58 protein-coding genes and 1 tRNA gene (1 of these 59 only partly in view) are annotated in these 57,232 nt (G+C 41.7%); 38 read left to right on the top strand and 21 right to left on the bottom strand.

The window, feature by feature from the left end; genetic code table 11:
- The 7 genes from J0656_RS12520 to J0656_RS12490 form a co-directional block, all read left to right on the top strand.
- Positions 1-1,262: hypothetical protein (locus tag J0656_RS12520; RefSeq protein WP_207034352.1), on the top strand; the 1,262-nt coding region annotated here is incomplete at its 5' end.
- Positions 1,263-1,284: 22 nt separating this feature from the next.
- Complete coding sequence (locus J0656_RS12515; protein ID WP_207034349.1) at positions 1,285-3,312, top strand: T9SS type B sorting domain-containing protein; 2,028 nt, start codon at positions 1,285-1,287, stop codon at positions 3,310-3,312.
- 3 nt (positions 3,313-3,315) lie between these two features.
- Entirely contained in the window at positions 3,316-4,269 is a 954-nt protein-coding gene (locus J0656_RS12510; RefSeq protein WP_207034346.1) for a PorP/SprF family type IX secretion system membrane protein, read from the top strand.
- 57 nt (positions 4,270-4,326) lie between these two features.
- On the top strand, positions 4,327-4,860 hold the full coding sequence (gene idi / locus J0656_RS12505; RefSeq protein WP_207034343.1) for an isopentenyl-diphosphate Delta-isomerase: 534 nt from the start codon (positions 4,327-4,329) through the stop codon (positions 4,858-4,860).
- Complete coding sequence (locus tag J0656_RS12500) at positions 4,857-5,264, top strand: 6-pyruvoyl trahydropterin synthase family protein (RefSeq protein ID WP_207034340.1); 408 nt, start codon at positions 4,857-4,859, stop codon at positions 5,262-5,264. The genes idi and J0656_RS12500 overlap by 4 nt, the downstream gene beginning before the upstream one ends.
- A 4-nt stretch (positions 5,265-5,268) precedes the next feature.
- Positions 5,269-6,237 (top strand): type I phosphomannose isomerase catalytic subunit, encoded by a 969-nt coding sequence (locus tag J0656_RS12495; protein WP_207034338.1) that lies wholly within the window; start codon positions 5,269-5,271, stop codon positions 6,235-6,237.
- 28 nt (positions 6,238-6,265) lie between these two features.
- The gene (locus tag J0656_RS12490; RefSeq protein ID WP_207034336.1) at positions 6,266-6,538 is read left to right on the top strand and encodes a hypothetical protein; all 273 of its coding nucleotides are present in this window, start codon (positions 6,266-6,268) and stop codon (positions 6,536-6,538) included.
- Here the strand turns inward: J0656_RS12490 and J0656_RS12485 are convergent.
- Both J0656_RS12485 and J0656_RS12480 read right to left on the bottom strand, forming a co-directional pair.
- Positions 6,535-7,233: a DUF4369 domain-containing protein gene (locus tag J0656_RS12485; RefSeq protein ID WP_237688935.1), complete on the bottom strand. Its 699-nt coding sequence runs from the start codon at positions 7,231-7,233 to the stop codon at positions 6,535-6,537. The two genes, J0656_RS12490 and J0656_RS12485, sit on opposite strands and share 4 nt — an antisense overlap.
- Positions 7,234-7,278: 45 nt before the next feature.
- Positions 7,279-8,541 (bottom strand): DUF819 family protein, encoded by a 1,263-nt coding sequence (locus J0656_RS12480; protein WP_207034331.1) that lies wholly within the window; start codon positions 8,539-8,541, stop codon positions 7,279-7,281.
- A gap of 249 nt (positions 8,542-8,790) precedes the next feature.
- Here J0656_RS12480 and J0656_RS12475 point away from each other — a divergent pair, with 249 nt between their 5' ends.
- Positions 8,791-8,958 (top strand): lmo0937 family membrane protein, encoded by a 168-nt coding sequence (locus tag J0656_RS12475; RefSeq protein WP_207034328.1) that lies wholly within the window; start codon positions 8,791-8,793, stop codon positions 8,956-8,958.
- A 104-nt stretch (positions 8,959-9,062) separates the two neighbouring features.
- Here the strand turns inward: J0656_RS12475 and J0656_RS12470 are convergent, their stop codons facing one another.
- Positions 9,063-11,261, bottom strand: coding sequence for a DUF5916 domain-containing protein (locus tag J0656_RS12470; RefSeq protein ID WP_207034325.1), 2,199 nt, complete (start codon positions 11,259-11,261; stop codon positions 9,063-9,065).
- Positions 11,262-11,397: 136 nt separating this feature from the next.
- Between J0656_RS12470 and J0656_RS12465 the strand changes: the two genes are divergently transcribed.
- Positions 11,398-12,168, top strand: a complete 771-nt coding sequence (locus tag J0656_RS12465; protein ID WP_207034322.1) for a S1/P1 nuclease — start codon at positions 11,398-11,400, stop codon at positions 12,166-12,168.
- A gap of 5 nt (positions 12,169-12,173) precedes the next feature.
- Here J0656_RS12465 and J0656_RS12460 read toward each other — a convergent pair whose 3' ends face one another.
- Positions 12,174-13,046 (bottom strand): AraC family transcriptional regulator, encoded by an 873-nt coding sequence (locus tag J0656_RS12460; RefSeq protein WP_108245274.1) that lies wholly within the window; start codon positions 13,044-13,046, stop codon positions 12,174-12,176.
- A gap of 212 nt (positions 13,047-13,258) precedes the next feature.
- On the opposite strand from J0656_RS12460, the gene J0656_RS12455 reads away from it, so the two are divergent.
- Positions 13,259-13,636, top strand: a complete 378-nt coding sequence (locus J0656_RS12455; protein ID WP_108245273.1) for a hypothetical protein — start codon at positions 13,259-13,261, stop codon at positions 13,634-13,636.
- Positions 13,637-13,686: 50 nt separating this feature from the next.
- Here J0656_RS12455 and J0656_RS12450 read toward each other — a convergent pair whose 3' ends face one another.
- Positions 13,687-14,319: an MOSC domain-containing protein gene (locus J0656_RS12450; protein WP_207034319.1), complete on the bottom strand. Its 633-nt coding sequence runs from the start codon at positions 14,317-14,319 to the stop codon at positions 13,687-13,689.
- 65 nt (positions 14,320-14,384) lie between these two features.
- A complete protein-coding gene (locus tag J0656_RS12445; protein WP_207034316.1) occupies positions 14,385-14,738 on the bottom strand; it encodes a DUF6249 domain-containing protein in 354 nt (117 codons plus the stop codon).
- Positions 14,739-14,872: 134 nt separating this feature from the next.
- Between J0656_RS12445 and J0656_RS12440 the strand changes: the two genes are divergently transcribed.
- Positions 14,873-15,460, top strand: a complete 588-nt coding sequence (locus J0656_RS12440; RefSeq protein ID WP_207034313.1) for an RNA polymerase sigma factor — start codon at positions 14,873-14,875, stop codon at positions 15,458-15,460.
- Complete coding sequence (locus J0656_RS12435) at positions 15,444-15,854, top strand: hypothetical protein (protein WP_207034310.1); 411 nt, start codon at positions 15,444-15,446, stop codon at positions 15,852-15,854. Before J0656_RS12440 ends, J0656_RS12435 begins: the two co-directional genes overlap by 17 nt.
- Here J0656_RS12435 and J0656_RS12430 read toward each other — a convergent pair.
- From J0656_RS12430 to htpG, 3 genes are all read right to left on the bottom strand, one after another.
- Positions 15,851-16,207 carry a DoxX family protein gene (locus J0656_RS12430; protein WP_207034307.1) on the bottom strand — a complete coding sequence of 119 codons (357 nt, stop codon included), beginning with the start codon at positions 16,205-16,207 and terminating at the stop codon, positions 15,851-15,853. The two genes, J0656_RS12435 and J0656_RS12430, sit on opposite strands and share 4 nt — an antisense overlap.
- 4 nt (positions 16,208-16,211) lie before the next feature.
- Positions 16,212-17,552 carry a hypothetical protein gene (locus tag J0656_RS12425; RefSeq protein ID WP_207034304.1) on the bottom strand — a complete coding sequence of 447 codons (1,341 nt, stop codon included), beginning with the start codon at positions 17,550-17,552 and terminating at the stop codon, positions 16,212-16,214.
- A gap of 93 nt (positions 17,553-17,645) precedes the next feature.
- The gene (gene htpG / locus J0656_RS12420) at positions 17,646-19,532 is read right to left on the bottom strand and encodes a molecular chaperone HtpG (protein ID WP_207034301.1); all 1,887 of its coding nucleotides are present in this window, start codon (positions 19,530-19,532) and stop codon (positions 17,646-17,648) included.
- Between the two features lie 324 nt (positions 19,533-19,856).
- On the opposite strand from htpG, the gene J0656_RS12415 reads away from it, so the two are divergent.
- The 3 genes from J0656_RS12415 to J0656_RS12405 all read left to right on the top strand — a co-directional run bounded on the left by J0656_RS12415 (position 19,857) and on the right by J0656_RS12405 (position 22,936).
- Positions 19,857-20,513 carry a TetR family transcriptional regulator C-terminal domain-containing protein gene (locus tag J0656_RS12415; protein ID WP_207034299.1) on the top strand — a complete coding sequence of 219 codons (657 nt, stop codon included), beginning with the start codon at positions 19,857-19,859 and terminating at the stop codon, positions 20,511-20,513.
- Between the two features lie 5 nt (positions 20,514-20,518).
- Positions 20,519-21,829 carry an ABC1 kinase family protein gene (locus tag J0656_RS12410; RefSeq protein WP_207034296.1) on the top strand — a complete coding sequence of 437 codons (1,311 nt, stop codon included), beginning with the start codon at positions 20,519-20,521 and terminating at the stop codon, positions 21,827-21,829.
- Positions 21,830-21,925: 96 nt separating this feature from the next.
- A complete protein-coding gene (locus J0656_RS12405) occupies positions 21,926-22,936 on the top strand; it encodes a 3-oxoacyl-ACP synthase III family protein (RefSeq protein WP_207034293.1) in 1,011 nt (336 codons plus the stop codon).
- Between the two features lie 113 nt (positions 22,937-23,049).
- On the opposite strand, the gene J0656_RS12400 is transcribed toward J0656_RS12405, so the two are convergent.
- Entirely contained in the window at positions 23,050-25,500 is a 2,451-nt protein-coding gene (locus J0656_RS12400; protein WP_207034291.1) for a TonB-dependent receptor, read from the bottom strand.
- Between the two features lie 357 nt (positions 25,501-25,857).
- Between J0656_RS12400 and J0656_RS12395 the strand changes: the two genes are divergently transcribed.
- Positions 25,858-26,217 (top strand): CoA-binding protein, encoded by a 360-nt coding sequence (locus J0656_RS12395; protein WP_207034289.1) that lies wholly within the window; start codon positions 25,858-25,860, stop codon positions 26,215-26,217.
- Here the strand turns inward: J0656_RS12395 and J0656_RS12390 are convergent.
- Positions 26,201-27,688: a sodium:solute symporter gene (locus tag J0656_RS12390; RefSeq protein ID WP_207034286.1), complete on the bottom strand. Its 1,488-nt coding sequence runs from the start codon at positions 27,686-27,688 to the stop codon at positions 26,201-26,203. The genes J0656_RS12395 and J0656_RS12390 overlap by 17 nt on opposite strands.
- Positions 27,689-27,764: 76 nt before the next feature.
- Between J0656_RS12390 and recR the strand changes: the two genes are divergently transcribed.
- The 14 genes from recR to J0656_RS12320 all read left to right on the top strand — a co-directional run bounded on the left by recR (position 27,765) and on the right by J0656_RS12320 (position 40,181).
- Positions 27,765-28,385: a recombination mediator RecR gene (gene recR, locus J0656_RS12385; protein ID WP_176621114.1), complete on the top strand. Its 621-nt coding sequence runs from the start codon at positions 27,765-27,767 to the stop codon at positions 28,383-28,385.
- 79 nt (positions 28,386-28,464) lie between these two features.
- Positions 28,465-29,826: a dihydrolipoamide acetyltransferase family protein gene (locus J0656_RS12380; protein ID WP_207034283.1), complete on the top strand. Its 1,362-nt coding sequence runs from the start codon at positions 28,465-28,467 to the stop codon at positions 29,824-29,826.
- Positions 29,827-29,898: 72 nt separating this feature from the next.
- Positions 29,899-30,672 (top strand): 3'-5' exonuclease, encoded by a 774-nt coding sequence (locus tag J0656_RS12375; RefSeq protein WP_207034279.1) that lies wholly within the window; start codon positions 29,899-29,901, stop codon positions 30,670-30,672.
- A gap of 31 nt (positions 30,673-30,703) precedes the next feature.
- Positions 30,704-31,315, top strand: coding sequence for a fumarylacetoacetate hydrolase family protein (locus J0656_RS12370; RefSeq protein ID WP_207034277.1), 612 nt, complete (start codon positions 30,704-30,706; stop codon positions 31,313-31,315).
- Entirely contained in the window at positions 31,315-31,653 is a 339-nt protein-coding gene (locus J0656_RS12365; RefSeq protein WP_108245255.1) for an Hpt domain-containing protein, read from the top strand. The genes J0656_RS12370 and J0656_RS12365 overlap by 1 nt, the downstream gene beginning before the upstream one ends.
- Positions 31,654-32,904, top strand: a complete 1,251-nt coding sequence (locus J0656_RS12360) for a competence/damage-inducible protein A (protein ID WP_207034275.1) — start codon at positions 31,654-31,656, stop codon at positions 32,902-32,904.
- A gap of 74 nt (positions 32,905-32,978) precedes the next feature.
- Entirely contained in the window at positions 32,979-33,206 is a 228-nt protein-coding gene (gene rpmB, locus J0656_RS12355) for a 50S ribosomal protein L28 (protein WP_108245253.1), read from the top strand.
- A gap of 28 nt (positions 33,207-33,234) precedes the next feature.
- Positions 33,235-33,417 (top strand): 50S ribosomal protein L33, encoded by a 183-nt coding sequence (rpmG, locus tag J0656_RS12350; protein WP_100817574.1) that lies wholly within the window; start codon positions 33,235-33,237, stop codon positions 33,415-33,417.
- Between the two features lie 37 nt (positions 33,418-33,454).
- On the top strand, positions 33,455-33,607 hold the full coding sequence (locus tag J0656_RS12345) for a DUF4295 domain-containing protein (RefSeq protein WP_108245252.1): 153 nt from the start codon (positions 33,455-33,457) through the stop codon (positions 33,605-33,607).
- A gap of 170 nt (positions 33,608-33,777) precedes the next feature.
- Positions 33,778-34,734, top strand: a complete 957-nt coding sequence (gene ftsY, locus J0656_RS12340; RefSeq protein WP_207034272.1) for a signal recognition particle-docking protein FtsY — start codon at positions 33,778-33,780, stop codon at positions 34,732-34,734.
- A 6-nt stretch (positions 34,735-34,740) separates the two neighbouring features.
- Entirely contained in the window at positions 34,741-36,402 is a 1,662-nt protein-coding gene (locus tag J0656_RS12335) for an amidase family protein (RefSeq protein WP_207034270.1), read from the top strand.
- A gap of 99 nt (positions 36,403-36,501) precedes the next feature.
- Positions 36,502-37,803, top strand: a complete 1,302-nt coding sequence (rimO, locus tag J0656_RS12330) for a 30S ribosomal protein S12 methylthiotransferase RimO (RefSeq protein WP_207034267.1) — start codon at positions 36,502-36,504, stop codon at positions 37,801-37,803.
- Between the two features lie 285 nt (positions 37,804-38,088).
- Positions 38,089-38,568, top strand: a complete 480-nt coding sequence (locus J0656_RS12325) for a DoxX family membrane protein (RefSeq protein ID WP_207034264.1) — start codon at positions 38,089-38,091, stop codon at positions 38,566-38,568.
- Positions 38,565-40,181, top strand: coding sequence for a Gfo/Idh/MocA family protein (locus J0656_RS12320; protein ID WP_207034261.1), 1,617 nt, complete (start codon positions 38,565-38,567; stop codon positions 40,179-40,181). The genes J0656_RS12325 and J0656_RS12320 overlap by 4 nt, the downstream gene beginning before the upstream one ends.
- A gap of 79 nt (positions 40,182-40,260) precedes the next feature.
- Here the strand turns inward: J0656_RS12320 and J0656_RS12315 are convergent, their stop codons facing one another.
- Genes J0656_RS12315 through J0656_RS12305 form a run of 3 tightly spaced genes read right to left on the bottom strand, consistent with a single transcriptional unit; the run spans position 40,261 to position 42,129 of the window.
- Positions 40,261-41,403: a serine hydrolase gene (locus J0656_RS12315; RefSeq protein WP_207034259.1), complete on the bottom strand. Its 1,143-nt coding sequence runs from the start codon at positions 41,401-41,403 to the stop codon at positions 40,261-40,263.
- A gap of 10 nt (positions 41,404-41,413) precedes the next feature.
- Positions 41,414-41,671, bottom strand: coding sequence for a hypothetical protein (locus J0656_RS12310; RefSeq protein ID WP_163626805.1), 258 nt, complete (start codon positions 41,669-41,671; stop codon positions 41,414-41,416).
- 5 nt (positions 41,672-41,676) lie between these two features.
- A complete protein-coding gene (locus tag J0656_RS12305; RefSeq protein WP_207034256.1) occupies positions 41,677-42,129 on the bottom strand; it encodes an SRPBCC family protein in 453 nt (150 codons plus the stop codon).
- A gap of 116 nt (positions 42,130-42,245) precedes the next feature.
- Between J0656_RS12305 and J0656_RS12300 the strand changes: the two genes are divergently transcribed.
- The 6 genes from J0656_RS12300 (at position 42,246) to J0656_RS12275 (ending at position 49,042) form a co-directional block, all read left to right on the top strand.
- The gene (locus tag J0656_RS12300; protein ID WP_207034253.1) at positions 42,246-43,127 is read left to right on the top strand and encodes a peptidyl-prolyl cis-trans isomerase; all 882 of its coding nucleotides are present in this window, start codon (positions 42,246-42,248) and stop codon (positions 43,125-43,127) included.
- Entirely contained in the window at positions 43,111-44,508 is a 1,398-nt protein-coding gene (locus J0656_RS12295) for a peptidylprolyl isomerase (protein ID WP_225603704.1), read from the top strand. The genes J0656_RS12300 and J0656_RS12295 overlap by 17 nt, the downstream gene beginning before the upstream one ends.
- A 4-nt stretch (positions 44,509-44,512) precedes the next feature.
- A complete protein-coding gene (locus J0656_RS12290) occupies positions 44,513-45,466 on the top strand; it encodes an AAA family ATPase (RefSeq protein ID WP_207034247.1) in 954 nt (317 codons plus the stop codon).
- A 104-nt stretch (positions 45,467-45,570) separates the two neighbouring features.
- Positions 45,571-47,838, top strand: coding sequence for an aconitate hydratase (locus J0656_RS12285; protein ID WP_207034245.1), 2,268 nt, complete (start codon positions 45,571-45,573; stop codon positions 47,836-47,838).
- 80 nt (positions 47,839-47,918) lie between these two features.
- Positions 47,919-48,479 carry a TlpA family protein disulfide reductase gene (locus tag J0656_RS12280; protein WP_207034242.1) on the top strand — a complete coding sequence of 187 codons (561 nt, stop codon included), beginning with the start codon at positions 47,919-47,921 and terminating at the stop codon, positions 48,477-48,479.
- Entirely contained in the window at positions 48,476-49,042 is a 567-nt protein-coding gene (locus J0656_RS12275; RefSeq protein ID WP_207034238.1) for a TlpA family protein disulfide reductase, read from the top strand. Before J0656_RS12280 ends, J0656_RS12275 begins: the two co-directional genes overlap by 4 nt.
- Here J0656_RS12275 and J0656_RS12270 read toward each other — a convergent pair.
- From J0656_RS12270 to J0656_RS12240, 7 genes are all read right to left on the bottom strand, one after another.
- Positions 49,039-49,494: a sterol desaturase family protein gene (locus J0656_RS12270; protein WP_207034235.1), complete on the bottom strand. Its 456-nt coding sequence runs from the start codon at positions 49,492-49,494 to the stop codon at positions 49,039-49,041. The two genes, J0656_RS12275 and J0656_RS12270, sit on opposite strands and share 4 nt — an antisense overlap.
- Positions 49,491-50,333: a phytoene/squalene synthase family protein gene (locus J0656_RS12265; RefSeq protein WP_207034233.1), complete on the bottom strand. Its 843-nt coding sequence runs from the start codon at positions 50,331-50,333 to the stop codon at positions 49,491-49,493. Before J0656_RS12265 ends, J0656_RS12270 begins: the two co-directional genes overlap by 4 nt.
- Positions 50,330-51,790, bottom strand: a complete 1,461-nt coding sequence (locus J0656_RS12260) for a bifunctional phytoene desaturase/3,4-desaturase (protein WP_207034230.1) — start codon at positions 51,788-51,790, stop codon at positions 50,330-50,332. Before J0656_RS12260 ends, J0656_RS12265 begins: the two co-directional genes overlap by 4 nt.
- Before the next feature lie 6 nt (positions 51,791-51,796).
- On the bottom strand, positions 51,797-52,699 hold the full coding sequence (locus tag J0656_RS12255; RefSeq protein WP_207034227.1) for a MerR family transcriptional regulator: 903 nt from the start codon (positions 52,697-52,699) through the stop codon (positions 51,797-51,799).
- A gap of 145 nt (positions 52,700-52,844) precedes the next feature.
- A complete protein-coding gene (locus J0656_RS12250) occupies positions 52,845-54,461 on the bottom strand; it encodes an alanine/glycine:cation symporter family protein (RefSeq protein WP_207034224.1) in 1,617 nt (538 codons plus the stop codon).
- Positions 54,462-54,570: 109 nt separating this feature from the next.
- Positions 54,571-55,671 (bottom strand): hypothetical protein, encoded by a 1,101-nt coding sequence (locus J0656_RS12245; RefSeq protein ID WP_207034220.1) that lies wholly within the window; start codon positions 55,669-55,671, stop codon positions 54,571-54,573.
- Positions 55,672-55,828: 157 nt separating this feature from the next.
- Positions 55,829-55,912, bottom strand: a tRNA-Leu gene (locus J0656_RS12240).
- Positions 55,913-56,077: 165 nt separating this feature from the next.
- Here J0656_RS12240 and J0656_RS12235 point away from each other — a divergent pair.
- Together J0656_RS12235 and J0656_RS12230 are read left to right on the top strand one after the other, a co-directional pair.
- Positions 56,078-56,638 (top strand): RNA polymerase sigma-70 factor, encoded by a 561-nt coding sequence (locus tag J0656_RS12235; RefSeq protein ID WP_207034217.1) that lies wholly within the window; start codon positions 56,078-56,080, stop codon positions 56,636-56,638.
- A gap of 148 nt (positions 56,639-56,786) precedes the next feature.
- On the top strand, positions 56,787-57,232 hold the start of the coding sequence (locus J0656_RS12230) for a FecR family protein (RefSeq protein ID WP_207034213.1). It continues 484 nt past the right edge of the window; 446 of the gene's 930 nt are visible here — the first part of the coding sequence; the start codon lies at positions 56,787-56,789; its stop codon lies off the right edge, out of view.

The following is a 57,232-nucleotide window of genomic DNA, read 5'->3' as shown; positions in this document are numbered from 1 at the left end:
TGGACGGCAACAATGCGAACGGAGCGACGATCACGGGCCTTGGCACTCCGACGGCAGCTAGCGACGCTGCCACGAAGGCGTACGTTGACGCCCTTGACGGGACTGACGACCAGGACCTTGGGATAGGCGCTGGCGGCACAGCCAATGAGAGCGTCGAGCTTACGATCACCGATGGTGCCAGTGCGACCATAGACATACGGGATGGTGATTTCGACCCATCGAACGAGATACAGAACATCGAGGAAGTGCTCTTGGACGGCAACAATGCGAACGGAGCGACGATCACCGGGCTTGGCATTCCGACGGCTGCTACCGATGCTGCCACGAAGGCTTACGTTGACGCCCTTGACGGGACTGACGACCAGGACCTTGGGATAGGCGCTGGCGGCACAGCCAATGAGAGCGTCGAGCTTACGATCACCGATGGTACCAGTGCGACCATAGACATACGGGATGGTGATTTCGACCCATCGAACGAGATACAGAACATCGAGGAAGTGCTCTTGGACGGCAACAATGCGAACGGAGCGACGATCACGGGCCTTGGCACTCCGACGGCAGCTAGCGACGCTGCCACGAAGGCGTACGTTGACGCCCTTGACGGGACTGACGACCAGGACCTTGGCATCGGCGCTGGCGGCACAGCCAACGAGAGCGTCGAGCTTACGATCACCGATGGTGCCAGCGCGACCATAGACATACGGGATGGTGACTTCGACCCATCAAACGAGATACAGAACATCGAGGAAGTGCTCTTGGACGGCAACAATGCGAACGGAGCGACGATCACCGGGCTTGGCATTCCGACGGCAGCTAGCGACGCTGCCACGAAGGCGTACGTTGACGCTCAAAATGCATCAGATATAAGTTCCAATTCCCCAGTAGATGTAGATGGCGATGGAAATACGGAAGCTACTGTGGAAGATGTAATCCAAGATATTGCCCCAATTACCTCCAAAGCGGCACGAATTTTTTACCCGCCTTCGATTGCTATAGATGCTTCAAGTAATGGAGCAGGTAGAACGTTGAATTTATATTCTCAATATGTAACTCAATACGGAACACCGGCAGTCGCAAGCGCAGGGGCACCTGCAGCAATCCCGACATACGGACCAACAGAGTTGTACTATTACATAACCTATGCAGATCCAACTGTATTCGATAATATGAGTATTGATGCCAATGGTCAATTAACCTATGATATAATTGGTCAACCAGCCGATTATAATGCATTGATCAACGTGGTTTTTGTGGTAAAATAATAATGAATAAAGACAAGTAGATTTGAAATCCAACACCTCATATAAGTCTTTATTCATTGGACTGTACATTTTCTTTGCAGCAGTGAATATGGCAAGTGCACAGTTCTTGTTGCAAGCGCCGAATACCGGAGATGAGCATAACTATCAATGGTATGAAGCCTCTGATACAAGCACTGTTTTGGGAACCAGTTCGTTTTATGAAGCTACCCAACCAGGTGTATACTTTGCAACTTATGATGGTACACTGTGCGGTTCCAATGCTACAGGTTATTTTATTCTAACCGATTGTGAAGCACCGAACAATCAGGTGATTTTGGATATCTCGGCAAGTGTTCCTTCAGGGGCAACGGTGAGCTGGACCCCGGCCTTATCGGGTGACCAAATCAGGCCTACCGTTACAAGTACACAAACCGTAATGAGGTATGTGGCCACAATCACAAAAGTCGGTAACAGTAAAGAGCTTCCACGATTTACGGTGGTATGTATGAGCCAAGCTGCTAATTTGATGGATGATTTGGTTACCGTCAATGAAGATGCATCCGTGATTGTTCCCATATTTGATAATGATACCGATTTACCGAACATAGGCGTTTTGACCACGACCAATCCATCGAACGGTATGGTCAGCATTGATGATAATGGAACATCAAATAACCCTAATGATGATGTGGTCACCTATACGCCAAATCCTGATTATAATGGACCGGATAGTTTTGACTATACCATCTGTAATTCCTTTGGTGATTGCAGTACGGCTACGGTAACGGTCGATGTGCTTCCTATTGTGGATGCATTCGATGATTCAGTTTCTACCGATATCGATGTTCAGACCACAATTTCATGGAGAGCAAACGATAATGATATACCTACTTCAGGGACAATAAGCGTAACCGATCCATCAAATGGAACCGTGGTGTTGAACAACAACGGAACACCGAGGAACCCATCGGATGATGATATTACCTATATGCCAAATTCAGGTTTTACAGGAACAGATTCGTTCGATTATACGGTGTGTGATTCCAACGGAAATTGTGATACAGCTACTATTACTGTAATTATAAGTCCATCAGGAATTGATTTGGATAGTGATAATGATGGGATTGTGGACAGCTTTGAGGATTTAAATGCCGATAATGACAATGATCCATCAACCAATCCAACGGATACAGATGGTGATGGAATCCCTGATTATTTGGATATAGATAGTGACAATGACGGTATTCCCGATAATATTGAGGCGCAACCAGCATTGGGGTACATTCCACCTAGCTTAGTTGATGCAAACAACAACGGATTGGATGATGCCTATGAGGTTGATGGTAACATTGGATTGATTCCTATGGATTCAGATAATGACGGTATTCCGGATTATGTGGATGAGGATAGCGATAATGACAATGTTCCTGATGCCATTGAAGGACATGATAATGACCATGATGGAGTTCCAGAAGTTAGCCTGATAGGTTCCGATAAGGACAACGATGGTCTGGATGATGGTTACGAAGGTGAAACGGTCATCGATATCGATGTCAATGATGAAATAGATGATCCCAGCACTGCATTGCCCGATACCGATAGCGATGGCATACCGGATTTCAGGGATTCGGATGACGATGACGATGGTATAGAAACCATGGATGAAGATACCAACGGTGATGGTGACTACGCCAATGATGATGCCAATGAGAACGGAATACCCGATTATTTAGATCCAGATTTGGGTGAACTTACCATCGATGAAGAAGAAGTGGATGTTGTGAACGTAATAACGCCCAATGGTGATGGAGTACACGATGTTTTGGAAATCCGAGGACTCTCGAATTACCCTAACAACACGGTAAGGATTTACAACAGATGGGGGGTAATGGTGTTCCAGACCAAGTCATACAACACTAATGGAAATGTCTTTGACGGTACTTCGCAAGGAAGGGTTACCGTGGATCAGGATAATAAACTTCCGGTAGGTACATATTTTTATGTGATAGATTATCAGGACAACGGAGGTAGTACAAAACAGCTTACAGGCTACATATATATTAACAGATAAACAATGGTAACTGTGGTAAACAAACTTTTTAAAGAACAAACCCAATGGTTGCTTGTTTTACTTCTGCTTGGAGTAGGAACTATGCAAGCACAGCAAGATGCACAGTATACCCAATATATGTACAATACTGTAAGTGTCAATCCGGCCTATGCGGGGTCAAGAGGACATCTGAGCATTGCCGCATTGTACCGGAACCAATGGTTGGGACTTGATGGGGCACCGGAAACACAAACGTTGAACGCTCATACCCCGGTGGGTTACCGTGGTGTGGGTGTTGGACTATCCATTGTGAATGATAAAATAGGACCCACCTCCGAAACTTATTTTGATGTGGACTTCTCCTATACCATCCAAACCTCTTTGGAAGGCAAGCTTAGTTTTGGGCTCAAGGCCAGTGCCCATATGCTGGATATTCGATATTCCGAGCTCGATGAGTTCGAGATAGATCCACAACTGCAATCACAGCAGGACATCCAGAATAAGTTCTCACCGAATATCGGAGCAGGGGTGTATTATCACACCGATAGGTTTTATGCCGGTTTGTCGGCCCCTCGAATATTGGAGACGACCCACTTTGATTCCTCTTCCGTATCCACTGCCAAGGAACAGCTTAACCTTTATCTGATTACGGGTTATGTTTGGGACTTAAATCCAGTATTGAAGTTCAAACCCACTTTATTGACCAAGGCTGTTCAAGGAGCACCATTGCAGGTAGATCTTTCCGCCAACTTTATGTTCAATGAAAAGTTTATCGGGGGAGTGGCCTATCGATGGGATGCCGCCTTTAGTGGTCTAATTGGATTTATGTTGTCCGACCAGTTTATGATTGGGATGGCATATGATAGGGAAATCACCGAACTTGGCGCCGCTACCTTTAATGATGGTTCCTTCGAAATCATTCTACGGTACGATTTTATCAGGAACATCGGAAATCTGAAATCACCACGCTTCTTTTAGTAAGAATTTATCAATCAATCCATCTTTATTTAACTTCAAAGGTCATATTTTTACCTCATGAAAGAGGAAAAAGTGATACTTGTAAATGAAAAGGACGAGCCAATTGGCCTTATGCCCAAAATGGAAGCCCATCAAAAGGCATTGCTCCATAGGGCATTCTCGGTTTTTGTGATGAACAAAAAAGGCGAGACCATGCTTCAACAGAGGGCCAAGGACAAATACCATTCCCCATTGCTATGGACCAACACATGTTGCAGTCATCAAAGGGAAGGGGAGAGCAATATTGCAGCTGGAAAGCGCAGGCTTATGGAGGAGATGGGTTTCACCACAGATCTTAAAGAACTCTTTCATTTTATGTACAAGGCCCCTTTTGATAATGGCCTTACGGAACACGAGTTTGATCATGTGATGGTAGGTTATTTTGAAGAAGAACCGAATATCAATCCAGAGGAGGTTGCCGATTGGAAATGGATGCATCCAGAGGATATCAAAAATGATATGATGGAAAATCCAAATGAGTACACGGCATGGTTCAAAATTATTTTTGAACGTTTCTACGACCATCTTATGGAAAATACCTCTGCAAAATGAAGGTGAAAGCGAGTAGAAAGGCCAGTTTCAATGCTGCGCACAGATTGCACCGTCCAGATTGGGACGATGAAAGGAACAAAGCTGTTTTTGGTAAATGCAACAATCCAAAATATCATGGGCATAATTATGACCTTATCGTGAGCGTTACCGGAGAAATAGATCCGGTAACAGGCTTTGTAATGGACCTAAAAGTGCTTAAGGAGTTGATTAAGGAACATGTAGAGGAGGCATTGGACCATAAGAACCTGAACCTCGATGTTCCGGAGTTTGAAAATTTGAATCCTACCGCAGAAAACATAGCTGTAGTGATATGGAATAAATTAAGACCGCATATAAAACAAACTAAGGAGTTGGAGGTAGTGCTTTATGAAACTCCTCGAAACTTTGTAACCTATACAGGATAGCACAATGAACCTATACCCGTTAAAATTTAAACCTATCCTTAAAGAACGACTTTGGGGAGGAACCAAGTTAAAAGATGTATTGCATAAACCTATTGAAAGTGATATTACCGGTGAAAGCTGGGAACTTTCGGGGGTAGAAGGGGATATTTCCGAAGTATCAAATGGAGATTTGTCCGGGACTTCGCTTCAGAGCTTGATGGACGAACATGGCGAAGTACTTTTAGGAAAGAGTGTCGTGGAACGTTTTGGGAACGATTTCCCCATACTCATCAAATTTATTGATGCAAAGCAGGACCTTTCCATACAGTTGCATCCAAATGATGAATTGGCCAAAGAAAGACACAATTCCTTTGGAAAAACTGAGATGTGGTACATTATGGACGCCGACCCCGGTGCAAAGTTGATTGTCGGCTTTAATAAGGATGTAGAAAAGGGCGAATATGTAAAGAGCCTTGAGGAAGGTACCTTGACCGATTTAATGAACTATGAGGAAGTAAGCGAGGGAGATACCTTTTTTATCAATACCGGAAAAATACATGCCATTGGGGCAGGGGTACTTTTGGCCGAAATCCAGCAAACCTCCGATGTTACCTATCGCGTGTTCGATTTTAACCGTAGGGACAGGGAAGGCAATTTAAGGGAATTGCACACCAGTTTGGCGGTCGATGCCATAGACTACGAGAAGAAGGATGACTTTAAGGTAGATTATCCCAAGAGTCTAAATGGGATAAATTCAATGGTGGATTGTCCCTATTTTAAAACGGACTTTTTGGAGCTGACCAAGTCCATGAAACAAGATTTGACCCAACGTGACTCCTTTACCATTTTTATGTGCGTAGGAGGTGCTGCCCAAATTAAAAACGATTGGGGCAGTGTTGCCATAACAAAAGGGGAAACCGTCCTAGTTTCTGCATCAAGTACTTATGTGGATATTGACACAGAAGGAGCTAAACTTTTAGAAGTTACTATTTAGTGGTATATTTAATAAAAACAACCGCGTTATGCCAAGTATTCGTGATTTAAAGAAAGATATCAATTTTGTACTGGGAGACATTATTGAAGCTGTTTATATATGGGAAGCCGGCTCAGGAAACAAGGAGTCGGAAGAAGGTACCGTAATCATAGACGAAGCCATAGAGGTTTATGACAACCTCATGAACAAGGTCAACCAAAAAAAGTTGGAGGACAACAAGTCTCACTTTAAAGCCATTCGCACGGAACTGGAGGAAAAGGCCACCAAGCTCGTGGAACAGTTGAATAATTTGGAAGCTTAGTTGTTCTTGTCCAAGAACGCTTTAAAGTCCTTTCCGTATTTGGAAGCAGCTACCTCTGGCGTCAATCCTTTATAAATGGAATCCAGATATTTTGGATTGGCTTCGCTCGCTTCGGTCATCATAATGTAAGGTGTTGCATAAGAATCGCCATTGTTCAGACCGAAATTTAAGGCATATCTATATCTGCTTATTGTATTTTGATTGACCAACCTTTGCAAAGAATCCAAGACCAAGGAATCTTTCTCCGTGTCGAGACCAGAAGCTTGTTGCAATAGCCCCAATTCCTTGATATTGAATTTAGAGGCCATTTCGTGGAACTCCAAAAGCTTTTCATGCGATTTGGAACCTGAAATCTCAACATCCGTATCAAAAGTGTTCCATGCCGTGTTAATGGTAATGGTTCCTGGCTCTCCGAAAAAAGTGATTCTATCGTTAATGTCGTTATTGTCTTCCTTCTTTAGGTAGAGATAAAACACTTCCGGTTCGCTTACTTCAGTAGAAAAACTGAAAGCGCCATCACCCTTTATCTCCAATGAATCCAAAACGGCCAACGTGGAATCTTTGAATTGTTGTAAATACAGGGTTCCTTTCTTTAACCCTTTAATATTCCCACTAACCGTCATGGTGTTTTCTGTGCTTTTTTCACAAGACACCACTATAATTCCAATAAGTAATACAAACAATATCCGCTTCATCATAAAATTTTAGCAGCGCAAAGATGCATAATCTTCTGAAAATATTTAAACATTAGCGGCTACTTCCATCAACAAAGCGCATAAATACGCCCCGGCAGTACCTACAACGTACCCAAAAACGGCCAAAAGTATTCCTACGGATGTCAAAGAAGGATGGAACTCTGCAGCTACTACAGGTGCGGAGGCAGCACCCCCTACATTGGCCTGGCTCCCCACGGCCAAGAAAAAGAATGGAGCTTTAATGAGCTTGGCCACTAAAATAAGTAGTCCGGCATGTATGGTAATCCAAATTAAGCCAATTGCAATCAGACCGGGATTGTCCAAAACTTTGCCCAAATCCATCTTCATACCTATAGTGGCTACCAAAATATAGATGAACATACCACCAATTTTACTGGCGCCGGCACCTTCATAATCCTTGGCTTTGGTAAAAGATAGTCCAATGCCGATGGCAGTGGCAAAAACAACCATCCATAAAAACTCTGACCCAAGGGACGATAATATTTTTTGTGGGTTACGGATGACTTCGAAATTATCCTGTAAAAAGACGGCAAAGTGGTGCCCCACCAAATGGGCAACCCCAACGCCAACAAAAGCGAAGAACAATATCATTATAAAGTCCTTGAGGGTGGTGACCCGAGCAATTTTTTCAGTGTGGGCAGATACCTTTACCTTGAGCTCTTGAATGGAAGAGGTGTCCGCTTTGAGCCAACGGTCTATTTTATCGGTTTTGCCCACTCCCAAAAGAATGACGGCCAACCAAAGGTTCGCTACTACGATGTCGATAAGAACCATGCCCCCATAGTTTTCTTGGTTGTATTTGAATACTTCCAGCATGGCGGCTTGGTTGGCACCACCGCCGATCCAACTGCCTGCTATGGTCGCCAATCCTCTCCAAACGGCATCCGGGCCAACGCCTCCAACGGTTTCTGGTGAAAATATGGAAACAATCAGAATAGCGATTGGTCCACCTATTACAATGCCGACCGTTCCCGTTAAAAACATGACCAATGCTTTAGAGCCTAAATTCATGATGGCTTTAAGGTCAATGCTAAGCGTCATTAGTATCAATGCGGCGGGCAGCAAATACCTACTGGCCACATAATAGGTTTGTGATGCCGATTCGTCCACAATACCCAAGCTGGCTAAAATAGCGGGCAACAAATAGCACATGAGCACGGTAGGCACTACGCCATAAAATTTGTTCCAAAATCCAGTTTTAATGGATGAGGTATAAAAAACGAATCCTAAGCAGAGACAAAGAAGCCCAAAAATTACGGTGTCTTGGGTAAAAGGTAGTTGGTCCATATTTTTTAAGATAGAAGTCCAAATATAGGAAAATAGGTGAGGTAGTACAGTTTGTAGGATAAAATGGGAGATTCTTTTGCCTGAATCCGATTTAGATGTTTTTATGTGTTGCTAACAATTTGTGAATTAATTAGATAGAACTGCTTTTGGACTTAAACGGTATTGAGTCAACAATTACTTGAATTGAAACAATCACCTGATTCTTTTTTAAATACTTTTATTGATATAAACACTAAAAACCTAGAACATATGAGAAGTTTACTTTGGCTTGTTGCCGTAATTTGTATAATTATTTGGGTATTGGGATTTTTTGGTATTGTAGCAGGAATGGCTACAGGCAGTCTTATCCATATTTTGCTTGTGGTTGCTGTAATAGCAATTCTTTACAATATTATTTCAGGACGTAAACCCTTATAATATACTAAACACTACGATTGACCTTATAGCTTTGAAAAAGAAAATATAAAAAGGCGGTCACATTTATGTGACCGCCTTTTTTATTTGGAATCGTAAACAAACGTTTAAATATTCAACCAATAGGTCAATTTTAGGTTAATGGAACGGCTTCGGGGCATAAATGAGTTTACAAAATAATTATCGTTGTAAACCAAGAACAAGTCGGAGAGAGGAGCAAAGCGCCATTGCAGCCTTGAGTTAAATCCAAGATTGTCCAGTTGATTGCTGTATTGGACCAATGTGGACCAAAACACCGATTTGTTGAAGGTCAGTTCAATTTTTGGGCTTACCAACCATATCTCACCACTTTCATAGGGTTCTGGTAATGTAATGTTGTTATAATTGAAACCCAAAGAAAAATTCATTTTGGGCTGTACCCTTAAATTCATCTGGCCCTCTAGAACCAATCTTGACCCATTAAAAAATTCACCATACCCCGGTTCAAGCGTATAGGAAAAAACCTTTCTTCTGTCGCTTGCAAATTCCACCTCGCCACTGGTGTAATAATATCCGGTTCCTCCCGGTAGTTCCGTTCCGTTTTTGGTTCGGGTAGGGTCAAAAGAAGCAGTTAAATAGGTGTATCGATTAAAAAGTCTGAGGGAGAGTTCTTCCTGGCTCTTGAATTGTGCCTGCCAACCGGTATAAATAAAATAGTCCGTGTTTTGATAATCCAGTGTTGGTCGCCACACAAATTCCGGTCGGGCTATAAATCCATGTGAGTTTAAATTTCCTTTTTTTGGATAAAAAATCACTTCTGCTGACGGATTGAAAAGCAGTATGTCCTTTCTGGGAACAAAGCCAAGGTCGGACCTAAAATTGTTTCCAATAAAGTTTCCGCTCAAACCAAGGTTTAAAAAGCGTGAATTATACTTTAGATTGATTCCACCAGCTGCATCGCGATTTTCCACACCATGCGAAAAGGATTTATGATAGAAAAACTTCCCCGTCCAAGTATTGTCTGCACTGGCCAGATTGTAATCCAACCCAACTACCCGATTGTACCTGTCCGCTTCATTCAAAAAATCATAATCCTCAAAGGTCTGCCGGTTTACAAAAATGAAGCTAAGGTTGGAACGTGAGAACATTTTTTTCTGAAGGGCCAATACTGTATTGTTATTACTGGCTATTTCATTGGATTCATCCTTTTCGGTTTGAAGATTCATTAGCCCTAGGCGCCAATTTTCATTCAATTTACCGCTAAGCCTTACACCGCCCACTATGCCATTCTCTATGGTTTCTCCCTGTGCATTTTGGGCAATTCCTATCCTTCTGGAAAAAAAGGGATTATAATCTCCTTCTGTACCAAAAGACCCAAAAAGGTCACTGTTGTCTATAAAAAATTGCCGCTTTTCAGGTAGGGATACCTCAAAACGGGTAAGGTTGGTGATGACATTGTCCACTTCCACATTGGAAAAATCAGGGTTTACTGTTATGTCCAGATTCATTCCGTTTCCTATGGATACTTTTGCATCCCCCCCGATTTTAAGATTGTTTTGCTCCGTTTGTTTCTCATAATCTTTGGCCACAATACCGTTTACATAAGGTATAAGGGCCATAGGGGTCCTGGATTTCCCCAAGGGTCTTTCAAAAATCATATCTCCCATAAAGGCAAGATTGTAGATTCTTTGGTTTTGCGGGATGCGTACCCAAGTGCTTTGTTCATTGGTCTGCATATCGAACCTATAGGAATTGAAGCGCCATTTTTGCTCTCCCTGTTTAAATTTGAACGAGGTAAGCGGGATGGCAATTTCACAGGTGTAATAGCCTTCGTACAATTTGGTTTCGCCCTGCCATTTAACGTCCCAGGACATGGTAAACCCACTTGTACCCTGTCCGCCACCCGAGATTAGGGCTTCACGGCGTACTCCAAAAGGGTTGATTCCAAAGAGAAACGCGTTGGTACCATCATTGAAGGTGTCGAACATTAAACTGATGTTATCGTTGCCACCTGCCCCATAGTCACGCTTAAGTGATGGTGTTACATAATCATCACCATCGGAAAACAATTTGATGCCTATGTACAGGGTAGTGGCACTATAGAGCATTCTAATCTCGGTTTGTTTTACTGCTTGAATGGTATCAACGGGGAAAAACTGGTAAAAACTATCGGTAGTTTCTGCGGAATTCCATTGAGGCTCATCCAATATACCATCGATTTTAAAAGGAATTTCTGTAAATTTTACATTGATGTCCTTGGAACTTGTTTGTGAGTAAAATGTAAGAGGTACTAGCAATGCAGCGAGTGCAAAGTATAGTTTGGTCATAATCTTTAGTTTAGTTGGTATGTCAAATGTAACTTTATGGTTAAAAAAATCCCAAAATCGTGAAATGGATTGTTAGTTGGTAAAACATTCTGAAACTTAGTTGGGCAAACAGCTTTTATATAAGAGACGTTGAAAAATGAAAAAAACCTTATTTCTATTGCTTTTATTTCCTGTTTTGGTGTTTGGTAACGCTATTTGGGGAAAAACAGGACACCGCGTTACGGGGCAAATTGCCCAGAATTATTTAACAGGAAAGGCCAAAAGGGCCTTGAACGATTTATTGGACGGGCATAGTCTTGCATTCGTTTCTACTTTTGCAGACGATATAAAAGCGGACCGGAGCTATTCCAAATATTCGGCATGGCATTATGTGAACTATCCTTTGGGAATGGATTACGTGGATTCGGAAAAGAGTGAGTATGGCGATATAATGACTGCGATTGAGGAATGTATTCAAAAGGTAAAGGATGAGAATAATACAAGGGAGGATAGAGTTTTTCATTTGAAACTGCTCATCCATTTTATTGGAGACCTGCACCAACCCATGCATGCCAGTAGGGCAGAAGACAAAGGCGGGAACGATATTCAAGTGCAATGGTTTGGTGAAGGAAGCAATTTACATAGGGTTTGGGACAAAAATTTGATCGAGTCCTACGGAATGACTTATAGCGAACTGGCCGATGAATTGAGCGATGTGGACAAAAAAAAGCGCAAGGCCATTCAAGAAGGCACCATATATGATTGGGTGGATGAATCCCACGCTATTTGTGCGGAACTATACGATTCGGTAGAAATAGGCGACAAACTTGGGTATCGCTATTCATACGATTACAACGATTTGCTTTTCCAGCAATTGCAAATGGGAGGCCTGCGCTTGGCAAAAGTATTGAACGACCTGTTCGATTAACAATATTAGGACTGTAAAACAGTTTTTAACTGGTTTCTATACTCCGATGGGTTTTGTCCCGTAAAGGCTTTAAACGATTTGTTGAAGTGCGAAAAGTTGTTGAAACCACTATCATAACAAACTTGGGTAATGCTCATGGGCTGTTCGGCCAATAATTTAGAAGCGTGCACCAAACGATACTCATTTACAAACTGCGTAAAAGTCTTATTGGTGATTTTTTTGAAATACCTACAGAAGGATGGGACCGTCATACTCACCAAATCTGCAATCTCTTCTAGGCTGATGTCTTCCTTGAAGTTTGTTTTCACGTGATTGAAAACAACATTGATACGGTCGTTGTCCTTAACCTCGGTCTCCATGGAGAATCCTTCGGCGTTCAAAACATTGATTTCGGTGGAAGTTGCCAGAATGTTCAATATATTAAGAATGGAGAGCAATCGTTGAAAATCTGTCTGGTATTCCAAAATCTCCATTTTTTCCCCGACCTTCATTTTGGTCTTACCGGAGAATGCGATTCCACCTTTTGCGACTTCAAAAAGTTTTTGGATATTTTTCATCTCTGGAATGTTGAAAAAATCACTTCCCAAAAAATCCGCTTTCATCTGTACCAAGGTCTCACTCTTGTTGCCGGTAAGTTTGTCCGTAAAACCACAATGGGGCAAATTGGAACCTATTAATATAAGGTCACCGTTCCTATAATAGGATACGTGGCTGCCAATTTGCCTTTTACCAGACCCTCCGTTCACATATACCAACTCCAACTCTGGGTGGTAGTGCCAACCATTGTTCTTGTTTTCGTTGTTGGCATTAAACTTTTGAAACGTAAAAGAATGGCCAAAACTGGGTGCTATTGCCTCAAATGCTGGTTTTTGAATCATTTACTGCAATTTTTTCTTTCGTATGCTAAAGTTAAAAAACTAATTAGCATGCAAATATCTACAATGTTAACTCAAAGTTATGCTATTTTATCATTAATACTATGTTAAAACACCTACCATGTTAATATAGCATATAAAGTGGAAAAAGGAGTGGTATTCCTGTGCGCTATTGCACCATACATTTGTACTGTAATCTTAAAAAACGAAGTGTTATGAAATTAGTAAAGAACCTAACAGTAGCAGCGGCCCTATTGATAAGTGCAATCGGGTTGGCGAACGGAACCACAACCGATTTTGGCAAAAAAGTAGTAGCCAAGTACGAAGTTGAAAAGAATTTGGTAAAAGTAAACCTTGATCCAGTATTCGTAAAAAAAGGTCAGAAAATAATGATGAACCTTTTGAACGTTTCCAAGGGTAAGGTGCTTTTAAAAGTATATGATAGCGAGGACAGACTTATTTTTGACGAAGCTATCGATGGTGACATTGTAGTTGAAAAAGCATTCAACTTCGAAAAAGCCTTCAAAGATGAATATACCATTGTTGTAGTGGACAAATTTGGAACCTACAAAGAAACTATGGTAGTAAGATAGTTTGTTTAGTTAATTTTTATGTGCATTGGGGGTCGAGAGGCCCCCTTTTTTTATGCCCATTTCTCAAGCTTTTTCCTTTTGCTCTGCGGGAGAGCTTCATTATCTATGGCCCATTTTAAGACTTGCTTGTCCTTGGTTTTGGCAAAAAGTAGCGTATAGAATGCTTGAATGGACAAAGGGTTTTCCGATTCTTCCACGAGTTCCATGGAATCGCCCATTACAACTTTTCCAGGTTCAAGAACACGTACGTATGTTCCAGGACGTCCATGGTCTATGAACTGCTTTAAAATGCCTTGGTCGTTGAACCGAATGCCCAATTTGTAGCAGGGCTCCCTAGGTTGTGTAATCTGTACCAGTGCTGTTCCCAATTTATAAATGCTTCCAATCTTTAATTGGGACTCGTCCAAACCATCAAGGGTCAAATTTTCGCCAAACATGCCCCAGTTCCAATTCAACAGTGGGTATCTCTCTTTCCAATAAGCATAGTTGTCTGAGGAGAACAGATAACAAGCTTTGTACGTACCACCATGGTGTTTCCTGTCTACCACGGTATCGTGTTTCACATCCTCCTTATCTAAATAAAGAGGCTCATCAATTGGGTATTTGTAGATGCCGGTGAGGGTTTCTTTACCGTTCCAAACAATTTTGGTAGGCTTGCCGAGGTTGGTCGAGATTACTTTCATAATGGCAAGTTATAAAAAACCACCGCTTGTGGCGGTGGTCATTCAATTAAAATCAGCTTAAAGAATTAATTTTCTTTGTCCAATTTGTTGGTCATGTTAAATCCGACCATCAGTCCAACACCCGCTAATAGGAAAATTGTACCTGGGTAAGCAACCTCTTGTTTAACTCCAAGACTATGAACAAATATCGAAGCTACAAATATGGCTGTTCCGATTCCCATAAGCAATAAGGCTAGGTTGAGGAGAATGATTTTCCCAAGTGGAGTAGCTCCACCCCTTTTTCCCCTGACAAAAATGCTGGCGTCTGCTCCTTTCTCTATCAATGCCAAACGTTCTTTGTTCCTAGTTGAAAAATAGAGGTAGGCAATGGCAAGGATAACACCAAAAATGATTGGAATAATGATTACTTCTGATCCCATAACTATTCGTTTTAATGATTATTTGTAATTTTTTGTTCATAAGCTATGACGACGGTTTTTCCGATCAGGTTACATATTTTTATAAAAATTATTTTTTGTGTAACCTAATTGGTACTTCTGGCGTCCAATGAACAATGCTGACCAACAAGGAAAATCAAATGATCTCGGAAATACGCAGGGGAAATACCCGCGCGTTCTCCGATTTGGTGGATAGCTATAAGGATATGGTTTTTACACTTTCGGTTAGAATGTTGGGAAACCGGGAGGAGGCGGAGGAAGTATCACAAGATGTATTCATTAAAGTATTCAAATCCCTGCCTAAGTTTAAGGGCGATTCAAAGTTGTCCACCTGGGTGTATAGAATTGCCTATAATACTTGTTTGGACAAGATAAGAAAAGTAAAAAAGCAACGAATCCATTTGGATATGGAACATGCTGATAAGATAGATTACGCTGACCTGGATACGGCGTTTCATAAAATGGTAGAAATAGAGCGAAGCCAATTGATAGAGCAATGTCTATCCAGATTATCGGAAGAGGATGCAGGTATCCTTACTTTGTTTTATCTTGAGGAAAAGAACCTGCTGGAAATGGAAAAAGCAACCAGCTTGCCTGTGAATACATTAAAGGTGAGGTTGTTCAGGGCCAGAAAACGATTGGCCAGTATTATGGAGAAGAGTTTGAACAAAGAAATATTGCAGAGCAATGGATCAATTGGATGATAAAAAACTGGAAGCATTTATAAATAAGATCATGGAAGAAGCTCCATTGGAATCCCCTTCTGCTGATTTTACCAAAAATGTGATGCAAAAACTAGAGGTCGAAGCACCGCAACAAGTTTTTGAATACAAGCCCATACTATCGGGCAGGACTTTGTCCTTGGCTTTTGTTGCTTTTGTGGCCTTGGTGTTTCTATTGGGTTCACAATTGGGTGTGGATAATGGTCAAGGTTGGTTCAAAAACTTGAACATGGGATCTTGGTTCCATACGGATTGGGAGTGGGTGAAAGGTTTCACTTTTTCCAAAGTTACTGTTTATGCTTTCCTGTTTTTAGGCCTCATGTTTTTTGTACAGGTACCTTGGCTGAAAAGGTATATGGATAGAAGAGTTTTTTAAATGTAGGCATAGTAATACGCCCAATACATCAAAAAGAATTGTAGTGGAATCCGGAGAACCAATACCCATTTTGGAATCCCGGCAGATGCTTTTTTGCCCGAAAGCATGTAAAAATGTACCGATAAAAATAAGCCCAACATTAAAATGATGCCAAAGGTGCTCAGTTTTCGGGTCGCATCAAAGCAGACGCCTATACCCAAAACAATTTCGGCGATTCCGCTCAAATACACCAAAAGCTTATGGTTTGGCAGATACTTGGGCATAATGCGCATATACATTTTAGGTTTTATAAAATGCATTAGGCCTGCAAAAATGTACATTCCGGCCATTACGTAAAGGTGCCATGGAGCCATAAATCTAATCTTTAAAATACCAAAACGGTAAGATAACATCTGTCACGGTAACAACCGTATCTTTTTCCTTTCTTTTGCGCCTAAGCCGTAAAAGGTGCTTTCCCTCATTGAGGTTAGATATCTTGAGATAGGTTTCAAACCCAAGAATATTGTTTATTCCTGTGGTAAGGATAAAATCTTCATCCATATCCAAGCTATCAATTCGGAAAGCATGGGTTTCATTAAAGGTCCTGAGGTACATCTTTCGGATACTGTCTTTTTGGCGTGCACTAGTAATCTGGTCGCTCCAGTTCGTGGTAATCTTCATGCTTGAGGAGAGGCCCCGGCGGTCGTTTTCAGGTCTCAAGGAATCATTATAGGCAAAAATCCGGTTCTCCAAATTTTCCGAAAAAGGCACGAACACTTTTAAAAAGGGCTTATTGATCACCTTGGAAGGAATAACCACCTGTCCTGGAAAGTCACCATCTTCTACAAGCATGTCCGCATAGTTTTCCTTATTGGCAAAAGTACTGGACGATTGTTCGTCCTTTTCCAAATAATTGGAGTTGCGGTACTCCAGACTGGTAATCATCAATATGGCAATGTAAATGGGGACCAAAAGTAAAATGAGCCTTCTTCCAAAACGGTTGTCCAAAAAATTATAGACCAAGGGCCTGTATAAAAATGAAAGTGTCAAAAAACTAAAAACCCAATAGATGGGAAAGTAAATTCGCGAAATCCATTTCTTTCTTTTGAGCCATCCCTGCGTCAAAAAATCGATAAAGGTTAAGGTCATGCCCGTTATAATGAATATAATGAGCACAACACCAAGAATACTGGAAAGTCCTTCCGGGAGATAATCACTTTCAATAACAAAGTTGGCCACCAAAACAATCGATAAGATAATCATCGTCATGGCCAGCACATAGAAAATCAATAAGAACGAAATGGCAAAGAGTACGCTACAGTAATTCTCAAGATTGGCAATGTACCGGTCAAAAGAGACGATGCGTTTTTGTAAGTATTTGGTAAAGCGCTCCGAATAGCGCAATTTTTCGAATTCTATATCACCGGAAACATACCGCAACCCAAGAGACCCAATCCAAAGTCCACGAAGGATTACGTGGAGCAATAGGTTGAACAATAATATGGAACACGAAATTTGAAGGATAAGGTAGACTACGAAGCGATAAATTTGCTGTTGGTTCTCAGCATTTACCGTTTCAATGCGAAGCGGTTCGTAGGCAGTGAACAGTCCGAAGATGGCAAACCCCGAAATAATAAGCTCAAGTTCCCAGCTTTGTTGTTGCAGGGAGTCAAGTAGTTTTTTGAATGAGGGACTGTTATAATCGTTGTTTGCGCCCACGGTCTTTGATTGGTTTGTACATCCAATATAGGCATAAAATGCAAAAACCGCTCATTAAGAGCGGTTTTGCGTTGTTGATTATAATAACTAAGATTATTTGATCATCTCGTAGCTTCTGGCAATGAAGTTGGTGAGCTCTTCACCTTTCAACAATCCTTTGGATAGACGTGCCAAATCCAACGATTGATTGATCAACCTTTCGCGTTTTTTTGCGGTCTTGGTATTCAATATTTCGCCTACCAGTTCGTGATTGGTATTTACGATAAGGTTGTACATATCGGGCATATTGCCCATCCCGAACATACCTCCGCCACCTGTACGCTGCATTTCTTTCATTCTGCGCATAAATTCTGGCTCGGTGATTATAAATGGAGAAGCACTGCTCTCCATGGCCTCCAATTGAATAGTATATCCTTTATCGGAAATTACTTTTTCTAAATCAGCCTTTAGGCTGTCTTTTTCCTCTTCGGAAAGCTTGGAGATTGCCGTATCCTCTTTTTTGATGAGGTTGTCCACATGGTCGGCATCTACTCGAACAAAAGACAGGTTCTCTTTGGATGTTTCCAACTTTTGCATCAAGTGTGATACAATCGGTGAATCCAACAACAGGATTTCGTATCCTTTCTTTTTGGCAGCTTCAATGTAGCTATGTTGCGCCTCTTTGTCCGAAGCATAAAGCACCACCAATTTATCATCCTTGTCGGTCTGATTGTCCTTGATTTTTGCCTCTAGCTCTTTAAAAGTGTAGAAATTGCCATCAATTGTTGGGTACAGGGCAAACTTATCGGCTTTCTCAAAGAATTTATCTTCGGAGAGCATACCATATTCGATTACCACTTTGATGTCGTTCCACTTTTGTTCAAAATCCTCACGGTTGTTCTTGAAAAGCGAGCTCAATTTATCGGCCACTTTTCGGGTGATGTACGAGGAGATTTTCTTCACCGCGCCATCAGCCTGAAGATATGACCTTGAAACGTTCAATGGAATATCCGGAGAATCGATGACGCCTTTTAACATCGTCAAGAATTCGGGAACAATGCCTTCCACATTATCCGTTACGAACACTTGGTTCTGGTATAATTGAATTTTGTCTTTTTGAATGCTGAGGTCGTTTGTCAACTTTGGGAAATACAAGATGCCCGTTAAGTTGAACGGATAATCCACGTTCAAGTGGATATGGAACAAGGGTTCTTCGAACTGCATAGGATAAAGTTCCCTGTAAAAACTTTTGTAATCCGCTTCTTCCAAGTCCGCGGGTTGCTTGGTCCATGCTGGATTTGGATTATTGATGATGTCATCCACCACTTTAGTTGGCGCCGGGTCGTCCTCTTTGGCGTCTTCCGGTTTGGGAAGCGTTTCCGTTTTTGTTCCAAACTTGATTGGAATGGGCATGAACTTGTTGTACTTCACCAAAAGCTCACGGATTCTTGACTTTTCCAAAAACTCGGTGGAATCCTCTGCTATATGAAGGATAATTTCCGTTCCCCTTTCAGTTTTGTCACTTGGTTCAATGGTAAACTCGGGAGAACCATCGCAAGTCCAATGTACCGCAGGTTCTTCTTTGTGGCTTTTTGAAATAATCTCCACTTTCTCCGCTACCATGAACGCTGAGTAGAAACCAAGACCAAAATGCCCGATGATTCCGGCATCTTTACCAGCATCCTTGTATTTATCCAAAAATTCCTCGGCACCGGAAAAAGCCACCTCGTTAATGTACTTTTTTACTTCCTCCTCGGTCATCCCGATACCCTGGTCTAGAATATGGATGCGTTTGTTGTCCTTGTCCACCTTGACCTCGATTATTGGGTTGCCGTACTCGACCGTAGCTTCTCCTATGGAGGTTAAGTGCTTTAATTTAAGGGTTGCATCCGTAGCGTTGGAAATAAGTTCCCTCAAGAAAATTTCATGATCACTGTATAGAAACTTTTTGATCAGAGGGAAAATATTCTCTACTGAAACATTGATTTTACCTGTAGCCATCGTTTTGTTTTTTATGCTTTTTACAGCTGATCAGTCAAAAAAAATACCATAGTGCAAAATCTGACAAACTGACATTTCATTGGGGTTTTAACTGGTCTACAATATTTTAACATAATTTTGTTTATTTTATTTTCGTAAAGATTAAACAAAATGATTATATTTACAGTGTTATAGGTTAAAAATTGCTATGAAGTAGTATTACTATAACAAGTTTGTTTATTTATTGGTTAGGTTGTGAAAATGCACTTTCGCCAGGAAGTGCATTTTCTTTTAAGAATTAGATTACACAATGCTAACTTTGTTAACTCTTCAAAAAATACCAAAATGGCAAATACGACTAAATCCAAAATTACCGAGGATAAAATCATTGGCTTGTTCATGGAATCTGTTTTGGAACATGAAAAGGTGCCGAGCTCGGTGTTTAAGTTTTGTAAAGAACATGATATTAAAGAAGATGAATTTTACGGATTCTTTGGTTCGTTCGAGTCCTTACAACAAATTATCTGGAACAAATTCTTTGATAATAGTTATGGTTTGATGCAAAAGAACAAGCAGTATGCATCCATGACCAACGAGGAAAAAATGTTGACCTTTTTCTTTACCTTTTTTGAAAACCTGACACTGAATAGGAGTTATGTCCTTTTTATAATGAAAGAGCATAAATATTCCTTGGAAGGATTGATGCAATTAAAAGGTCTTCGCAAAAAATTCAAGGATTTTGCTTCCACACTTATAGAGGAAAGGAACGATGAAAAGCAGCACAAGATATTTAAATACAATGCTCCCTTGTTTGCCGAAGGCGCTTGGTTACAGTTTCTTTTTATCTTAAAATTCTGGATGGAAGATGGTTCCCCGGGTCTGGAGAAAACCGACATCGCCATTGAAAAATCCGTGACCACCGTGTTCCAGATTTTTGAAAGCACACCGTTGGAAAAGATTGTGGACTTTGGAAAATTTCTTTACAAGGAAAAATTCGCATAGAACACATGAAAAGTTTGGATACGATTCCCACAGGGAAAATAGAACGCGCCGGAAAATTGGTGAAGACCGGGGTCAAGATTGGAGGAAACTATGTGAAATACTACGGTAAAAAGCTCGTAGACCCGCAAACCTCCAAGGATACGTTGGACCAAGACAATGCAGAGGATATTTATGATGGACTCAAAAGTCTAAAGGGTAGTGCGCTCAAAGTGGCCCAAATGCTCAGTATGGAGAAGAACCTGTTGCCAAGGGCCTATGTGGAAAAGTTTTCACTTTCCCAGTTTTCTGTTCCCCCATTGTCCGCGCCTTTGGTTCGTAAGACCTTCAAAAAATATCTGGATAAATATCCTGAAGAGATTTTTGATGAGTTTGAAAAAGATTCCGTGAACGCTGCCAGTATAGGCCAGGTTCATCGCGCAGAAAAGGATGGCAAAAAATTGGCGGTCAAAATCCAATATCCGGGTGTTGCCGAAAGTATAAGTAGTGATTTGGCCTTGGTGAAGCCCGTGGCCATTAAAATGTTCAACCTAAAAGGGAAGGACTCCGAAAAATATTTCAAGGAAGTAGAGCATAAACTTATCGAAGAGACCAATTATATCTTGGAATTGGAGCAAAGCGACGAGATTACCACCGCCTGTTCCGTGATTCCAAACATGCAATTTCCTAAATATTATCGCGAGTTGTCCAGTGAGCGTATCCTGACTATGGATTGGATGGATGGGGCTCACCTCGGCGAATTTACCCGAACGGATTTTGATGCTGAACTTGGGAATACTCTGGGCCAAGCCCTCTGGGATTTTTATATGTTCCAGATTCATAAATTGAGAAGAGTACATGCCGACCCGCATCCCGGTAATTTTTTAGTAAGTGATGATGCTAAGTTGATAGCCATCGATTTTGGTTGCATCAAGCAGATTCCAGATGATTTTTATGTACCGTATTTTGAGTTGGCCAAAGAGGAAAACATCAATAATGATAAAATCTTCATGGAAAAATTGTATGAACTGGAAATCTTGACACCGACCGACTCAGAAGAAGAGCTGATATTTTTTAAGGCACTTTTCAAAGAAATGCTGACTATTTTCACTTCTCCTTTTCATAAAGAAACTTTTGATTTTGGAGATGAAGGTTTCTGGTCGAAAATTGCAAACCTCAGTGAACGCTACTCCAAAGACGAACAAATCCGAAAGATGAACGGGAACAGGGGGTCAAAACACTTTTTATATATAAATCGTACGTTTTTTGGGCTTTACAATCTATTGCATGACCTTAAGGCTAAGGTAAATGTGAACCATTTTGAGCAGTACATCCGCTAAAAGCCTTAATAAATATCCAGTTCTTAGGATATATTTTTTAATTTTCCGTTAATTAGCCAAGAGTTTTTTAAAGATTCAATACTTAAGCAATTAGAAATGTATAACTCAAGAATATCGGGATTGGGATTTTACGTCCCTGAAAATGTGGTCACTAACGACGATTTGTCAAAAGTGATGGACACGAATGATGAATGGATACAAGAGCGTACTGGAATTAAGGAGCGGCGTCATGTTCTAAAAGATACTGAAACCACAACTTCTATGGGAGTTGAGGCTGCCAAAAAGGCCATCGAGCGTGCGGGTATCGATAAAGATGATATTGACTTTATTGTTTTCGCTACCCTTAGTCCTGATTATTATTTCCCTGGACCCGGTGTATTGGTGCAGCGTGATCTTGGTCTAAAAAGAACCGTTGGCGCCTTGGATGTGAGAAACCAGTGTTCCGGTTTTGTTTACGGTGTTTCCGTGGCCGACCAATACATTAAAACCGGTATGTACAAAAATGTACTGGTCATTGGTTCTGAACTGCATTCCCGTGGTCTGGATATGACTACAAGGGGCAGGGGAGTGTCCGTTATTTTTGGTGACGGTGCAGGAGCTGCTGTTTTGACCAGGGAAGAGGATACATCCAAAGGAATCCTTTCTACCCATTTGCATTCCGAAGGACAACATGCTGAGGAGCTTTCACTGATAGCGCCCGGAATGGGCAAACGTTGGGTCACCGATATTATCGAAGATAAAGACCCCGAGGATACCTCTTATTATCCACATATGAACGGACAATTTGTTTTCAAGAATGCAGTGGTCAGATTCAGTGAGGTAATTATGGAAGGACTCGGTAAAAATGATTTGGCCCCGACCGACATTGATATGCTAATTCCACATCAGGCGAACCTTAGAATCTCCCAATTCATCCAGAACAAGTTTAAATTGAAGGATGAACAGGTATTTAATAATATTATGAAGTACGGTAATACCACAGCGGCTTCCATTCCCATTGCATTGACAGAGGCTTGGGAGGCTGGAAAAGTCAAAGAAGGTGATTTGGTGGTGCTTGCGGCCTTTGGTAGTGGTTTTACCTGGGGCAGTGTCATCATCCGTTGGTAGACTCGACATTTATACAATTAAATATAAAACCCCGGTCCGTTTGGATCGGGGTTTTTGATTGATGCTAACACAAGATAACCAACCAACACTCGAATATGAAGCATCAATTTATTTTAGAGGATACCACCGCCACCTTGCTTGGTGTTGTTGTCCCTACGTTTACGTTGTTTGGCTTGGTTTTTACCGCTTCCAAATCTATAGGAAAGACCTAGATATACATTGTTGCTTTCCCAATTAAAGGCACCTTCTTGCGCAAAAGGATAATCGCCCTCGAAAGCAAATCGCATGGTGTTGAAAATATCGTTGTAATTAAGGCTCAGTGTTCCTTTACCTTCAGCAAAGCTGTAGCGAGCGCCCAAATTCACAAAATACATCGGGTCCGCATTGAACTGTATGCTCTTGTTTCTTCCACGGTAAAAACCGAAAGCTTGTAGCGTTAATGCCTTGGTAACGGTAAAGCTGTTGTTCATTCTCAGATTCCAAGCAGTGTTGTCTACCTTCACCCGCTGTTCCACAATATCGTCCTCGCTCGGATTTGGGTCAGTTGTGTTCAGCGTTTCGGTCAACCCCCTTTGGGTTTGAGAGAACAGGTCAAAACTTCCATTGATGCTCCACCATTTTAAAGGTTTGTAATTGGTAGAGAGTTCAACCCCGTAGGCAGATGTTTTGTCAAAATTATCAAAGGTCAATATGGTCTTGTTCAAGTCCAAGCGGTCCACATAGATAGCTCGGTTGATTTCATCAGTTATGCTCCTATAGAAGACACCTCCGGTAATACTTCCATTTTTTATTCTTTTGGTGTAGTTCGCTTCATAAGAATTTGTGAACTGAGGTACCAAATTTGGGTTTCCAAAAGAAGAGATCAAAGGCGTTGCAAACTCACGGATGGGGTTTACTTGTTGTAGGCCAGGTCTATCTACCCGTCTGCTGTAACTCAGTTGCACTTGATCACCTTCATTGGGTCGGTAGGTAATAAATGCAGAGGGGTAAATCTCGGTATAGTCATCCGTAAACGCACGTACGGCATTGGTATCGGCCTTAACTTGAACATCCTCGATACGCACGCCCATTTGGTAGGACCATTTTTCGTAGGTCTGTCCAAAAGTTGCATAGGCCGAATAAATATCCATGTCGTACACAAATTTAGTGGAGGGCGTAGGTACCAAATCCCCATTGGAATTAAAAGATTGCCCAGTAGAAGAATAATCCACAATGGTCTCAAAATTTCTGGATTGTAGACCCAGTTCCAGTTTGGAAATACTGTCCAGCGGATTCACATAATCCAAATTGGCAGTGGTCTGGGCACGCTCGGTGTCCACAAAATCCATATAATCTGGATAGGTTGAGGCGCCGACAGACCTAAAATCTGCATCCTGTTCACTGTCGAAGAGGTTGTGGTCAATTTCCAGTTCTATGTTGTGGCCTTCTTTATTAAAATCGAGTTTATAGTCGAAATTATATTGCTCACTGCTATTGTTGGAGTCGTCCAGGAACAATTGTGTCACGTTTCGCGAAGGATTATTAAAATATGAAACTGCAGTCTCTCCTGTTCCTTCACCTTCATAGATATTTTGATTGGTAAAAAAGGAAATGGTGTTTTTATCGTTCAGGTAAAAATCCACTCCTAATTTGTACAGGTGCGACTTGTTATTGTTGAAAAAATCAAATTTTTGGCGTGAGTTTTCGTCTACACGAAGAATGCTTCCATCGTTCACCCATTTACCAATATTGTTGCCATAATTTCCATAAAAGTTGAACTTTCCGTTACGGTAGTTCATATCAATAGAACTATTGAATTTGGCTTCGATGCCCTTGGTGAGGCCAAGGTTTACGTTTCCATTAAAACCGATGTTCGCGTTTTTGTGCAGTACAATATTGATGATTCCGCTCATCCCTTCGGGATTATATTTGGCAGAGGGATTCGTGATAAGCTCAATGGATTTAATGGCAGTTGATGGAATCTGCTTGAGCAGCTGTGCCACGGGAACGTTAGACAATTTTCCGTCGACCATGACCCGTACATTCGAGTTGCCCCTGAGGGTAATGTCGCCTGTTTGCGAGTCCACGTTCACCGATGGAATATTGTTCATAATATCGGAAGCTGAAGCGCCTGCAGTGGTCAAATCTTTACCAACATTGATTACTTTGCGGTCAACGCGCTGCTCAATAGTGGTGCGTTCTGCCACCAATTCCACACCTTCGAGTTCCTTGGTCTCTTCAACTAGGGTTACGGTGCCCAGATCAAGGATCCGTTTGCCCTTGGAGATCACTAATTTTTGGGAATACGTTTTGTAGCCAATGTACTGTACTTCAAAAATAAATGTACCGTCGGGAAGTTTGTTGATTTCAAAGCTTCCATCTTCTGTGGTAATTCCACCTGTAATGGTCTGGGAACCATCTTCCGATTTGATGACAACAGCAGCATAAGCTACAGGTTCGTTGGAAATTTCGTCGATGACTTTACCATTGATGACGCCCAGAGCATCGTTCGGATCATTGGCAAAAGTTAAAAAAGGGGATGTCATGCACAGCAATAGTGCAACTAGAAAGCTCACATGTCTCATGAGTAGTTCGTTTTTTGATTGATGATTGATTGATGATTGATGATTGATGTCACTCTTAAGACGTCATAGGTTCGGGAATGTTACAGGCAAAACTTATTTTAACATCCTTTAACAATAAAGCATTCTGAATTGTATCAATTTTGTAAGGCAAGCTTCTGTCGGAGACTATTGATATGACGTTATAAAAGAAGAAACCCCGGTAACGAGTACCGGGGTTATACATTGATAAGCTATACTAAACACTAACCATTAACTATAAAAATACAGTCTTACCAATGACTTTAAGTTATAAAAAATAGACGACTTTACATGTGAAAAATTACAGTCTATATAAAAGTTTAACACAAAAATTAACAAATGCAAAAAACACTTGTCGTAGGGGCTTCTACAAACCCGGGAAGATACAGTAACACAGCTATTCGTAGGCTGGTTGACAATAATATTGAAACAACCGCATTTGGGATACGTGGGGGAACTGTATCAGGGGTACAAATTAAAGACAACTTGATTGATTTTCAAAATATTGATACCGTAACTTTATATTTAAACCCAAAAAATCAAAAAGAATACTATCAGCAAATTGTTGACCTAAACCCGAGGCGTGTTATTTTTAACCCAGGAACGGAAAACCCGGAATTCTATGAAATCCTTGAAAATGCTGGGATTGAGGTCGAAGTTGCCTGTACATTGGTGCTGCTTGCTACTGGACAATATTAGATTTTTCTTCCGATTTTTTTGTGCGGATAAACCATAGGCCAATGAATGTAAGCAAACCGTTCAACGGTAACAATTCATAGCCAACCTGATAGCCCCCTAAATATTTCGAAGGGATATTGGCTATAAAAACTATGGCAATCACCGATAATAAAGCCACTATCCAAACATAACTGTCCTTGATTTTGTGCTTGGTGAAGATGCCAAAGGCAAAAAGACCCAGTAGTGGGCCATAAGTGTAACCGGCTACCGTAAGCAAGCTATCTATCACATTGCTGCTAAGAATATACTTAAATGCAATGATGACCACAACAAGAGCAAAGCTCATGGCAATATGGGTACGTTTTCTAATGCGTTTTTGTTCTTTGTCCTCCTTGTTTTGAACGTTTAGGAAATCCACACAGAAAGAAGTTGTCAAGGAAGTAAGCGCACTATCTGCACTACTGTAGGCCGCGGCGATGAGACCGAGCATAAAAGTGATGGAAAGTGCCAGTCCCAATCCACTGTTTAAGGCAATTTCCGGGAAAAGGAGGTCGGTCTTCGGTGTGCCATCCATCAGCGGTATGGCAATACCTTCCCTCTTTGCGTAAATAAACAATAGCGCTCCCAAGAGCATGAACAAAAATGTGGATATGACCAGTACAAAACTAAAGGAGACCATGTTTTTTTGGGCATCCTTCAAAGACTTGCAGGTAAGGTTCTTTTGCATCATATCTTGGTCAAGACCCGTCATGCAAATGGTTATGAACATGCCGCCAACAAAGGATTTGATAAAATAACTCCTGTCCAGAAAGCTTTCCGTCACCAAAAAATCATTATAATTTTTCAGCTCCTCAGAAGCCAAGAATTCCCCAAAACTCCAGCCAAGTTCCTGATTGATCATCACAATGGAAAGTACAACTGCCAAAATCATGAACAGGGTTTGCAGAGTGTCCGTCCAAACAATGGTTTTAATGCCACCTTTGTTAGTGTAAAGCCAAATCAACAGGATGGAGATGATCACGGTAAATTCAAAACGGACTCCCAAGTCATCAAAAACAAATTGTTGCAGGACTATTGCTACCAAATAAAGTCTGAAAGCAGCACCAAGAACCCTCGATATAAAGAAGAAAAATGCACCGGTCCTGTGGCTCATCTTTCCAAAACGGTCATTTAAATATTCATAAATAGAAGTTAGGTTTAGTTTATAGTAGAGGGGGAGCAGTACAAATGCAACCACAAAATAGCCAACAAGATATCCCAAGATTACCTGCATATAGCTGAACTGGCTATCCTGTACCCATCCCGGCACAGAGATAAAGGTGACCCCCGATAATGAGGCGCCCACCATTCCAAAGGCTACTACGTACCAAGGGGATTGTTTCCCCGCCTTAAAAAAATCGGCGTTGGAATCGTTTTTTCCGGTAAAGTAAGAAATCAATATAAGCACCATGAAATAGGCACCGATAAGCAACAGGATTTGTGTGGCTGACATATATGCAATTTGAATTGCAAAGTACGAAAGTAAATTGGTAACTGTAAAATCGTAATTTTGTAGGAGAATTGATGCTATGGAATTTTCATCTAAGCTACTGGAGAACGCTGTTTATGAGATGTCGCAATTACCGGGAATCGGTAAGCGAACAGCATTGCGCTTAGTGCTTCATCTGTTAAAACAGCCGGAAGAGCGGTCGGAACATTTGGCCAATGCACTCCTTAAATTGAGAAGCGAGGTCAACTTTTGCAAAAATTGCCACAATATTTCCGATACGGAGGTATGTGAAATTTGTGCCAACCCCAAAAGGGACGAGACCTTGGTGTGCGTAGTGGAAGATATCAGGGATGTAATGGCCATTGAAAATACATCTCAATATAACGGCCTGTACCATGTGTTGGGGGGAAAGATTTCCCCTATGGAAGGTGTTGGTCCACAAGACCTAAATATTGGTTCACTGGTAAAAAAAGTGAAGGACGGAACCATTAAGGAATTGATATTGGCCCTGAGTTCGACCATGGAGGGGGACACAACTAATTTTTATATTTACAAACAACTGGAAGGATTAGAAGTGACTACTTCGACGATAGCCAGGGGAATTTCGGTAGGTGACGAATTGGAGTATGCAGATGAAGTAACTTTAGGGAGAAGTATAATCAATAGAGTCCCTTTTGAAAATTCTATTAAAGCGAATTAATAAACATAAATCAAAAATAAGTCGATTTCTTTAGTATTTTTGTAAAATACAAATCAAAATCACTTTGATAAATACGAATATGTCAAAATTTGAATTGAAATTACCGCAAATGGGAGAAAGTGTTGCTGAAGCTACCTTGACCAACTGGTTGAAAGAAGTGGGCGACACCATAGAAATGGACGAGGCCATCTTTGAAATTGCCACGGACAAAGTGGATTCCGAAGTTCCTAGTGAAGTGGATGGGGTATTGGTAGAAAAGCGGTTCGATGTAGATGATGTGATAAAGGTTGGTGAAGTTGTCGCCGTGATTCAAATTGAAGGTGAAGTTGACACCCCAGTGGAGGAAAGTACAGAAAAAGAAGTAGAAGAGAAGCCTGTTGAAGTGCCGGCAGGAGAGTTGGAAGCTCAAATGGCCAGTGTAAAGGAGTCAGTTTCCTCATCCACGACCGATTTTTCAAGTTCAGAACGATTTTATTCGCCCTTGGTGAAAAACATAGCCAAGGAAGAAAACGTTTCCATGGATGAGCTCGAGGCCATTACCGGAACAGGTAAAGAAGGTAGGGTCACCAAAAATGATATCATGGCCTATTTGGAAAACCGTTCCAATGGAAGTCGGGTAAAAGAAGAGGCTAAACCAAAACCTGAAACCAAAACCGAGAAAGTCGAAGCACCCTCAGCGCCAAAAGAGACGGTCGCGAACAAACCTCAGGCACCAAAAGTTCAGGTAGGCGCAGGGGATGAGGTCATTCCGTTGACCCGTATGGGCAAACTCATCGCCCACCATATGATCGAGAGCATATCAACCTCCGCACACGTTCAGAGCTTTGTGGAAGTGGACGTGACAAATGTGGTCAATTGGAGAAATAAGGTGAAGAATGCATTCCAACAGCGAGAAGGTGAAAAATTGACCTTTACGCCCATATTTATGGAAGCTGTGGCCATGGCCCTTAAAAAATATCCACTAATGAACATTTCGTTGGATGGAGACAAGGTCATCAAAAAGAAGAACATCAATTTGGGAATGGCAGCAGCCCTGCCCGATGGCAACCTGATTGTGCCCGTAATCAAAAATGCCGACCAATTGAACTTGGTGGGGATGGCCAAAACAGTGAACGATTTGGCCGATAGGGCAAGAAACAATCAATTAAAGCCCGATGAGGTAAAAGATGGTACGTACACGGTAACCAATGTTGGTTCCTTCGGAAGTGTTTTTGGTACGCCGATCATCAATCAACCGCAAGTAGGAATCCTTGCATTGGGGGCCATCAGAAAAATACCATCTGTAATTGAGACCGATCAAGGTGAATATATAGGTATCCGCAGTAAAATGTACCTTTCGCACAGTTATGATCACCGAGTGGTGAACGGTGCATTGGGCGGAATGTTCGTAAAAGCAGTGGCAGATTATTTGGAGGCCTGGGACATAAATAGGGAAATATAGTAGAAAACTGCCCATATTCCTGTCACTATTCTTAATTTAGAAGCCTAGTGAACCTTATTTAAAACGCCCCACATGCAATTACAATTGACCAAGCCTATCTGTTTTTTTGACCTGGAGACCACTGGGACCAATGTTGCAAAAGATAGGATTGTAGAAATTTCTATCCTGAAGGTTTTTCCCAATGGGAATAAAGAAAGCAGAACATGGTTGGTAAACCCGGAGATGCCCATTCCGGCAGAATCCGAGGCCATTCATGGTATTTCCGATGAAAAAGTGGCCAACGAGCCTACATTTAAGCAACTGTCCAAGGAAATTTATGCGATGATTCGCGATAGTGACCTTGGAGGATTTAATTCCGATAGGTTCGACATTCCATTGTTGGCCGAGGAAATGCTGCGTGCCGATGTGGATTTTGATATGAAAAGTATGGTGTCCGTAGATGTACAGACCATTTTTCATAAAATGGAAAAACGTACACTGGAAGCCGCCTATAAATTTTATTGTGACAAGAATTTGGACGATGCGCACAGCGCGGAAGCCGATACCTTGGCAACCTACGAGGTATTGCTTGCGCAATTGGACCGATATCCAGAGCTTGAAAATGATATAAAAAAGCTGTCAGAGTTCACTACAAGAAGACAAAATCTGGATTTTGCGGGCTTTATCGGCCTCAATGAAAACCAGGAACCGATTTTTGCCTTTGGAAAACATAATGGAAAAACAGTGGAAGAGGTCATGGAGAAAGAACCCGGCTACTTTGGCTGGATCTTGAACGCCGATTTCCCGCTGTACACCAAAAAAGTTCTTACCCAGATAAAGTTGAGCAAGCTCAATAACAAATTTTAAAATAAAAAACCTTAACCCCCGTGAACAAATTATGAAACTGATTTGTATAGGACGTAATTATGTGGATCACATAAACGAACTGAGCAATGAGCGTCCGGACGAACCTGTGGTTTTTATAAAGCCCGATTCCGCTATTTTACCCAAAGAGCAAGATTTTTATATCCCCGAATTTTCCAACGATGTTCACTATGAAGTGGAAGTTCTGGTGAAAATCAAAAAAGTGGGGAAGCATATCTCCAAAGAATTTGCCCATAAATATTATGATGAAGTTGGGCTGGGCATAGATTTTACGGCGAGAGACCTTCAATCCAAATTAAAATCCAAAGGATTGCCCTGGGAAAAGGCCAAAGGGTTTGATGGTGCTGCCGTAGTTGGAAGATGGCTTTCCAAGGATATGTTTAAGGATATGGACAACCTGAAATTTTCATTGTCAAAAAATAATGAAATTGTCCAAGATGGGAATACCTCGTTGATGCTGTGGAAGATAGATGAAATCATAGCTCATACATCCACTTATTTCATGTTGAAAAAGGGAGATATCATATTTACGGGCACCCCTGCCGGTGTTGGTAAAGTAAGCCCAAATGACTACCTTGTCGGTAGATTGGAAGGTGAGCAAATGTTTGATATTAATGTAAAATAATGATTTACAACCTCGATAAAATAAATGAAATGGCGGAAGGTGATGAGGATTTCATAACCTCGGTAATCTCCGTTTTTTTAGAAGAAGTTCCTGAAGACCTAGAAAGCCTGGAAAAAGCTATTGGTAGCAAGGACTATGAAAACATATATAAGTTGGCCCATAAAATTAAGCCCAACGTGGATATTTTGGGCATGGAGCAGACCAGGGCCAAGGCCTTGGAAATAGAAACACTAGGTAAGGCGACCGGTAGCATGGAGGAAATAGAACAAAAGTTTCCTTTGTTGAAAAAGGATGTGCTCCAAGTGGTCTCTGAACTTAAAAATGACTTTGATTTATAGATGCAAGCGGAGATAATCACCATTGGGGATGAGATTCTCATAGGTCAGATTGTAGATACCAATTCAGCGTTTATTTCCAAAGAACTGAACAAGATTGGGGTCTCTGTTTACCAAATCACTTCTATTCAGGATGATAAAGACCATATACTAAGGTCTCTGAAAGAGGCCGGTGAGCGTTCCTCTGTGGTAATCATAACAGGTGGTCTTGGCCCTACAAAGGATGATGTCACCAAGCATACCCTTTGTGAATTTTTTGAAGATGAACTGGTCCGGGACGATTCGGTTTTGCATCATATTGAAGAGCTTTTCAAAAAATACATTACAACCCCAATTTCGGATTTGAACAGGGAACAGGCTATGGTTCCGTCAAAGGCAACTGTGCTGCATAATGAGTTTGGAACCGCGCCTGGCATCTGGATGAAAAAGGGCGAAACTGCATTTGTTTCCCTTCCCGGGGTGCCGTACGAGATGAAAAATCTAATGACATCTTCCGTTTTGCCCAAAATCAAAGAAGAGTACAAGCGACCTCATATTGTCCATAAGACCATTCTGACTTACGGAATGGGTGAGAGTGCGATTGCCGAAAAGCTTGAAGATTGGGAAAACAATTTGCCGCCATTTATCAAGTTTGCCTATCTGCCGAACATTGGTAGTGTAAGACTTCGTCTTTCGGCAAAAGGGGAGGATAAAGATGCGTTGCTCGCTGGAATAGAAGAACAGGTAAAAAAACTTTATCCCATTATTGGAGAGATTATCTACGGGGAAGAGGAGGAAGATGGAAGAGTCGAAAAACAGATAGGCACATTGCTTACCGATAAAAAAATGACCTTGTCCACTGCCGAAAGTTTTACCGGGGGAAGCATCGCGGAACGAATCACCTCCGTTCCCGGAGCATCCGCCTACTTTAAAGGGAGTATAGTGTGCTATGCCACCGAGACCAAGGTTAATGTTTTGGGGGTTCCACAAGAACTTATCGACGAGTATTCCGTGGTCAGTGAAGAAGTTGCGATTGCCATGGCAAATGGCGTAAAAAATAAGTTGGGAACCGATTTCTCCATAGCTACGACCGGTAATGCCGGACCTACCAAAGGCGATTCCGATGCCGAAGTAGGAACGGTCTATATTGGAATTGGTACTCCAAAAGGTACTTTTGCCCATAAATTTGTGATGGGAAAGCATCGGGACAGGGTCGTGAAAAAGTCTGTTAACAAGGCTTTTGAGCTATTGTATAAAGAAATTTTAAATTTCTGAAAAAGAATTTTGTACGTCCCAGTAAAATGGTATAAATTTGCAGCCTCAATAAAATCACTCAAATAGTTAGGGAGATGTCTAAAGTTTGTGAAGTAACAGGAAAAAAGGTGATGTTTGGAAACAACGTTTCCTTTTCTATCAATAAGACAAAAAGGAGATTTGATTCAAATATCTCCAAGAAGAGGTTTTATATTCCAGAGGAAGATCGTTGGGTAACCTTGAACGTTTCTGCCCGTGGGTTGAAGATCATCAACAAAAAAGGAATCTCTGCTGTCTTGAAGGAAATCAATTCCAAAAAGTAAGTTGTAAAAGCATTTTAAGTACAATACAATGGCAAAGAAAGGAAATAGGGTTCAGGTAATTTTAGAGTGTACAGAACACAAGGAATCTGGTATGCCAGGTACTTCTAGGTATATTACCACCAAGAACAAAAAGAACACGCCAGATAGGATGGAGATCAAAAAGTACAATCCTATCCTTAAGCGTATGACCGTTCATAAAGAAATTAAGTAATAGCCTTTACAAAGTAAAAGGCAGAAAAATATAAGCCATGGCAAAGAAAACAGTAGCAACACTTCAGTCATCATCCAAGAGGTTGACAAAGGCCATCAAAATGGTAAAGTCACCAAAAACAGGGGCCTACACTTTCGTAGAGTCTGTAATGGCGCCGGAAATGGTTAACGACTGGTTGAACAGCAAATAAGGAATTTTTTCTTATCTAATAATATTGAAGCCGCTAAAAAGCGGCTTTTTTCATACCCATAATTCTGTTGGATGCCTCAACTTGGCGACGCTAAGGTATTTCAAAAGGAATTTTCTGTTAACAAAACTCCCCTTACTTTCCTATCTTTGACCATTCTCAAAGAACACAGGATGAGCTTATTCAAAAATATATTTTCAAAGGATAAAAAAGAGACTTTGGACAAGGGTCTAGAAAAGTCCAAAACCAGTTTTTTCGGTAAACTGGGCAAAGCCGTAGCAGGTAAATCCAAAGTAGATGATGAAGTATTGGACAACCTCGAAGAAGTTTTGGTTACTTCCGATGTAGGGGTAAATACCACCCTAAAAATCATCGAGCGTATCGAAGAGCGTGTATCCCGTGACAAATACATGGGAACAGACGAGCTCAATACAATTCTTCGTGAAGAGATTGCAGGTTTGCTATCGGAGACCAATTCAGGTGAGGACACCGAGATTGCAGTTCCAAAGGACAAAAAACCATATGTAATTATGGTAGTAGGCGTGAACGGTGTGGGGAAAACAACCACCATTGGTAAGCTGGCCCATAAATTCAAGGCCAGTGGCATGAAAGTGGTCTTGGGTGCCGCCGATACCTTCCGTGCAGCAGCCATTGATCAATTGGAAGTTTGGGCAAAACGTGTGGATGTGCCTATCATCAAACAAAAAATGGGGAGCGACCCCGCTTCTGTGGCGTTCGATACCCTAAATTCTGCCGTGGCTGAAAATGCAGATGTGGTGTTGGTGGATACTGCGGGACGTTTGCACAACAAGGTCAATTTAATGAACGAACTTTCCAAGGTAAAGCGTGTTATGCAAAAAGTAGTTCCGGATGCCCCACATGAGGTGCTTTTGGTGCTGGATGGGTCAACAGGGCAAAATGCCTTTGAACAAGCAAAGCAATTCACCAAAGCTACCGAGGTGAGCAGTTTGGCAGTGACCAAGCTGGACGGCACTGCAAAAGGTGGTGTTGTTATCGGAATTTCCGACCAATTTCAGATTCCAGTAAAATATATCGGCGTCGGCGAGGGCATCGAAGACCTTCAAGTGTTCAATAAATATGAGTTTGTCGATTCGTTTTTTAAAATATAAATGATGATGTGCAAATACCTTTTCTGTTCTTTTTTGTTGATTGGTTTTATTTCTTGTAAACAGAAGGAAGCCCAGCCCAAGGAAGATATTGTCCTCTGGACACCCTACAATGATTCTGCGGAGGTGGCTGCCAGCGCTAATAACAAAAGCGAAAGGATGCGCTACAAATTCATCCAGAGCAAAGTCTTGGATAAGAACGAAGTGTTTTTGCCACTTTATGATGAGGTGTCCCAATTTACAGAGGCGAAATATCAAAAAATGAAACCTTTGGTGTTGGAGCAGGATATTCCCACCATTCAAACCCATATTGATCAAGGTACAGTTACGTATCAAGAGTTGGTGCTTTTTTATCTTCACCGAATCTACAAGTACGAGTTGCCCAACAATACGACCCTGAATACCATTATTGCATTGAACCCCAACGTGCTCGAAGAAGCACGTGCCCTGGACAAGAACAAGGGAGACCACCATCCTATTTATGGCATGCCCATTTTATTGAAGGATAATATAGGAGCTGCAGAAATGAAAACGACAGCGGGAGCTATCGTACTAAAGGAGAATCAGACCGATGATGCATTTATAGTAGAACGTTTAAAGGAAAAAGGAGCTCTAATTTTAGGTAAGGTCAACCTAAGCGAATGGGCCAATTTTATCTGCGGGGTTTGTCCTAACGGGCAGAGTGCCGTTGGCGGCCAGACATTGAATCCCTACGGAAGAAGGGTATTTGATACGGGTGGTTCCAGCGCGGGCAGTGGAACGTCCACTGCGGCCAACTATGCCGTTGGTGCCGTTGGAACCGAAACTTCAGGTTCCATACTTTCCCCATCCAGTCAAAATTCAGTGGTGGGGTTAAAACCTACCATTGGCTTATTGAGTCGAACAGGGATTGTGCCTATATCGAGTACGTTGGATACCCCTGGCCCCATGACCAAAAACGTGACGGATAATGCCATTCTGTTGGATGCCATGTTGGGAAAAGATGAAGCTGACTACAAATCAGTGACTGCGGAACCAGGTATTTTATCCGCTTGGATGAATCCAGAGCCGCTTCAAGAAATCCGTTTGGGTGTGATGAAGAACTTAATGGAGCGTGATTCCATTTATGCCGCGAACGTCGAAGCATTACGAGAAGCTGGTGCTCAAATCGTGGAATTTGAAGCTGAGAATATTCCTTTGGAAGGGTTCACAACATTATTGAATTTAGATATGAGGGAAGATTTACCCGCTTACATAAATGCAGAGGTCAAGGATAAAGATGCCGTACGAGTGGAGTCGGTGGAAGAGGTGGTTACCTTTAACCAGCAAGATTCCTTGGTGAGGATACCTTACGGACAGGAACGTTTTGATGGTATTTTGGCAGATTCGACAACAACTGAGCAATTTGAAAAAATCAAACAAAATCTAAAAGAATCGGGAAGGGCCTTTTTCAATATCATAGAAGAAAAGCAGCTCGATGCCGTGTTAAGTATCAACAATTACCACGCTGGTTATGCAGCGGTGGCCGAATATCCTGCATTGACTATTCCCATGGGTTACAAAACTGATGGCGAGCCCGAAAGTTTGACTTTTATCGGAAAACCATTTTCAGAAGCCCATCTGCTCCGTATCGGTAAAGCCTTTGAAGAATTGACCAAGGTCAGGAAAATGCCTGAAGGATATCAGGAGTAACCAAACCGTAAGAGTTCTTATCAATTCCATAAATATTATAGTTCAAAGTGGTTGTAATGCCCTGTGTTATTGTATTTTTGCACTCCATTTAAAGGAACTATGCGCACAAAATCGCTCAAAAAGAACAAAATCAATGTGGTGACCTTAGGTTGCAGCAAGAACGTCTACGACTCGGAAGTGTTGATGGGACAATTGCGAGCTAATAACAAAGAGGTGGCCCACGAGGAAGAAGGCAATGTTGTGGTAATCAACACCTGTGGATTCATTGCCAATGCAAAGGAAGAAAGCGTCAATACCATTTTGGAGTATGTTCAAAAGAAAGAGTCCGGAGATGTGGACAAAGTTTTTGTGACAGGTTGTTTGAGCGAACGCTACAAGCCAGATTTACAGAAGGAAATTCCAAATGTGGACGAGTATTTCGGTACAAGTGATCTACCCAATTTGTTGAAGGCACTTGGAGCCGATTACAAGCACGAGTTGATCGGTGAGCGTTTGACCACCACACCCAAAAACTACGCATACCTTAAAATTGCCGAAGGATGTGATCGTCCTTGTTCTTTCTGTGCTATCCCTTTGATGCGTGGAAAACACCGAAGTACACCTATTGAAGATTTGGTCTCCGAAGCTGAAAAATTGGCCGCCAACGGTGTAAAGGAACTCATTTTGATTGCTCAAGACCTTACGTACTACGGACTTGATCTTTATAAGAAAAGAAATTTGGCCGAACTGCTCCAGGCTCTGGCCAAAGTAGAGGGCATTGAATGGATTCGTTTGCACTACGCGTTTCCAACAGGCTTCCCAATGGATGTTTTGGAGGTGATGCGCAACGAGCCCAAAATCTGTAATTATATTGATATTCCACTTCAACATATAGCCGACTCCATACTTAAAAGTATGCGACGCGGTACTACCCAGGCTAAGACCACAAAGTTATTGAACGACTTTAGGGCGGCTGTTCCCGAAATGGCCATCCGAACTACTTTGATCGTAGGTTACCCAGGCGAAACCGAAGCGGATTTTGAGACCTTGAAAAATTGGGTGCAAGAAATGCGTTTTGAACGTTTGGGATGCTTCACTTATAGTCACGAAGAGAATACGCACGCCTACAATTTGGAGGATGATGTTCCCGAAGAAGTAAAGCAGGAGCGGGCCAACATCATTATGGAAATCCAGTCACAAATTTCTTGGGAATTGAACCAGGAAAAAATTGGACAAACCTTCCGTTGTATCATCGACAGAAAAGAAGGAAACCATTTTGTGGGCCGTACCGAGTTTGATTCGCCCGATGTGGACAACGAGGTGTTGATCGATGCCAGCAAGCATTATGTAAAAATCGGTGACTTCGTGAACATCAAGATTACGGATGCCTCCGATTACGATTTGTTCGGGGAGCCTGTTTAATCAGAATACTGCTTTTCAATTTACATGCTTGGCATAAAGCTACACAGCGACTATGCCCAAGGAATCCCATACGTTAGTTTTTGTATGGCGATCGCATCAGATGTATCGAGCATTTTACCTCCTTCCACCATAAACTACTGAAAATGACATTGGTCATGGTTTATACTCTCCCTTTAAGATACTTTTAGTGTATCAATTTCTTTTGACCTGTTATATCGTTAATTTGGCACACATCCTCCTCTTGAATGGAGCAGCATTGAATATTTATCATTAACTATAGCAATTATGAACCTAAACCAAAATAAACTGAAAGCAAGTGTTACCCTGCTTCGCATATTTATCGGGTGGCACTTTTTATTTGAAGGTGTGGTGAAGATGTACAATCCCGAATGGACTTCATTTGGATATTTGGCTACCGCACAAGGACCTTTTGACTGGTTTTTCACCATGTTGATAGGCGATGCAACCATAGGTTGGGTGGACACGCTCAATATTATCGCTTTGATGTTGGTCGGCTTTACCTTTACCCTAGGAATTTTTGAACGAGTCGGAGCCATTGTAGGTGCCGGTCTTTTGGCTATGTATTTTTTGGCTCATCCACCCTTTCCTGGGCTTACACAAATGAATGTTGAGGGGAGCTACTGGATCGTCAATAAAAATTTGATAGAGCTCGTGGCCTGTATCGTAATCTATCAATTACCAACCGGGTCTTATTTTGGCCTAGATCATCTTAGAAAGAACAAACTTAAAACTCAGGAACAATGAAATGGACTAGAAGAGACCTTTTAATAGGATTGGGAGGCCTGCCCATACTGGGAGCTGTATGGTGGGCTGGAGCTGCCAGCTCTGTTGGCTCCAGAAAGAAACGTTCGGAAATATTGGAACAGCTCAACATAAAGCCATCATTACCTCCTGCAGTTCCGGGAATTGGGGGAGAACCCGTGAGAATCGGGGTGATCGGTTTTGGTATTCGGGGCGAACAATTGACGCGGGCCTTGGGTTTTGCAACGGATGAGTGGAAGGAAGAAATGCGTTTGGCAGCAGAAGAAGATCCCAACAACAAACGATTGGAAGATTTCGAGTCTCAAGAACCCCTCAATGTGAAATTAGTGGGCATTTGTGATGTGTTCGATGTACGTGCGGAGAAATTCATCAATTCGTTTTCTACGGATGATAATAAAATCAAAAGATATTTGACCTATAAGGAAATGATCCAGAGTGGAGACGTGGATGCCGTTGTGATTGCAACACCGGACCACTGGCATGCCCCCATGTCCATCGAAGCTTTGAACAACAATGTGCACGTATATGTGGAAAAACCTATGACACATACCGTTGGCGAGACCTATACCTTGCGTGAAGCGGCCGAAAAATCCGATGCGGTGTTCGCCGTGGGGCACCAGCATAGGCAGACCCTGAGTTTTAGTACTGCGCGTGATATTGTGGAAAAGGGAACACTTGGGCACGTATCATTGATTCAAACAAATACCAACAGGAACGATGACAACGGTGCCTGGAACTACGATATCCATGAGAAAGCCAGTCCCGAGACCATTGATTGGGAGCAGTTTTTGGGCTCCGCACCAAAAGTGCCGTTCAATAAAAATCACTTTTTTAGATGGCGCAAATGGTGGGCTTACGGCTCAGGATTGTCTGGTGACCTGTTGACCCACGATTACGACCGTTTAAATTGTGTGCTGAACATGGGTATTCCTGCTTCTGTCAGTGCATCGGGTGGCATATACACTCACAACGACGGACGAAATGTTCCCGATGTGATCCAAGTAAATATGGAGTTCCCCGATTTCAGTACGGGAAGCAGTCAAACCAGGGGCAAGGAAAAGGGTATGACCTTCTGTTATAGTGCCACCCTGGGGAATGGTTTCAACCGCCCCACCATTTTAATGGGACACGATGCCACCATGGAATTGGGCAATAGATTGACCGTTTGGCCCGATGGCGCTTCCACCCGATATGCCGATATGCTGGAAGCCGAAAAGATGCTTCCCAACGTGCCTATTTATCAATACGACCCTGCTGCTACCAGCACGGATGCCGTTTCGTCGGCTACTTCACAATATTTTGCCGATAAGGGTTTGATGTGGACCTATATTGATGGAGTCCGCGTGGATTCAACCTTTCTGCATATGAGGGAATGGCTGAGCGTCATAAAAAATGGAGGTAAGGTGAGTTGTGGTATCAAGGAAGGTTTTGATGAGGCCATCTCGGCCCATATGGCTGGACTTTCTTGGAAACTTGGCAGAAAAATAGAATGGGATGCTCCTAGCCAAACGTTGAAACCTATTGAAGGTATAGACTTTGACCAAGTACTCTTGGCCAACGAAAATTGGAACATACAACCAGAAATGGTTGGGTGAGGTTTCTTGATTTTTATGGACTTTAGTCCGGAGGGTGGGACGTTGCTTAAATGGAATTTTTTCAGCGGGTAATGTCCCACTACCTTTTACCGCGTGTACGGTTTAGCTCATAATTGTAAATTTCTCTCCCCAGCTGAGCCAAGAAAGGTATGCCGACCTCGTCATATTCGTAGGTGTTATCGTTAAAAATACCATTGCTGTTCACCAAGATTGTGGCCGTGAGCATAAAATCAATATTGTTTTCGGTATCCTTTATGTAAGCACAGTCGGTTAATGTACCATAGGCATAACCTACTTTGTTATAGATTTTGATATGTTCCGGCATGGGATCGGTAGTGTCACCGAACATAAAAAACTTCACGTAGCTGTCGTAAAACTCTTCTGGGTCGTACCCTAACTGGGGTGGTATGGTGTGCATGGCATACAACAGATAAGTGCGCTGACCATTGCTGAGGTTAAAACGTTCGTCTTTCGGAAATGCTTCGGGAAAAATGATACGTTTTAAAAGAGCGGTTTGAGCTTCGATTGGATAATAATTTTTCAATGCGAAATCAAAAGGTCCAGTCTGTAAAGATTCATCGGCAATATACCCTTTCCCTTTTTTGATGCCGTTCAAATCAATAGGTCTTATGGGCGAATTTATGATGGGATTGCTTAAGGTGGTAGTAGAATCATTGAGGTAAAAAACAATAGGTTTTGTTGTAATATCATCGGCATTGTCAGTGGATAACCGATGGGCAATTCGAATAGGCGATACCCCTCGTTCTTGCATTCTAGCGTTTATATCATCTTGCCCCAAAAATTCCACCAAACGATTGTTGGCTGCATTGTCCGAGACAGCAAAAATTTCTGAAATAGCTTTGGCAAGAGTTGTTTCCACGGAGTCACCTTCAACAAAAAATCGGGTTTCCATGGATAGGGAATCAATTGTGTTGAGCTTTTCCAAGGCTGCGACCGCCGCGGGAAATTTTACGGTACTTGCAGGGTAGAAATAGTTGTTTTTATCCACCTGAAAATCAAAATCCGTAAAAATAATGCTGTCATTTTTTCGGTCTATCCGGGTATATCGGACCTGGACTTCGTGATTGTCCAGATGATCCATTACCTTTTTAATTTTTGGGTCTTCGGAAGAAAGGGCATTGGCCAGAGGGTCGGTAGGGTTGTTTTTTGCACAAGATGTGCCCCACAAGAGCAAGCTCAATACAGCAACTCTAAGCCACATAGATAAAAAATTAAATTTTCCCTGAATACACTTGGCCCCGATGAGGTTTAAGAATGCTTCTTACCTCTTTAAGTTCGACCTCGTCCACCACCAAATAGGCGATACTATGTGTAGGGCTAAAATGTTCCAAGCCTTCAAGGTCGTATTTTAGTTCCTCGACTTCAGCAAATTCTTTAAGGTGTTTAAGGTAATGCTCGGCCGTATGTGATGCGGTTGGGCCCCTAAAGTCCCAGATAATCTTTATTTTTCTGTCCAAAAGTTTTTCCATTGTTGTTATGAGTTGAGCACAGATGTGCCATTTTCGGCAAATGCCTTAAAATCTTGCATGTATTTGAGGGACTGCTTTTTGAAGGCTCCGGGCATTAAAAATCCCATAAGTTTCATCCCAAACCCAGAAAATTGAAATTCCGATTCGGATACCCAACGGGTTTTTTCGCCCTCTTCCTTAAAATAGTTTTTTTGAATATTGTGTACTCCCTTGGTTTCGTAAGTCATGTGTATTTCTTCGGGTAGGTCTTTTTTAATGATGGTTTCCACCAAATCCATTTTCCGTTTTCCCATTTCGTAACTTAGACTCATGCGAGAACCCTCTTGTCCGGGACTGGCGGATAATTGCTCGTAGCCGATAAGTCCTTGTTGCCAATGCTTCATGTTGTCGGGGTCATCCATTTTTTTAATAAATTCCTCCCTGGGTACATCAACAACAATTTCCGTAGTGTACTTCATATTTGGTTTGGTTTTGCACTAAAGTAGCAATTTCTGGGCATCTATCGGGCACAAAAAATCTGTTAATGAAATGAGAAGCTTCTTGTAAGGGACTTTGTAATTGTTATTTTTGCGAAATGCTTAAGCTCCAAAAACACACACTTTTCCTTTTAGGCACTTTTGTGGCAATTCTTGTTTCCTCCTGTGAAGGTCTGTTCAATGAGGAGGAAGAAAAGGAACCTCTGGCGAGGGTGGGCGACACTTTTTTGTACAAAGAAGATATTGCTTCCTTGATCGGGGATGATATGACGACGCAGGATAGTACCATATTTGTGAACAATTATATAAATAATTGGGCATCAAAACAGTTGTTGTTGTCAAAATCCAAAATAAACCTGCCCGAAGAAAAGTTGGCGGAGTTTGATCGATTGGTGTCCGATTATCGTGCCGATCTGTACACGCGTGCCTACATAGAAGCGTTGGTCAATCAATCCCAGGATACGTCCGTTACCAAAAGTCAATTGCAGGAATTTTACGAGAGAGAAAAAGAAAATTTCAAACTCAACGAAAAATTGGTGCAGTTAAGGTTTGTTGGCATGTCCGGACAATTTTTGGATAGGGACGGGGTTGAGTCAAAAATTAAGAGGTGGGAAGATTCAGATAGAAGGTATTTGGATTCCATTGCCGTACAATTCAAAAAAATACATTTCAACGATTCTATTTGGGTAAGCGCGTCAAGGGTTATTCAAGAAATACCCCCATTAACACAGGCAAATGAGGAATCCCACTTAAAAAAATCACAATTTTTTGAGCTACAAGATTCGTTAGAGGTATATTTGGGGTTGGTAACCAATGTGTTGGAAGTCAATGAAACAGCCCCGTTTGATTATGTGGAACCTGATATTCGGCAACTGATTTTGAATAGAAGACGTTTAAATTACATTAAACAATTGGAGACCGAAATTATAGATGAAGCCATTAAGAAGAATGAATTTGAGGTTTATGACAAAGAAAATTAAAGGACTTTCGATTGCATTTTTTGCAATAATAGGAATGGTCCAGGCACAGGAAGCAGACCAAGCAATGAGTGTGGATACTACGAGCAACACCAAAAGGATAAAGCTTGATGGAATTGCAGCAGTAGTGGGAGATTATGTGATCTTGGAATCGGATATAGACAAAACCTTGATCGATCTTCGTAACCAAGGTGCCTCCACCGAAGATGTTACCCGTTGCGGACTTTTGGGCAAGCTTATGGAGGACAGGTTGTATGCCCATCAAGCGGTGCAGGATAGTTTGTTGGTGTCCGATGATATGGTGAACGCCCAAAGCGATAGGCAGATCCAACAATTGACGCAACAGATTGGAAGTGTTGAAAAAATGCTCAGCTACTATAAAAAGCCCGACATGGAAAGTTTCCGTGAGGAGCTTTTTGAAATCAATAAACTACGAATGCTTTCCGAAAAGATGCAGGGAAAAATAGTAGAGGAGATTGAAGTGACCCCGGAAGAGGTCCGTCAGTTTTTCAATAAAATTCCAGAAGATGAACGACCTGTTTTTGGTGCGGAATTGGAAATTGCCCAAATTGTAAAGCAGCCCGAAGCTCCCGAGGAAGAAAAGCAAAAAGTGATCAACCAGCTTAAGGAAATCCGTCAAGATGTATTAGAGAATGATGCTAGCTTCAATGTGAAAGCTATTTTGTATTCTCAAGATCCAGGATCAAAGTCCAAGGGAGGTTTTTATAGCATGACGAAGGAAACTCCTTTTGTGAAGGAATTTAAAGATGTTGCCTTTAGCTTGAGAGAGGGAGAGATATCTCAACCTTTTGAAACAAGTTTTGGATATCATATAATCTATATTGAAAAAATCAGAGGACAAGAATTGGATTTGAGACATATTCTTATGATTCCAGATATCCCACAAAGCGCTATTGATAAAGCAACAAAAGAATTGGACTCCATTCGCCAGCAGGTTTTGGATGGTAAGTACACATTTGCCGAAGCAGCCTTGAATTTTTCCGATGAAAAGGAGACCAAGTTTGATGGAGGACTGCTACGTAATCCCGTGAACTTTGATTCCAGATTTGAGCTTACAAAAATGGACCCCACCCTATACAACCAGGTCAGGAACCTTAAGGACGGTGAAATATCTCGCCCCATTCGTGAAGATGACCAAAGAGGTGGACCACCCAAGTTCAAGATCATGAAGATTTCCAACCGTTATGATGAGCACGAGGCGGATTTTGCCAAGGACTACATGAAAATCCAAGAACTGGCACTTCGTGAAAAACAGTTCAATGCCATAAAGGAATGGATGGAAGAACATATCGATGATACCTATATCCACGTGGACCCAGAAAGCAGAGGATGTGATTTTGCTAACAATTGGGTAAAGGAATAACCGTATGTCGGACGTAACTGCAGTAGAAAATCTGGTAAAAAAACACCAGGACTTAAAAAAGGAGATTGCCAAGGTCATTGTGGGTCAAGAAGAGGTAATCGAACAAATACTGTTATCCATTTACACTGGAGGCCATTCACTGCTCATAGGTGTGCCAGGTCTGGCAAAAACGTTAATGGTCAATACGATTGCGCAAACCTTGGGACTGGACTTTAAAAGAATCCAGTTTACCCCCGATTTGATGCCAAGCGATATTTTGGGAAGTGAAGTCTTGGATCAAAACCGCAACTTTAAGTTTATAAAGGGGCCGGTTTTTGGAAATATCATCCTAGCCGACGAAATTAACAGGACCCCTCCCAAAACACAAGCGGCATTATTGGAGGCCATGCAGGAAAGAGCGGTGACCATTGCGGGAAACCAATACAAGCTTAATCAACCATATTTTGTGCTGGCCACCCAAAACCCAATTGAGCAAGAAGGTACATATCCGTTGCCAGAAGCCCAGTTGGACCGTTTTATGTTCGCTATTGAACTAAAGTACCCATCGGTCGAGGAGGAAATCCAAGTAGTGAAATCAACCACTAGTGATAATCAAGCTACAATTGATACCTTGTTTACCGCAGATGAAATTATTGAGGTACAACACTTGATCAGGCGCATACCCGTTCCGGACAATGTTGTGGATTATGCGGTAAGGCTTGTAAATAGAACAAGACCAGGGCAAGAAGGGGCATCGGAATACGTTCAAAACTACATTGATTGGGGTGCTGGACCAAGAGCTTCACAGAACCTGATTTTAGCTGCCAAGGCCCATGCAGCCACCCATGGCAAATTCTCGCCCGACATCGAAGATGTAAAAGCAGTGAGTCTTGGAATACTCCGCCATAGGATTCTCAAAAACTATAAAGCTGAGGCAGAAGGCATCACCGAAGAAAAAATTATCACGGAATTGTTGTAAAAAATAAGAAGGGCAACACTTATTTAGTGCGATTCTAATTCCAAATTCCTTCTTGTTTTAGTAAATTTACCGAATTACAAAAATCTTAAAAACTCAATTGTATAATGGCATTTGATATAGACATGATTAAGGGTGTCTATGCTTCCATGGGGGAACGCGTAGAAAAAGCCCGTGAACTGGTGGGCAAGCCACTAACACTTTCCGAAAAGATTTTATACTCCCACCTGTGGGACGGTAAAACCGAAAAAGCATATGTAAGAGGCAAGGACTATGTTGATTTTGCCCCGGACAGGATCGCCTGTCAAGATGCAACGGCGCAGATGGCCCTTTTGCAATTTATGCAGGCTGGAAAGGATAAAGTAGCAGTACCGACCACAGTTCACTGTGATCACTTGATTCAAGCCAAAGATGGTGCTGCGGCAGATTTAAAACATGCCAATGAGACCAGCAAGGAAGTTTTTGACTTTTTGGGGTCTGTATCCAATAAATACGGTATTGGGTTTTGGAAACCAGGAGCAGGTATCATCCACCAAGTAGTATTGGAAAACTATGCTTTCCCAGGTGGTATGATGATCGGAACCGATTCCCACACCGTTAATGCTGGTGGATTGGGAATGGTGGCCATTGGAGTTGGTGGTGCCGATGCAGTGGACGTAATGGCCGGAATGGCCTGGGAACTAAAATTCCCAAAACTTATCGGCGTTAAATTGACCGGAAAATTATCCGGTTGGACCGCCCCTAAAGATGTAATCCTTAAAGTGGCCGAAATTCTAACCGTAAAAGGTGGAACAGGTGCCATTGTAGAATATTTTGGGCCTGGAGCCACCTCCATGTCCTGTACAGGAAAAGGAACCATTTGTAACATGGGTGCCGAGATAGGAGCGACCACATCGACTTTTGGTTACGATGAATCCATGGAACGTTACCTAAGGGCAACCGACAGGGAAGATGTTGCCGATGCCGCCAATAAAGTGAAAGAACACTTGACCGCAGATCCCGAAGTATATGCCAACCCAGAGCAATATTTTGACCAGGTCATCGAAATCAATTTGTCCGAATTAAAGCCACTTTTGAATGGTCCATTTACACCGGATTTGGCTACCGAAGTCGGCAGTATGACCGAGAAAGCCACCGAGAACGGATGGCCGTTGGCCGTTGAGTGGGGATTGATAGGATCTTGTACCAACTCTTCCTATGAAGATTTGTCAAGAGCATCATCCATAGCACAACAAGCGCTGGACAAAAAACTGAAAACAAAAGCCGAATTTGGAATCAATCCAGGGTCGGAACAAGTAAGATATACCACCGAGCGTGATGGTATCCTAGAAATATTTGAAAAATTGGATGCGAAGATTTTCACCAATGCCTGTGGGCCATGTATCGGTCAGTGGGGACGTTACGAAGATCCCAAGAACGCTCCTAAGAACAGTATCGTTCACTCCTTTAACCGTAACTTTGCGAAGCGTGCGGATGGAAACCCAAATACCCACGCATTCGTGGCATCTCCAGAAATGACAGCTGCCATTGCAATCGCAGGTCGTTTGGACTTTAACCCTTTGACGGATAAATTGATCAACGAGGATGGAGAAGAAGTAATGTTGGATGAGCCAACAGGATGGGAATTGCCGCCAAAAGGATTTGAGGTCAAAGAAAATGGATACGAAGATCCCGTAGAGGATGGAAGTGGAGTAGAGGTAATCGTTGCAAAAGGTTCAGAACGTTTGCAACTGCTTGAACCATTTGAACCTATCACCGCCAACGATCTTCAAGGTATGAAGTTGTTGATCAAGGCCTTTGGAAAATGTACCACCGACCACATTTCCATGGCAGGGCCATGGTTGCGATTCAGGGGGCATTTGGACAATATTGCCAACAACACCTTGATCGGGGCAGTAAACGCCTTCAACCAGAAAACCAACTTGGTGAAAAGCCAATTGACAGGTGAGTACGGAGGGGTGCCGGATACTCAACGTGAATACAAGAAAAAAGGAATCAAGACCGTAGTGGTCGGAGACCATAACTACGGTGAAGGTTCATCCAGAGAGCATGCTGCTATGCAACCAAGACACTTGGGTGTTGCAGTTGTATTGGTAAAATCGTTCGCAAGGATACACGAGACCAACCTTAAAAAACAAGGTATGTTGGCGTTGACCTTTGCCAATGAGAACGATTACGATCTTATTCAAGAGGACGACACCTTCAATATGGTGGATGCCGCTGAGTTTGCTCCGGACAAGCCATTGACCATTGAAGTGGTGCACGCAGATGGAAGCAAAGATACCATCATAGCGAACCATTCCTATAACGATGCACAGATCAAGTGGTTCAACGAAGGCTCGGCCCTGAACCTGATTAAAAAGCAGAATGCTTAATTGTATCTATAATAATCTGCGAAAACTCCTGATATTGTAAAAGATGTCAGGAGTTTTTAATTTTTGAGAAATAATATTCAATGAAGATCAGTAAAAAGACCATTCTCAATGTTGTATTGATTCTTTTTGTTCTCTCTTTTTTCGTAACGCCCATCGGGTACTATGGAAAGATATGGTTGAACAGATTGTTTTCCTTTTCGCCTTCGGTGATCGAGCAATCGGAACAACAAAAGATCACCGATTATGATTGGCGACTTAAGGATGAAGAGTGGAACTTTTTCAATTTTGAGAAATCCAAGGGCAAGATGGTATTCATCAATCTGTGGGCATCATGGCGATTGCCTTCGGAAGCTGAACTCGCAAGTATTCAGGAACTGTACGACAAATACAAGGGCACGATGGATTTCTACATCATCACCAATGAAGAGCGGGAACCCGTTGAGGCATTTATGGAAAAACATGGATTTACTTTTCCGGTGACCTACTTGATCATAGGTGAAAAAATGCCAATAAAGACGGATAAAGTACCGTCATCCTATTTGATAGATAAATCTGGAAACATTGTAATCCATGAAGAGGGAATTTCGGATTGGAGTACAAGAAAGGTCTACAAGGTGTTGGATGAATTGATTGTCGAATGAAACTGACCAAGGAACAAATCGGTAATGGTATATGGATATTGGCCATATTGCTCATTCTATTTACTCCAATAGGTTTTCATGCGAGGGTTCTTGTGAATAAAGTAGTTGCAGCTGTAATCAGTCCAAGTGCCGTGGATGAGAAAGAGCAAGCAACGTTGGCCGATTACCATTGGAACTTGATTGATTTAGAAGGAGAATCAATCAATCTTCAATCTAAAAAAGGACATGTGATCTTGGTAAATGTTTGGGCCACTTGGTGTCCACCATGTGTAGCCGAGCTTCCCGGTTTTGTCGAATTGTATTCAGATTATAAGGATAAGGTCACATTTGTATTTGTGGCCAATGATGAGAAGGATAGGGTAATTGCTTTTTTAGAGAAAAAGGAATATCGATTACCAGTTTACCTTCAAGCATCCGCAACACCTAAAGAATTGGAAAGCGGAAGTATCCCCGTTACCTACATCATAGACAAAGAGGGTGGAATTGTGGTGAACAAAACCGGCGCAGCGAATTGGAATTCGGAGAAAACTCGAAGCATGTTGGACAAATTACTGGCCGATTAATACTTCTTCTTGAAATACTTAAACGGAACCACTAACATACCAAAGCATTCCCCGTCATCTTTGCCCAAATGTTTGTGGTGCATTTTATGGGCTCTTCGAACACCGCGTGCATACCAATTGTTGGCATTGCGGAACATTTTAAAGCGCTGATGAATAAAAATGTCATGAACGGTAAAATAAGCTATTCCATAGGCCAAAATACCAAAACCTAAGGGCCAACCATACCAAAAGGATGTATAACTGCCCAAATAGAATAAGGTCATGCTTACGATGGCGTAAAAGATAAAAAAGGCATCATTCCGCTCAAACCATGAATCGTGGTCTTTTTTATGGTGGTCTCTGTGTAAACTCCACAGAAAACCATGCATCACATATTTATGGGTAAACCAAGCCATAAATTCCATAAAGCAGAAGGTTGCCAAAAAAATTAATATCCAGAGTGCTACTTTCATTGTACCAGTTGTAGTTTATAATTTACATAAGATTGCGCCAGCAGACCAAATTTTTGGTAGTTGGGCACACGAATTCTTGTGTTCTTAATTTCCAAAGGAGGGGTGCTCTGCAATTTTTGAAGCAATTTTTTGTAATAGCAGTATGCGGTATATACCCCAAATTTAGCCTGTTCCGGTAATTGCACTATTCCTGAATAGCCAAGGGCAAAATCGGCCTTTATTTCGTTTACGATGCGTTTTTTGGACTCCTCGTCCAGTTCCAACAGATTGGTGTTGGGAAAGTACGTCCTGTTCAGATCTTCGTAATCTGCCTTAAGGTCGCGTAGGAAATTTACCTTTTGGAAAGCAGATCCCAAAGCCATGGCGGATTCCTTTAACTCTTCGTACTTTTCTTTGTCCCCTTTAACGAATACACAAAGGCACATCAGGCCCACCACATCAGCAGAGCCATAGATGTATTCGCGATATTCATCAAAAGTCTCATAATTTTTTTTGGTCAGATCCATGCGCATACTCTTCATGAACGACGCTACCAAGTGATGTGGGATGTCATATTTATGATAGGTATCCTGAAAGGAATTTAGAATAGGGTTTAAACTTATTTTGTCAGCAATGGCCTGCTCCATATCCTTTTCAAAGTCATCGAACAATTTGGCCTTGTCATAATCATGAAAGGTATCTACAATTTCATCGGCAAAACGAACAAAACCGTAAATGTTATAAATATCCGCCCTTATGGAAGGAGCCAACATTTTTGTGGCCATAGAGAATGAGGTGCTGTAAGATTTGGTTACAATCTTGCTGCAATGATAAGATACATCGTCAAAAATAGTTTTCATTTGTTAACTTCTTTAATGATTAAATCAGCCACCAGTTTACCGGATATCAGGGATGGTGGGACCCCTGGGCCGGGTACGGTCAACTGACCGGTAAAGAACAAGTTTTTTACCTTGCTACTTTTGAGGTTAGGTCTTAAAAAAGCGGTCTGGCTCAATGTGTTGGCCAATCCGTAAGCATTTCCCTTATAGGAATTGTACTGTTCCACAAAATCGTTTACACAGAAACTTTCCTTAAAAATTACTGATTTTTTTACAGATTGATGGGTCAATTTTTCAAATCGGTCCATCACAATGTCAAAATACTGGTCCCTGAGCTGAGGTGTATCTTCCAATCCCGGAGCGATCGGTACCAGAAAAAAACCGGTTTCATTGCCTTCTGGTGCCATGGATGCATCTGTCACCGATGGGAAATTGGCATAGAACAATGGATTGCTGGGCCATTGTGGGTTGTCATATATTTCTTGGGCATGTTTCTCAAAATCCGTGTCGAAGAACAAGTTGTGGTGTTCAATGTTGATCAACTTTTTGTCAAAGCCAATATAGAACAATAAAGAAGAAGGCGCATAGGTCTTTCTGTCCCAATACTCCTCGGAGTATTGCCTATATTTTTTGTCCAGTAAGGTCTCGGAGTGGTGATAGTCGGCACCGCTGACCACATAATCGGCCAAATGATTGGTTCCGTTACTTCGAATGCCCAAAACGTCACCGTCCGATACCAAAATATGGGATGCGGGACTATTGGTGTGAATGGTTACACCCAATTCTTCGGCCAAACTTTTCATCGCCTTGATGATTTCGTACATGCCCCCCTTTGGATGCCATGTTCCCAGGCCAAAGTCTGCGAAGTTCATAAAATTATAGAAGGAAGGGGTCTTGCTGGGTTTTGCTCCGAGAAAAAGTACAGGAAACTCCAAAGTTGAAATTAGTTTTGGGTTTTTGAACCTTTTACGGACTTGTTGACTAATTGTTTTAAAAAACTGGTCAACTTTTAGTACCGTTTCCTTGGTCACCAACTCTAATGGTGAAAGCCCGGGTCTTAGGACAACTTTGTTTATGGCGATATCATAATTTTCCTGAGCTTCACCAATGAATTGTTTGAGATGCTTGCTGCTACCGGATTCAATGCGCTCAAATTCGGCACATATCTTTTCCATGCAATCGCCAATCGTAATGGTATCGTCCTCAAAGAAAATTTTATAGGCCGGATTTAGTTTGTCCAATTGGTAATAGTCGGATGTTTCTTTGTTGAAGTCGGCGAAAAACTTATCAAAAATATCGGGCATCCAATACCAACTTGGGCCAATGTCAAAAGTAAAACCATCCTTCACCAATTGTCTGGCCCTACCGCCCACAGTATCGTTCTTTTCGAATAGTTCTACCTCAAACCCAGCTTTTGCCAGATAGCAAGAAGCGGATAGGGAAGAAAAACCGGATCCAATGACAATTACTTTTTTCATTTGTGTTTAGAGGATATCTACCAATTGGTTAATGGATTTAAATATTCTAATGGACCCCTCGAGAGGTTTTTGCTCGCCAATTTCTTGTATTTGATGTCCCAAAACATAGAGTTTGGAGCCAGGGGATTTTTTCAGTACTTCACGGAACCGCTCAAAATAATCATCGATTTCATCCTTTGTTGGAGCAACGGTAAAATAGGAGACAAACCTGATATTGTTGTAATATTTGAGCAAATCCTCCAAACTTTCAATGGGCATGGTCTGTCCCAAATAAATGGTTTTATAGCCTTGCAATGCCAATTGATAGTTGATATATAACAATCCCAATTCGTGTATTTCGTTCTCCGGTAAAAACAGGACAAATACCTCATCCTTTTTGGTAGGTGCTTCAAATTGAAGTTTTTCGGTATGGATGTAGATTTTCTGTTTGATCAAGTTGGATATAAAATGCTCATGTGCAGGACTTATGGTATTGGTCTGCCATAATAGTCCCAGTTCGTTCAATAGTGGTATAAAAACCTCGTTAAAAATCTGTGTAAAGGACTTTTCTTCCATAAGGCTATTGTAGGTCTTAAGGAAAAGGGATTGATCGAAGTTGAGCATTGCCAATTTCAACGAGTTGAGGGCATGGCTTTTTTCACTTTTTTCGGCAATAATCTCGTTTACCAGGACAGGAATTTTTTCCTCGCCCATTTTGGCTATCTTGGAAATCTTGTAGCCGTTGTTGTACAATAGCGTAACGTTCAATAATTTTTGTAGACTTTCAAGATTATAGGTACGGATATTGGTATCGGTTCTTTCTGGGCTGAACAAGTTATATCGCTTTTCCCAAATTCGAATGGTATGTGCCTTTATACCGGAGAGGTTCTCCATATCGCGAATACTAAAGGAAGTTTTTACACTGTTCATCTTTTTGAATTAAACGTTAAACAAATTTACAATTTAAAAGATGCCATCCTAGTTTTTTATCATAAAATTTAGATTGTTCCTTATATATTTCAACGATTTGGGAAATGATTTGTGAATATTTCAACCTTTGTTTATCAATTTAAGACTAGTTCGTTTTTCTGAAAATCAATTTTTTATAAGAGGAGAATTCGCTTTTTACATAGGGGAACAGTATAAAAAGGCCCAACATGTTGGGAAATACCAGAGCCAATATCATGGCATCTGAAAATTTGATCACGGCATCCAAAGTAATGGCTGCGCCCAAAACGGTGAACATTAAGTATATGATCTTGTATGAAAGATCCATTGCTCTGCTTCTTCCAAAGAGATATTTCCAAGCCTGTAATCCATAATACGACCAAGATAGGATGGTGCTGAACGCAAAAAGGCATACGGCCAGCATCAATACCCATGAAGAACCATGTATGGAGTTTTCAAAGGCCATTGAAGTAATATTGACCCCACCTAATCTGCTGCCATCATATAGCAGAGCTTGTCCATCCACAACATTTCCATAAACAAATACCCCGTCCATATTGAACAGAATGATGACAATTGCCGTCATTGTGCATACAAGAACTGTATCTATAAAAGGTTCGAGCAGACCTACCAATCCTTCGGATGCAGGGTAGGCGGTATTCACCGCTGAATGTGCTATGGCGGCCGATCCCGCGCCGGCCTCATTTGAAAATGCCGCTCGCCTAAAGCCTTGTATCATTACACCCACAAATCCACCGGAAACGGTGGCCTCGGGTGTAAACGCATTTTTGAAGATCAATGCCAAGGCATCATCTACCCATTCTACCTTGGAAATAATTATGAAAATAGCGGCACCCACATAAAGTATGGCCATAAAAGGAACCACTTTCTCGGTAACTTTGGCAATTCTTTTTATGCCGCCAATGATTACGATTCCGGCCAAAAGAGCAAAAACCAGCCCAATTATGCTGCCCGTTGCATCTCCGGTAAGGCCAAAATTTTCTATAATCTGGGCCGCTGCTTGATTGCTCTGAAATGCATTGCCTCCACCAAATGATGCGCCCACGCACAAAATGGCAAATAGAACGGCCAAGAATTTTCCTAGTTTGGAAAACCCCCTCTGCGCGATTCCCTTGGAGAGGTAATACATAGGGCCACCATATACATTTCCCTTACCGTCAATGTCCCTATATTTTACTCCTAAGGTGCACTCCACAAATTTTGTGGACATGCCCAGTAGACCGGCAAGGATCATCCAAAATGTTGCGCCGGGTCCCCCAAAGGAAATAGCCACCGCAACCATGGCAATATTACCCAGTCCCACCGTCCCCGAAACTGCCGTGGCCAATGCCTGAAAATGGTTGACTTCTCCTAAATGACCTTCATCCTTTATTGTATCTACCAAATCACCATCTACCGTTTGAACCTGTGGTTTTAACTCGGGTCGGATTTTTTCGAGTTCATCATATTTTCCCCGGACCACTTGTATGGCAGTGGTGAAATGACGGACGTTGACAAAACCAAAATAAATAGTGAAGAACAATGCTCCTCCCATCAATATGATTAGAATCAATGGAATCCCTTGCCCGAATAGGGGAATTTCCGCCAAAATTAAATTCTCCCACCAAACAGCAAATGGCATAAAGGCATCATTGATCTTTTCATCCAGTCCTTGATTGGATGCTGATACAAAATATAGTGGTGAAAAAACAGCTAAAGTGTTGTTGTAAAGTATGTTGACCATAATCGAAAGTTTGCCTGAATTTCGATTTTAGGTTTAATTATGAAGCGTTTTGTCGGAATGGATTTATAAATGTCGGTAATCCTAAGTCAGACAAAATCAATGTAACCATTTAATAATCAATGTGTATGTTCTCTTTTGGAATACGAAGCCTAATTTTCCTTTCCCTATTTTCCGACATCTCGAACAATGTAGCTTTTAGGGGCTCATAGTGCTTGTCCTTGGTCCAGTTCTTTTTGCCAAAAAGGCCATTAAGGATGGCTTCCAGTAATCTTTTTAACTCGTTATGGTCACTTATGTCATAGTCTTTTGCGACATCAAAGTTTTTTGGTTTTATTTCCAGCCAACCATCTGTCATGTCCTTTTTACGCTGGGCAAATTCCTTGAAAAGGCGATATAGGGCAGGTGTTAGTTGTACAATACGGTCCTTATCACCAGGGAACCCGATCAAGGAAACGGAGTTGGCCATTGTAGTTGATTTTTGGGTCTTCTTTTTGATAAACTTTATTTTCAATTGGAATGGATCCGGTATCAAGGTTTCTGTAAGTTCTTTGACCCAGCTCAGTGCGAGGGCAAAAAACAACATGATCAAGGAGGTTTTAAATATGGCCGAGAACAACAATAAATTAATGTTGTTGTCCATTAACTTATAAATCTGTGCCATTAAGGTGACCAATATGGTGATCAAGGCCAACCCGCCCAATAAGAGCAATCTTCTTTTAATAAAAGATTCCCAAAGTACGAAACCCAAGAAAATCAAGGTCAAAAGTGCATAAACCACATCCAGTTCGTTGATAACATAGGCTTCACGTACCAAGAACATTTTGAACAATGTAGGAAACAGGGCAAAAGCAAATGGGATGCCTATGATAAGGGGCCATAATTTCGACTTGATCAACGGGGTAAAAGGTGCAGGTAAGTATTTGAACCATGGCAGCGCCATTAAGATAAATAAACTGTTGGTCAATGAAAGCATACTTGTGAGTCCGTCTTTGTAATGTGAATAGGCTGGGGTGTTGTTGAACACAATTTCAGTTAGACCCGAAAATGCCCAACACAACACGGAGAGAGCAAGCCAAACCGGACCATAATCGTGCTGCTTTTTCCCAATATGGTACCAAATGGACATTAAGGAAAGAAAAGCGAACAAGCATACAGAGAGCTGCCACCAACCATAAAACATGGAAATTTCATGTGAAACTTGAGTATCCATGCAAACGTTACTTTAAGAAAGGTTTATACAATTTCAATTATTTAGGAATAAACTGGAAAATAGGTAAAAAAGCAGAAAGTAAAAAAATGACGCTCGTTCAATGTGTTGACAGGAGCATTAAAACAAAAAAACCGCAAGCAATTGCGGTTTTTTTTTGTGCCCACGACTGGAGTCGAACCAGCACGTCCTTACGAACACTACCCCCTCAAGGTAGCGTGTCTACCAATTCCACCACGTGGGCCTTTGGAATTTTAAGTGTGCAAATATAATTTTTTTGTACAAAAGGAGAGGGATTTAATGGCTTTTTGTGATGGTTGGTTTTTGGGGTAACGACCGGTTCGACTTTGCACAAAGTTTACAAAATCATAATATCTGTCCACTTATATTTTTATGAAATTTGCTTTTGATGAAACACCCCCATACAAATGAAGCGCAGCAAGAACTTGCCCTTCGTGTCCAAGACTCGGATAGGGAAGCCTTCAATTCGTTGTTTTCCATGTTGTGGGAGCCTATGTATACCTATGCAGCTTCCTTGATCATGAATAATTCCCTTGCCAAGGACCTTGTTCAGGATATTTGGATAGATTATTGGCAGCGAAGGGAACATATTGAGGTGGAAAACATCAAGTCTTATTTGTTCAAAGCTATTCGCTATAAGTGTTATAACTCATTAAGGGATACAAAGTTCAACAAAACACAAATCGATGTTGCCGATTCTATTTGTGTGGTCTCCGAAATTGAACAGGAAGAAGATGTGCTCGAACTTTCAAAACGTATCGATAGGAGTATGGCCAATCTTCCGCAACGGTGTCAGGAAGTTTTTAGGTTGAGCCGAATCCACAATATCAGTAATAAAGAGATTGCAAACCAGCTCAATATCTCCCATCGATCGGTCGAAAACCAGATTTCTTTTGCGCTTAGGCGTCTTCGTAAGGACCTTTCCATTGTTAAGTCAATGTTCCTTTAAGCGACTTCTTTTTTAGCTAAAGGTTAAGCACTGCCCGTTAAGTTTAAGTAATCATTAAACCGCATTTTTTGAATGTGCGTCCCTGTGCATTTCCGGTACTTGTAGATGTAACGAACGTGCAATGACTGAAAATGAGATCAAAGTCTTGATGAAGAAATACCTCAATGGTACCATTACCAAGGAGGAAGAATCTCTGTTGGAAGAGTTTGATTATAAACTGCTCTCAAAGAATCATCAAAACGTATTTAAAAACTCCAAGCATAAAAACAGCATCGGTCAAAAGCTGGCCAAAAGCATCAATAATTCCAAGAGAAGGAATCCTTTGCTAAAATGGGCACAAGTTGCCGCATCACTCACCCTGTTAATGGGACTCAATTATTTTATTTACACCAATACTGTAGAACATGAGGTAGTGGAATCTTACGAGGAGGTAACTAAAAGTACGGATTGGGGACAAAAATTGAATCTGGTTTTGGCCGATGGCACCGAAGTGTACCTAAACTCGGGCAGTACCATAAAGTTCCCTAAACTATTCGAAGCCGATAAGCGGGTAGTGGAGTTGGATGGTGAAGCCTTTTTTGATGTGGCAGAAAA

This window comes from Flagellimonas aurea, assembly GCF_017313785.1.
GTDB classification, from domain to species: domain Bacteria; phylum Bacteroidota; class Bacteroidia; order Flavobacteriales; family Flavobacteriaceae; genus Flagellimonas; species Flagellimonas aurea.
Note: the sequence above shows the minus strand (reverse complement) of the source record. Positions and strands in the feature narration are given on the sequence as shown.

Bases quoted from the DNA above. Each gene is read 5' to 3' on its own strand.
- J0656_RS12510 (WP_207034346.1), top strand. From the start codon at position 3,316: ATGGTAACTGTGGTAAACAAACTTTTTAAAGAACAAACCCAATGGTTG.
- idi (WP_207034343.1), top strand. From the start codon at position 4,327: ATGAAAGAGGAAAAAGTGATACTTGTAAATGAAAAGGACGAGCCAATT.
- J0656_RS12500 (WP_207034340.1), top strand. From the start codon at position 4,857: ATGAAGGTGAAAGCGAGTAGAAAGGCCAGTTTCAATGCTGCGCACAGA.
- J0656_RS12495 (WP_207034338.1), top strand. From the start codon at position 5,269: ATGAACCTATACCCGTTAAAATTTAAACCTATCCTTAAAGAACGACTT.
- J0656_RS12490 (WP_207034336.1), top strand. From the start codon at position 6,266: ATGCCAAGTATTCGTGATTTAAAGAAAGATATCAATTTTGTACTGGGA.
- J0656_RS12485 (WP_237688935.1), bottom strand. From the start codon at position 7,233: ATGAAGCGGATATTGTTTGTATTACTTATTGGAATTATAGTGGTGTCT.
- J0656_RS12480 (WP_207034331.1), bottom strand. From the start codon at position 8,541: ATGGACCAACTACCTTTTACCCAAGACACCGTAATTTTTGGGCTTCTT.
- J0656_RS12475 (WP_207034328.1), top strand. From the start codon at position 8,791: ATGAGAAGTTTACTTTGGCTTGTTGCCGTAATTTGTATAATTATTTGG.
- J0656_RS12470 (WP_207034325.1), bottom strand. From the start codon at position 11,261: ATGACCAAACTATACTTTGCACTCGCTGCATTGCTAGTACCTCTTACA.
- J0656_RS12465 (WP_207034322.1), top strand. From the start codon at position 11,398: ATGAAAAAAACCTTATTTCTATTGCTTTTATTTCCTGTTTTGGTGTTT.
- J0656_RS12460 (WP_108245274.1), bottom strand. From the start codon at position 13,046: ATGATTCAAAAACCAGCATTTGAGGCAATAGCACCCAGTTTTGGCCAT.
- J0656_RS12455 (WP_108245273.1), top strand. From the start codon at position 13,259: ATGAAATTAGTAAAGAACCTAACAGTAGCAGCGGCCCTATTGATAAGT.
- J0656_RS12450 (WP_207034319.1), bottom strand. From the start codon at position 14,319: ATGAAAGTAATCTCGACCAACCTCGGCAAGCCTACCAAAATTGTTTGG.
- J0656_RS12445 (WP_207034316.1), bottom strand. From the start codon at position 14,738: ATGGGATCAGAAGTAATCATTATTCCAATCATTTTTGGTGTTATCCTT.
- J0656_RS12440 (WP_207034313.1), top strand. From the start codon at position 14,873: ATGCTGACCAACAAGGAAAATCAAATGATCTCGGAAATACGCAGGGGA.
- J0656_RS12435 (WP_207034310.1), top strand. From the start codon at position 15,444: ATGGATCAATTGGATGATAAAAAACTGGAAGCATTTATAAATAAGATC.
- J0656_RS12430 (WP_207034307.1), bottom strand. From the start codon at position 16,207: ATGGCTCCATGGCACCTTTACGTAATGGCCGGAATGTACATTTTTGCA.
- htpG (WP_207034301.1), bottom strand. From the start codon at position 19,532: ATGGCTACAGGTAAAATCAATGTTTCAGTAGAGAATATTTTCCCTCTG.
- J0656_RS12415 (WP_207034299.1), top strand. From the start codon at position 19,857: ATGGCAAATACGACTAAATCCAAAATTACCGAGGATAAAATCATTGGC.
- J0656_RS12410 (WP_207034296.1), top strand. From the start codon at position 20,519: ATGAAAAGTTTGGATACGATTCCCACAGGGAAAATAGAACGCGCCGGA.
- J0656_RS12405 (WP_207034293.1), top strand. From the start codon at position 21,926: ATGTATAACTCAAGAATATCGGGATTGGGATTTTACGTCCCTGAAAAT.
- J0656_RS12400 (WP_207034291.1), bottom strand. From the start codon at position 25,500: ATGAGACATGTGAGCTTTCTAGTTGCACTATTGCTGTGCATGACATCC.
- J0656_RS12395 (WP_207034289.1), top strand. From the start codon at position 25,858: ATGCAAAAAACACTTGTCGTAGGGGCTTCTACAAACCCGGGAAGATAC.
- J0656_RS12390 (WP_207034286.1), bottom strand. From the start codon at position 27,688: ATGTCAGCCACACAAATCCTGTTGCTTATCGGTGCCTATTTCATGGTG.
- recR (WP_176621114.1), top strand. From the start codon at position 27,765: ATGGAATTTTCATCTAAGCTACTGGAGAACGCTGTTTATGAGATGTCG.
- J0656_RS12380 (WP_207034283.1), top strand. From the start codon at position 28,465: ATGTCAAAATTTGAATTGAAATTACCGCAAATGGGAGAAAGTGTTGCT.
- J0656_RS12375 (WP_207034279.1), top strand. From the start codon at position 29,899: ATGCAATTACAATTGACCAAGCCTATCTGTTTTTTTGACCTGGAGACC.
- J0656_RS12370 (WP_207034277.1), top strand. From the start codon at position 30,704: ATGAAACTGATTTGTATAGGACGTAATTATGTGGATCACATAAACGAA.
- J0656_RS12365 (WP_108245255.1), top strand. From the start codon at position 31,315: ATGATTTACAACCTCGATAAAATAAATGAAATGGCGGAAGGTGATGAG.
- J0656_RS12360 (WP_207034275.1), top strand. From the start codon at position 31,654: ATGCAAGCGGAGATAATCACCATTGGGGATGAGATTCTCATAGGTCAG.
- rpmB (WP_108245253.1), top strand. From the start codon at position 32,979: ATGTCTAAAGTTTGTGAAGTAACAGGAAAAAAGGTGATGTTTGGAAAC.
- rpmG (WP_100817574.1), top strand. From the start codon at position 33,235: ATGGCAAAGAAAGGAAATAGGGTTCAGGTAATTTTAGAGTGTACAGAA.
- J0656_RS12345 (WP_108245252.1), top strand. From the start codon at position 33,455: ATGGCAAAGAAAACAGTAGCAACACTTCAGTCATCATCCAAGAGGTTG.
- ftsY (WP_207034272.1), top strand. From the start codon at position 33,778: ATGAGCTTATTCAAAAATATATTTTCAAAGGATAAAAAAGAGACTTTG.
- J0656_RS12335 (WP_207034270.1), top strand. From the start codon at position 34,741: ATGTGCAAATACCTTTTCTGTTCTTTTTTGTTGATTGGTTTTATTTCT.
- rimO (WP_207034267.1), top strand. From the start codon at position 36,502: ATGCGCACAAAATCGCTCAAAAAGAACAAAATCAATGTGGTGACCTTA.
- J0656_RS12325 (WP_207034264.1), top strand. From the start codon at position 38,089: ATGAACCTAAACCAAAATAAACTGAAAGCAAGTGTTACCCTGCTTCGC.
- J0656_RS12320 (WP_207034261.1), top strand. From the start codon at position 38,565: ATGAAATGGACTAGAAGAGACCTTTTAATAGGATTGGGAGGCCTGCCC.
- J0656_RS12315 (WP_207034259.1), bottom strand. From the start codon at position 41,403: ATGTGGCTTAGAGTTGCTGTATTGAGCTTGCTCTTGTGGGGCACATCT.
- J0656_RS12310 (WP_163626805.1), bottom strand. From the start codon at position 41,671: ATGGAAAAACTTTTGGACAGAAAAATAAAGATTATCTGGGACTTTAGG.
- J0656_RS12305 (WP_207034256.1), bottom strand. From the start codon at position 42,129: ATGAAGTACACTACGGAAATTGTTGTTGATGTACCCAGGGAGGAATTT.
- J0656_RS12300 (WP_207034253.1), top strand. From the start codon at position 42,246: ATGCTTAAGCTCCAAAAACACACACTTTTCCTTTTAGGCACTTTTGTG.
- J0656_RS12295 (WP_225603704.1), top strand. From the start codon at position 43,111: ATGACAAAGAAAATTAAAGGACTTTCGATTGCATTTTTTGCAATAATA.
- J0656_RS12290 (WP_207034247.1), top strand. From the start codon at position 44,513: ATGTCGGACGTAACTGCAGTAGAAAATCTGGTAAAAAAACACCAGGAC.
- J0656_RS12285 (WP_207034245.1), top strand. From the start codon at position 45,571: ATGGCATTTGATATAGACATGATTAAGGGTGTCTATGCTTCCATGGGG.
- J0656_RS12280 (WP_207034242.1), top strand. From the start codon at position 47,919: ATGAAGATCAGTAAAAAGACCATTCTCAATGTTGTATTGATTCTTTTT.
- J0656_RS12275 (WP_207034238.1), top strand. From the start codon at position 48,476: ATGAAACTGACCAAGGAACAAATCGGTAATGGTATATGGATATTGGCC.
- J0656_RS12270 (WP_207034235.1), bottom strand. From the start codon at position 49,494: ATGAAAGTAGCACTCTGGATATTAATTTTTTTGGCAACCTTCTGCTTT.
- J0656_RS12265 (WP_207034233.1), bottom strand. From the start codon at position 50,333: ATGAAAACTATTTTTGACGATGTATCTTATCATTGCAGCAAGATTGTA.
- J0656_RS12260 (WP_207034230.1), bottom strand. From the start codon at position 51,790: ATGAAAAAAGTAATTGTCATTGGATCCGGTTTTTCTTCCCTATCCGCT.
- J0656_RS12255 (WP_207034227.1), bottom strand. From the start codon at position 52,699: ATGAACAGTGTAAAAACTTCCTTTAGTATTCGCGATATGGAGAACCTC.
- J0656_RS12250 (WP_207034224.1), bottom strand. From the start codon at position 54,461: ATGGTCAACATACTTTACAACAACACTTTAGCTGTTTTTTCACCACTA.
- J0656_RS12245 (WP_207034220.1), bottom strand. From the start codon at position 55,671: ATGGATACTCAAGTTTCACATGAAATTTCCATGTTTTATGGTTGGTGG.
- J0656_RS12235 (WP_207034217.1), top strand. From the start codon at position 56,078: ATGAAACACCCCCATACAAATGAAGCGCAGCAAGAACTTGCCCTTCGT.